Source organism: Dermabacter sp. HMSC08H10, from assembly GCF_001807585.1.
In the GTDB taxonomy this organism is placed as follows: Bacteria; Actinomycetota; Actinomycetes; order Actinomycetales; family Dermabacteraceae; genus Dermabacter; species Dermabacter hominis.
In genome coordinates, this window is record NZ_KV789429.1 from 230,687 (window position 1) to 285,848 (window position 55,162).

Annotated in this window: 60 protein-coding genes and 1 pseudogene (2 of these 61 cut by a window edge); 28 read left to right on the forward strand and 33 right to left on the reverse strand. The window is 62.4% G+C overall.

From position 1 onward, the window contains the following. From HMPREF3176_RS09160 to HMPREF3176_RS09175, 4 genes are all read left to right on the forward strand, one after another. Positions 1-1,166, forward strand: the 3' portion of a protein-coding gene (locus HMPREF3176_RS09160) for an FAD-dependent oxidoreductase (RefSeq protein ID WP_083286355.1). Its footprint begins 142 nt before the window's first position; 1,166 of the gene's 1,308 nt are visible here — the last part of the coding sequence; the start codon falls outside the window, past its left edge; it ends in the stop codon at positions 1,164-1,166. Between the two features lie 267 nt (positions 1,167-1,433). Next, positions 1,434-2,063, forward strand: coding sequence for an ASCH domain-containing protein (locus HMPREF3176_RS09165; protein WP_246826722.1), 630 nt, complete (start codon positions 1,434-1,436; stop codon positions 2,061-2,063). A gap of 62 nt (positions 2,064-2,125) precedes the next feature. Further along, a complete protein-coding gene (locus HMPREF3176_RS09170) occupies positions 2,126-2,914 on the forward strand; it encodes a class I SAM-dependent methyltransferase (RefSeq protein ID WP_070459934.1) in 789 nt (262 codons plus the stop codon). A 100-nt stretch (positions 2,915-3,014) separates the two neighbouring features. Continuing rightward, the gene (locus tag HMPREF3176_RS09175; protein WP_070435238.1) at positions 3,015-3,368 is read left to right on the forward strand and encodes a VOC family protein; all 354 of its coding nucleotides are present in this window, start codon (positions 3,015-3,017) and stop codon (positions 3,366-3,368) included. Between the two features lie 132 nt (positions 3,369-3,500). Here the strand turns inward: HMPREF3176_RS09175 and HMPREF3176_RS09180 are convergent, their stop codons facing one another. The 6 genes from HMPREF3176_RS09180 to HMPREF3176_RS09205 form a co-directional block, all read right to left on the reverse strand. Continuing rightward, positions 3,501-4,292, reverse strand: coding sequence for an ABC transporter ATP-binding protein (locus HMPREF3176_RS09180; protein ID WP_070459937.1), 792 nt, complete (start codon positions 4,290-4,292; stop codon positions 3,501-3,503). Further along, positions 4,289-5,323, reverse strand: a complete 1,035-nt coding sequence (locus HMPREF3176_RS09185; RefSeq protein ID WP_070459941.1) for a FecCD family ABC transporter permease — start codon at positions 5,321-5,323, stop codon at positions 4,289-4,291. Before HMPREF3176_RS09185 ends, HMPREF3176_RS09180 begins: the two co-directional genes overlap by 4 nt. Continuing rightward, complete coding sequence (locus tag HMPREF3176_RS09190) at positions 5,320-6,267, reverse strand: FecCD family ABC transporter permease (protein WP_371327120.1); 948 nt, start codon at positions 6,265-6,267, stop codon at positions 5,320-5,322. The genes HMPREF3176_RS09185 and HMPREF3176_RS09190 overlap by 4 nt, the downstream gene beginning before the upstream one ends. Before the next feature lie 42 nt (positions 6,268-6,309). After that, positions 6,310-7,362, reverse strand: coding sequence for an iron-siderophore ABC transporter substrate-binding protein (locus tag HMPREF3176_RS09195; RefSeq protein ID WP_083286356.1), 1,053 nt, complete (start codon positions 7,360-7,362; stop codon positions 6,310-6,312). Positions 7,363-7,415: 53 nt separating this feature from the next. Beyond that, the gene (locus tag HMPREF3176_RS09200; protein ID WP_016664146.1) at positions 7,416-8,303 is read right to left on the reverse strand and encodes a siderophore-interacting protein; all 888 of its coding nucleotides are present in this window, start codon (positions 8,301-8,303) and stop codon (positions 7,416-7,418) included. 412 nt (positions 8,304-8,715) lie between these two features. Beyond that, positions 8,716-9,498: a GAP family protein gene (locus HMPREF3176_RS09205; RefSeq protein ID WP_016664145.1), complete on the reverse strand. Its 783-nt coding sequence runs from the start codon at positions 9,496-9,498 to the stop codon at positions 8,716-8,718. A 196-nt stretch (positions 9,499-9,694) separates the two neighbouring features. On the opposite strand from HMPREF3176_RS09205, the gene HMPREF3176_RS09210 reads away from it, so the two are divergent. Beyond that, on the forward strand, positions 9,695-10,306 hold the full coding sequence (locus HMPREF3176_RS09210; protein ID WP_016664144.1) for a TetR/AcrR family transcriptional regulator: 612 nt from the start codon (positions 9,695-9,697) through the stop codon (positions 10,304-10,306). Between the two features lie 87 nt (positions 10,307-10,393). After that, positions 10,394-12,991, forward strand: a complete 2,598-nt coding sequence (locus HMPREF3176_RS09215; RefSeq protein ID WP_070459947.1) for an excinuclease ABC subunit UvrA — start codon at positions 10,394-10,396, stop codon at positions 12,989-12,991. A 425-nt stretch (positions 12,992-13,416) separates the two neighbouring features. On the opposite strand, the gene HMPREF3176_RS09220 is transcribed toward HMPREF3176_RS09215, so the two are convergent. From HMPREF3176_RS09220 to HMPREF3176_RS10600, 4 genes are all read right to left on the reverse strand, one after another. Next, the gene (locus tag HMPREF3176_RS09220) at positions 13,417-14,409 is read right to left on the reverse strand and encodes a serine hydrolase domain-containing protein (protein ID WP_141740568.1); all 993 of its coding nucleotides are present in this window, start codon (positions 14,407-14,409) and stop codon (positions 13,417-13,419) included. Positions 14,410-14,483: 74 nt separating this feature from the next. Next, positions 14,484-14,786: a HigA family addiction module antitoxin gene (locus tag HMPREF3176_RS09225; protein WP_016664140.1), complete on the reverse strand. Its 303-nt coding sequence runs from the start codon at positions 14,784-14,786 to the stop codon at positions 14,484-14,486. Continuing rightward, a complete protein-coding gene (locus HMPREF3176_RS09230) occupies positions 14,773-15,054 on the reverse strand; it encodes a type II toxin-antitoxin system RelE/ParE family toxin (protein WP_070435232.1) in 282 nt (93 codons plus the stop codon). The genes HMPREF3176_RS09225 and HMPREF3176_RS09230 overlap by 14 nt, the downstream gene beginning before the upstream one ends. 120 nt (positions 15,055-15,174) lie before the next feature. Then, positions 15,175-16,149: a GNAT family N-acetyltransferase gene (locus HMPREF3176_RS10600; protein WP_083286357.1), complete on the reverse strand. Its 975-nt coding sequence runs from the start codon at positions 16,147-16,149 to the stop codon at positions 15,175-15,177. Positions 16,150-16,411: 262 nt separating this feature from the next. Between HMPREF3176_RS10600 and HMPREF3176_RS09240 the strand changes: the two genes are divergently transcribed. Further along, positions 16,412-16,807, forward strand: coding sequence for a VOC family protein (locus tag HMPREF3176_RS09240; RefSeq protein ID WP_070459951.1), 396 nt, complete (start codon positions 16,412-16,414; stop codon positions 16,805-16,807). A gap of 305 nt (positions 16,808-17,112) precedes the next feature. Here HMPREF3176_RS09240 and HMPREF3176_RS09245 read toward each other — a convergent pair whose 3' ends face one another. Beyond that, on the reverse strand, positions 17,113-17,466 hold the full coding sequence (locus HMPREF3176_RS09245) for a GNAT family N-acetyltransferase (protein WP_034372429.1): 354 nt from the start codon (positions 17,464-17,466) through the stop codon (positions 17,113-17,115). Between the two features lie 497 nt (positions 17,467-17,963). Here HMPREF3176_RS09245 and HMPREF3176_RS09250 point away from each other — a divergent pair, with 497 nt between their 5' ends. Together HMPREF3176_RS09250 and HMPREF3176_RS10605 are read left to right on the forward strand one after the other, a co-directional pair. Then, entirely contained in the window at positions 17,964-18,506 is a 543-nt protein-coding gene (locus HMPREF3176_RS09250; protein WP_061211168.1) for a DUF488 domain-containing protein, read from the forward strand. Positions 18,507-18,945: 439 nt separating this feature from the next. Then, the gene (locus tag HMPREF3176_RS10605; RefSeq protein WP_034372423.1) at positions 18,946-19,074 is read left to right on the forward strand and encodes a hypothetical protein; all 129 of its coding nucleotides are present in this window, start codon (positions 18,946-18,948) and stop codon (positions 19,072-19,074) included. A gap of 93 nt (positions 19,075-19,167) precedes the next feature. On the opposite strand, the gene HMPREF3176_RS09255 is transcribed toward HMPREF3176_RS10605, so the two are convergent. Further along, positions 19,168-20,691, reverse strand: a complete 1,524-nt coding sequence (locus HMPREF3176_RS09255; protein WP_070459954.1) for a SulP family inorganic anion transporter — start codon at positions 20,689-20,691, stop codon at positions 19,168-19,170. Positions 20,692-20,888: 197 nt separating this feature from the next. Here HMPREF3176_RS09255 and HMPREF3176_RS09260 point away from each other — a divergent pair, with 197 nt between their 5' ends. The 4 genes from HMPREF3176_RS09260 (at position 20,889) to HMPREF3176_RS09275 (ending at position 24,298) form a co-directional block, all read left to right on the forward strand. Further along, positions 20,889-21,272: a MerR family transcriptional regulator gene (locus tag HMPREF3176_RS09260; protein ID WP_016664134.1), complete on the forward strand. Its 384-nt coding sequence runs from the start codon at positions 20,889-20,891 to the stop codon at positions 21,270-21,272. 242 nt (positions 21,273-21,514) lie between these two features. Then, on the forward strand, positions 21,515-21,967 hold the full coding sequence (locus tag HMPREF3176_RS09265; protein ID WP_016664133.1) for a hypothetical protein: 453 nt from the start codon (positions 21,515-21,517) through the stop codon (positions 21,965-21,967). An 82-nt stretch (positions 21,968-22,049) separates the two neighbouring features. Beyond that, positions 22,050-22,409, forward strand: a complete 360-nt coding sequence (locus tag HMPREF3176_RS09270; RefSeq protein ID WP_016664132.1) for a Cd(II)/Pb(II)-sensing metalloregulatory transcriptional regulator CmtR — start codon at positions 22,050-22,052, stop codon at positions 22,407-22,409. Further along, complete coding sequence (locus HMPREF3176_RS09275; RefSeq protein WP_070459957.1) at positions 22,406-24,298, forward strand: heavy metal translocating P-type ATPase; 1,893 nt, start codon at positions 22,406-22,408, stop codon at positions 24,296-24,298. Before HMPREF3176_RS09270 ends, HMPREF3176_RS09275 begins: the two co-directional genes overlap by 4 nt. Positions 24,299-24,535: 237 nt before the next feature. Here the strand turns inward: HMPREF3176_RS09275 and HMPREF3176_RS09280 are convergent, their stop codons facing one another. The 7 genes from HMPREF3176_RS09280 to HMPREF3176_RS09305 all read right to left on the reverse strand — a co-directional run bounded on the left by HMPREF3176_RS09280 (position 24,536) and on the right by HMPREF3176_RS09305 (position 27,707). Beyond that, positions 24,536-24,976, reverse strand: coding sequence for an HIT family protein (locus HMPREF3176_RS09280; protein ID WP_016664130.1), 441 nt, complete (start codon positions 24,974-24,976; stop codon positions 24,536-24,538). Next, positions 24,973-25,296 (reverse strand): HigA family addiction module antitoxin, encoded by a 324-nt coding sequence (locus HMPREF3176_RS09285; protein WP_016664129.1) that lies wholly within the window; start codon positions 25,294-25,296, stop codon positions 24,973-24,975. The genes HMPREF3176_RS09280 and HMPREF3176_RS09285 overlap by 4 nt, the downstream gene beginning before the upstream one ends. Then, entirely contained in the window at positions 25,271-25,522 is a 252-nt protein-coding gene (locus tag HMPREF3176_RS10130) for a type II toxin-antitoxin system RelE/ParE family toxin (RefSeq protein WP_081976445.1), read from the reverse strand. Before HMPREF3176_RS10130 ends, HMPREF3176_RS09285 begins: the two co-directional genes overlap by 26 nt. A gap of 9 nt (positions 25,523-25,531) precedes the next feature. Further along, entirely contained in the window at positions 25,532-25,837 is a 306-nt protein-coding gene (locus HMPREF3176_RS09290; RefSeq protein WP_016664128.1) for a helix-turn-helix domain-containing protein, read from the reverse strand. Between the two features lie 5 nt (positions 25,838-25,842). After that, positions 25,843-26,193, reverse strand: a complete 351-nt coding sequence (locus tag HMPREF3176_RS09295; RefSeq protein WP_016664127.1) for a type II toxin-antitoxin system RelE/ParE family toxin — start codon at positions 26,191-26,193, stop codon at positions 25,843-25,845. A 172-nt stretch (positions 26,194-26,365) separates the two neighbouring features. Then, positions 26,366-26,725 carry a DUF6176 family protein gene (locus tag HMPREF3176_RS09300; RefSeq protein WP_016664126.1) on the reverse strand — a complete coding sequence of 120 codons (360 nt, stop codon included), beginning with the start codon at positions 26,723-26,725 and terminating at the stop codon, positions 26,366-26,368. Positions 26,726-27,080: 355 nt separating this feature from the next. After that, positions 27,081-27,707, reverse strand: a complete 627-nt coding sequence (locus HMPREF3176_RS09305) for an MFS transporter (RefSeq protein WP_016664125.1) — start codon at positions 27,705-27,707, stop codon at positions 27,081-27,083. Between the two features lie 332 nt (positions 27,708-28,039). Here HMPREF3176_RS09305 and HMPREF3176_RS09310 point away from each other — a divergent pair, with 332 nt between their 5' ends. Beyond that, on the forward strand, positions 28,040-28,354 hold the full coding sequence (locus tag HMPREF3176_RS09310) for a helix-turn-helix domain-containing protein (RefSeq protein ID WP_168161976.1): 315 nt from the start codon (positions 28,040-28,042) through the stop codon (positions 28,352-28,354). Beyond that, positions 28,354-29,196 (forward strand): IS3 family transposase, encoded by an 843-nt coding sequence (locus HMPREF3176_RS09315; protein ID WP_070460153.1) that lies wholly within the window; start codon positions 28,354-28,356, stop codon positions 29,194-29,196. Before HMPREF3176_RS09310 ends, HMPREF3176_RS09315 begins: the two co-directional genes overlap by 1 nt. 69 nt (positions 29,197-29,265) lie before the next feature. Here HMPREF3176_RS09315 and HMPREF3176_RS09320 read toward each other — a convergent pair whose 3' ends face one another. Next, entirely contained in the window at positions 29,266-30,171 is a 906-nt protein-coding gene (locus HMPREF3176_RS09320; RefSeq protein ID WP_016664122.1) for an antirestriction protein ArdA, read from the reverse strand. Then, entirely contained in the window at positions 30,168-30,992 is an 825-nt protein-coding gene (locus HMPREF3176_RS10285; protein ID WP_168161977.1) for a BPL-N domain-containing protein, read from the reverse strand. The genes HMPREF3176_RS09320 and HMPREF3176_RS10285 overlap by 4 nt, the downstream gene beginning before the upstream one ends. 78 nt (positions 30,993-31,070) lie before the next feature. Here HMPREF3176_RS10285 and HMPREF3176_RS10395 point away from each other — a divergent pair, with 78 nt between their 5' ends. Then, positions 31,071-31,247 carry a putative glycolipid-binding domain-containing protein gene (locus HMPREF3176_RS10395; protein WP_147594896.1) on the forward strand — a complete coding sequence of 59 codons (177 nt, stop codon included), beginning with the start codon at positions 31,071-31,073 and terminating at the stop codon, positions 31,245-31,247. 41 nt (positions 31,248-31,288) lie between these two features. On the opposite strand, the gene HMPREF3176_RS09330 is transcribed toward HMPREF3176_RS10395, so the two are convergent. Then, positions 31,289-31,756 carry a hypothetical protein gene (locus HMPREF3176_RS09330; RefSeq protein ID WP_016664120.1) on the reverse strand — a complete coding sequence of 156 codons (468 nt, stop codon included), beginning with the start codon at positions 31,754-31,756 and terminating at the stop codon, positions 31,289-31,291. A gap of 515 nt (positions 31,757-32,271) precedes the next feature. On the opposite strand from HMPREF3176_RS09330, the gene HMPREF3176_RS09335 reads away from it, so the two are divergent. Further along, entirely contained in the window at positions 32,272-32,688 is a 417-nt protein-coding gene (locus HMPREF3176_RS09335) for a CPBP family intramembrane glutamic endopeptidase (RefSeq protein ID WP_016664119.1), read from the forward strand. 4 nt (positions 32,689-32,692) lie between these two features. After that, positions 32,693-33,286, forward strand: a complete 594-nt coding sequence (locus HMPREF3176_RS09340; protein ID WP_016664118.1) for a TetR/AcrR family transcriptional regulator — start codon at positions 32,693-32,695, stop codon at positions 33,284-33,286. Between the two features lie 164 nt (positions 33,287-33,450). Here HMPREF3176_RS09340 and HMPREF3176_RS10610 read toward each other — a convergent pair whose 3' ends face one another. From HMPREF3176_RS10610 to HMPREF3176_RS09355, 4 genes are all read right to left on the reverse strand, one after another. Next, positions 33,451-33,738, reverse strand: a complete 288-nt coding sequence (locus HMPREF3176_RS10610) for a GNAT family N-acetyltransferase (protein WP_232049727.1) — start codon at positions 33,736-33,738, stop codon at positions 33,451-33,453. Further along, entirely contained in the window at positions 33,725-33,925 is a 201-nt protein-coding gene (locus tag HMPREF3176_RS10615) for a hypothetical protein (RefSeq protein WP_227909832.1), read from the reverse strand. The genes HMPREF3176_RS10610 and HMPREF3176_RS10615 overlap by 14 nt, the downstream gene beginning before the upstream one ends. Before the next feature lie 191 nt (positions 33,926-34,116). After that, positions 34,117-34,554, reverse strand: coding sequence for a type II toxin-antitoxin system VapC family toxin (locus tag HMPREF3176_RS09350; RefSeq protein ID WP_016664116.1), 438 nt, complete (start codon positions 34,552-34,554; stop codon positions 34,117-34,119). Continuing rightward, positions 34,551-34,784, reverse strand: a complete 234-nt coding sequence (locus HMPREF3176_RS09355) for a FitA-like ribbon-helix-helix domain-containing protein (RefSeq protein ID WP_016664115.1) — start codon at positions 34,782-34,784, stop codon at positions 34,551-34,553. Before HMPREF3176_RS09355 ends, HMPREF3176_RS09350 begins: the two co-directional genes overlap by 4 nt. Here HMPREF3176_RS09355 and HMPREF3176_RS09360 point away from each other — a divergent pair. Then, positions 34,769-35,569 (forward strand): annotated as a pseudogene (locus HMPREF3176_RS09360) (IS3 family transposase); the annotation flags it as partial. The gene HMPREF3176_RS09355 and the pseudogene HMPREF3176_RS09360 sit on opposite strands and share 16 nt — an antisense overlap. A 16-nt stretch (positions 35,570-35,585) precedes the next feature. On the opposite strand, the gene HMPREF3176_RS09365 reads toward HMPREF3176_RS09360, so the two are convergent. The 5 genes from HMPREF3176_RS09365 to nrdI form a co-directional block, all read right to left on the reverse strand. Next, complete coding sequence (locus tag HMPREF3176_RS09365; RefSeq protein ID WP_070459966.1) at positions 35,586-36,404, reverse strand: Abi family protein; 819 nt, start codon at positions 36,402-36,404, stop codon at positions 35,586-35,588. 222 nt (positions 36,405-36,626) lie between these two features. After that, complete coding sequence (locus tag HMPREF3176_RS09370) at positions 36,627-37,781, reverse strand: ATP-binding protein (protein ID WP_016664112.1); 1,155 nt, start codon at positions 37,779-37,781, stop codon at positions 36,627-36,629. 281 nt (positions 37,782-38,062) lie between these two features. Continuing rightward, positions 38,063-39,091 carry a class 1b ribonucleoside-diphosphate reductase subunit beta gene (nrdF, locus tag HMPREF3176_RS09375; RefSeq protein ID WP_016664111.1) on the reverse strand — a complete coding sequence of 343 codons (1,029 nt, stop codon included), beginning with the start codon at positions 39,089-39,091 and terminating at the stop codon, positions 38,063-38,065. A 102-nt stretch (positions 39,092-39,193) separates the two neighbouring features. Next, positions 39,194-41,368, reverse strand: coding sequence for a class 1b ribonucleoside-diphosphate reductase subunit alpha (nrdE, locus tag HMPREF3176_RS09380; RefSeq protein ID WP_016664110.1), 2,175 nt, complete (start codon positions 41,366-41,368; stop codon positions 39,194-39,196). Further along, positions 41,365-41,880, reverse strand: a complete 516-nt coding sequence (gene nrdI / locus HMPREF3176_RS09385) for a class Ib ribonucleoside-diphosphate reductase assembly flavoprotein NrdI (RefSeq protein ID WP_019174207.1) — start codon at positions 41,878-41,880, stop codon at positions 41,365-41,367. The genes nrdE and nrdI overlap by 4 nt, the downstream gene beginning before the upstream one ends. A 225-nt stretch (positions 41,881-42,105) precedes the next feature. On the opposite strand from nrdI, the gene HMPREF3176_RS09390 reads away from it, so the two are divergent. Both HMPREF3176_RS09390 and HMPREF3176_RS09395 read left to right on the forward strand, forming a co-directional pair. Beyond that, positions 42,106-42,390, forward strand: coding sequence for a transposase (locus HMPREF3176_RS09390; RefSeq protein WP_016664108.1), 285 nt, complete (start codon positions 42,106-42,108; stop codon positions 42,388-42,390). Further along, positions 42,360-43,241 carry an IS3 family transposase gene (locus HMPREF3176_RS09395; protein ID WP_083286359.1) on the forward strand — a complete coding sequence of 294 codons (882 nt, stop codon included), beginning with the start codon at positions 42,360-42,362 and terminating at the stop codon, positions 43,239-43,241. The genes HMPREF3176_RS09390 and HMPREF3176_RS09395 overlap by 31 nt, the downstream gene beginning before the upstream one ends. A 219-nt stretch (positions 43,242-43,460) precedes the next feature. Here HMPREF3176_RS09395 and HMPREF3176_RS09400 read toward each other — a convergent pair whose 3' ends face one another. Together HMPREF3176_RS09400 and ychF are read right to left on the reverse strand one after the other, a co-directional pair. Then, complete coding sequence (locus tag HMPREF3176_RS09400) at positions 43,461-44,534, reverse strand: type I restriction enzyme HsdR N-terminal domain-containing protein (protein ID WP_016664105.1); 1,074 nt, start codon at positions 44,532-44,534, stop codon at positions 43,461-43,463. Beyond that, positions 44,531-45,634, reverse strand: a complete 1,104-nt coding sequence (ychF, locus tag HMPREF3176_RS09405) for a redox-regulated ATPase YchF (RefSeq protein ID WP_034372396.1) — start codon at positions 45,632-45,634, stop codon at positions 44,531-44,533. The genes HMPREF3176_RS09400 and ychF overlap by 4 nt, the downstream gene beginning before the upstream one ends. Positions 45,635-45,723: 89 nt before the next feature. Here ychF and HMPREF3176_RS09410 point away from each other — a divergent pair, with 89 nt between their 5' ends. From HMPREF3176_RS09410 to pcp, 7 genes are all read left to right on the forward strand, one after another. Further along, complete coding sequence (locus HMPREF3176_RS09410; protein WP_070459968.1) at positions 45,724-46,923, forward strand: DNA recombination protein RmuC; 1,200 nt, start codon at positions 45,724-45,726, stop codon at positions 46,921-46,923. 125 nt (positions 46,924-47,048) lie between these two features. Continuing rightward, complete coding sequence (locus HMPREF3176_RS09415) at positions 47,049-51,680, forward strand: lamin tail domain-containing protein (RefSeq protein WP_070459971.1); 4,632 nt, start codon at positions 47,049-47,051, stop codon at positions 51,678-51,680. A 162-nt stretch (positions 51,681-51,842) separates the two neighbouring features. Further along, positions 51,843-53,111, forward strand: coding sequence for an exodeoxyribonuclease VII large subunit (gene xseA / locus HMPREF3176_RS09420; protein WP_083286360.1), 1,269 nt, complete (start codon positions 51,843-51,845; stop codon positions 53,109-53,111). Positions 53,112-53,132: 21 nt separating this feature from the next. Beyond that, complete coding sequence (locus tag HMPREF3176_RS09425) at positions 53,133-53,402, forward strand: exodeoxyribonuclease VII small subunit (protein ID WP_070435543.1); 270 nt, start codon at positions 53,133-53,135, stop codon at positions 53,400-53,402. Between the two features lie 105 nt (positions 53,403-53,507). Then, positions 53,508-54,221 carry a DUF969 domain-containing protein gene (locus HMPREF3176_RS09430; protein WP_070459976.1) on the forward strand — a complete coding sequence of 238 codons (714 nt, stop codon included), beginning with the start codon at positions 53,508-53,510 and terminating at the stop codon, positions 54,219-54,221. Continuing rightward, positions 54,218-55,147, forward strand: a complete 930-nt coding sequence (locus HMPREF3176_RS09435; protein WP_034372388.1) for a DUF979 domain-containing protein — start codon at positions 54,218-54,220, stop codon at positions 55,145-55,147. The genes HMPREF3176_RS09430 and HMPREF3176_RS09435 overlap by 4 nt, the downstream gene beginning before the upstream one ends. Positions 55,148-55,160: 13 nt before the next feature. Continuing rightward, positions 55,161-55,162, forward strand: partial view of a pyroglutamyl-peptidase I gene (pcp, locus tag HMPREF3176_RS09440; protein ID WP_034372385.1) — a 2-nt sliver only. Its footprint extends 643 nt past the window's final position; just 2 of its 645 coding nucleotides fall inside the window; the start codon is cut by the window's right edge — 2 of its three bases fall inside, at positions 55,161-55,162; its stop codon lies off the right edge, out of view.

Genomic DNA, 55,162 nt, shown 5'->3' on the forward strand with positions numbered 1-55,162 from the left:
TAGGTGTCAACCCGCGCGGACAGGAAACTCTGCGGCGCATCGCCCCCGAGCTTGTGGATCAGCTGCGAGCCCAGGGAGAGCTGGTCGAGGGGTTTAAGATCCGCACGGGACGCCGAACCATCGCATCCTTGCCATCAGGAACACTGATCGGCACGACTCGCGCCAGACTCACCGGCATACTCTTGGATACGGCCAGGCACGATCCTCGAATCTCCATACTCACTGGGCATAAGTTGCGCGAGGTTGACCTCGAGACCCGCACCCTGCACTTTGCCGAGGCTGCTCCCATCCACGTCGGCGAAGGCATAGTCGTGGCCTGCGACGGTGTGTGGTCTCGCACCCGCCGGTCGATGGCTAATCAATTGCCCAACTTCAACCCAGAGGTGGGCGATTGGGGTGTCCAATTCCGCGTGGTGTATTCAACTCCCGGGGCAACCGCCACCGGCTTAGATCCACGATGGCATCACATCTTCACGAATAAAGGCATTTATACCGCCACGCTCCCCGACGGCGTGTGGTGTATCGCGATAACAGCCATTCAAAGCGACCCGGCAGAAGCCATGCTGCTGTCGTCTGATCGTTCCGAAGATCGAATCACCGCCCTACGTCGGTATCTCGAGCACAACGCGCCCCTTCTCCCGCCGTTGCTCACCCACGCTAACTACGCCGACTTCTTCAATCGAGAACCCCTCGGCGGTGCCGTTGTTCGCTGCCCGTACGTTTCCCACGACGAGTGGCTCGTGATGTTGGGCGACGCCGCTCATTCCGTTATTCCACCAACGGGCGAAGGCGTGAACTCCGGTCTCGAAGATGCGATGCTGCTCGCGGAGGCTCTAGCCTCCGGTAGCTCAACACCGCTTACCGACTACGACGAGGCGCGGATGCCCGATCTTTCCGCCTTGGGCGAGTACGCCTGGCATCTCAAGGAGAACATCACCAGTGAAGATCCGGCGCGCGCCACGCGCAACGTCAGCCTCCGGATCCTCACGGCTCTCTTGGGAATCGTTGGGAAAGACGAGGGCAAGGTGGAGCAACGCCTGTTCGGCCCTAAGGCCGGAGCTATGCCATATAGAGACGCGATCGGCCCATGGATCGCTTTGCGCGATCGTTGGAACTCAGCGCTCAATCGGCTGACGAGCGCGACTCACCGTTTCCGCAAGCGATAGCTTGGCGACAGTGCCGTCTTCGCGCTCGGCCTCCGAAAGTAAGAAGGGACCGTCGGAGAGCGACCGTCGGACAATGGTTGGCGCAGCCCAAGAACTGGCGAAACTCGCATAACCGCAAGGTTTCCTGGTCGCCTGGCTTTTGTTTGAGCCGAACCGACCCCGCTAGGGCACTGATATGGTGAGTGCGTGATAACGTCCGAGCTCCGACAGCTGGTAAGTGCTGCATCTGACCATGCCCGACGGGGCAACGATGGTGGCGACCATACGGTGGCCGCTGCCCTTCTCACGAAGTCTGGCCGAACAGTGCTCGGGCTCAACGCATTCCATTTTCTAGGCGGACCGTGTGGCGAGATTTCGGCTCTCGCTAATCACGCCGCCGATTGTGCCGACGACCCCGTTGTCGCCGTCGCCGCTGTCTACGGGCCAACCGGGCAGGTCATTTCCCCGTGTGGGAAGTGCCGACAGGTGCTTTTTGACCGCGATCCCGCGATCCAGTGCGTGGTTCGAGGGTCCAACGGACTTGAGGCCGTGAGTGTTGCCGAGCTGCTCCCCTACGCCTATGACTGGCGTGCCATGGAACGCCCGCAGAAGCTCTACATGTGGGAAGGTTACGAGCGCGCGATCAGGGAAGGAACTAAGCGGCAGACCATCCGAGTCGACGATCCGTTTTACCCCGGCCCGGCACAGCTCGTGTTCGAGAAAGACAGCGGTGAGGTCATGACGATCGACGCTACCGTAACCTCCGTGACGCCCACTCGTCGCCGTAACCTCACCGAGGAGCAGGCGAGGCGGGACGGCTTTGCCTCGTTGACGGAGTTGCACGAAGCTCTCGATACGCACTACCCGGGTCTCGTCATGGACGACAGCGTCGACGTCGTGGCGTTTGAGCTCACATAGGCAGAGCCGCTGAAGGCACGCTCCACAGTTACGTGATAACGCTTCTCATGTAGTGTGTGGGCATGGCCTCCCCTAGCGACATCTGGTCCGCGTGCGACTACGCCCCGACTGCCGCACGCCTGCGCCCAGTCTCCACACTCGTTGCCGCCGAACTGTCTCGCCGCACGCCCAGTCCCGCAACTGTCGTCGACATCGGTTCCGGGCATGGCGAAGGTGTCGCGGAGCTCCTCAGCCGCGGCTACTCCGTGACCGCCATCGAGCCGACCGCACGGATCCGCACGATCGGGCAGCGGCTCGCACTTGGGGCCACATGGCTTGGCACCCAAGGGGAGGCAACCGGGCTAGAGGATTCCACCTTCGACGCGTTGACAAGCACGTTTGGCTCCATGTTTTGCGATCCCGTAGCGGGGCCCGAAGAGTGGGCTCGTATCCTGCGTCCCGGCGGCACTCTTGTGATGGCCACGTGGAATCACGAAGGCTTTCTCGCAACAATGACCGACGCAATGTCGGAAGCCGTGAGCCCCGGCTCCTCGACGCAAACCCCACCCCACATGGCCTGGGGCGTCGACGATGTGGCACACCAGCGTTTGTCGCCGTGGTTCGACCACATCAGCATCGACCACCTCGACCTGGATTGGTCATTCGAAAGCGTCGAAGAGGGTATGCAGCTTTACCGAGAAGGAAGCCCGACGCACGCTTGGATGGCCGACAATGCCGGTGCCCGCCGAGAGGCTCTTTGGACCGCGCTGCACGATCACCTCGAGGCCCACGCCGATGATTCTGGGCGGATCAACTCCACGACCGGTTACGCGCTTGTCACTGCCCAGCGTCGGCGTGGCACGGGCCGATAACGACTGAGGCGTTAAAGCAGAATCCCACGGCGCACCGTTGGACATTTACCTACCTGCGATTAACAGGTAGAAACAACGACACACACGTACGATGCGGACTATGCGTGAGGAAACTTTTGCTATCCGCCAGGTAACCTTCGACTGCGACGATCCCCCTAAACTCGCTGAATTCTGGTCGTCCGCCACAGGATGCACTATCGCCGCCGACTACGGAGACTTCGTTTTGCTCGACTCCACTCCGGCACTAGGCTTTCAGCGCGTTGAAGATCCCACTCCCGGTAAAAACCGCGTGCATCTCGACGGCGGCGGGGTTGAACGCGAAGCTTTAGTAGAGCGCCTCAAGAAGCTAGGCGCCACCGAACTCGGCAGTCATGAAGCACCGGGACTCGTGTGGACCGTTATGCAGGATCCAGAAGGCAACGAGTTCTGCGTGGGCGCCCCTACCCCTGGTTAGCCCCAGATCGGATCTGTTCAGCATCTCCTTGTTTCAGACCGCAGTCCACTGCGTGCATACCGAACCTGGGATCAGCATTTCACCGCCTTGAGCCGTCGGATTCGAACGGCCCCCGGGGCTGCGCCAGCTGGTTCACAGTCGATATTTGCGAGCAAGCGGAAGAACCACCGGCCCGCGCGGATCCTCGAGGTCCACGCGGCATTTGATTCGGTAGGTCTCCTCCACATTCTCCTCGGTGATCACCTCGGCAGGGGATCCCGCGGCAACCAATCGCCCTTGGTTCAACATAAGCACGTGATCGGCATAGGCAGCTGCCTGGGGCAGATCGTGCAGAACGGCCATGACCGTACGACCTTCATCGACCAGGTCGGAGCAGAGGTCGAGAAGTAGGTACTGCGCCGAGAGGTCCAGAAATGTGGTCGGCTCATCCATCAGGATGACTGGAGTGTCCTGGGCAAGAACCATCGCTAACCAGACGCGCTGCCGTTGGCCACCAGACAGCTCGTGCACGTATCGGTCGACGAGGTCGGCAACCCCGGCGCGTTCAACCGCCCGGTAGATGGCCTCACTGTCACCGGGGGCACTGCTACTGAGGAACGAGTGGTAGGGGTGGCGGCCACGCGCCACGAGTTCGCCCACGCGCAGACCTCGTGGGGCCACCGTGGTCTGCGGCAGAAGGCTGCAGGTACGAGCCAGCTGTCGACGTCCCATGCGGGCAACATCGTGGCCGAGCATCGTCACGCTACCCTCGTCGGCCGGCCGCACCTGGGCCACGGCGCGCAACAAGGTCGACTTGCCACACCCGTTAGGGCCGATGACAACGCTGAAGCTTCCCTTCGGCACCATGGCACTAAGGCGGTCAACAGCGGTCAGGCCACCGAAGCGAATGGTGAGCTCATTCATGTCGATCGCCGAACTGGTCATAGTGAGCCCTCCCGGATTTGTGAGATGAGAACCGCGCCAAGGAAAAGACCGCCGATCAGGGCTGTGAGTACACCCACGGGAAGCCCGGCCAGGAACGCCACGTGTCGAACAGCGAGATCGGCCAGGCACACCGTCGTCGCACCGATTAACGCCGCGGATCCCATCGCCGGCCGCCCGGTCAATCCACGAGCCAAATGAGGGGCAGTGAGCGCCACAAAGGCGAGCGGGCCGGCCGCTGCCACCGCGCCCACGGTCAGCAGGATTCCCACCAACAGCGCGAACGAACGCGTCTTGGCCGGGCGCGATCCGAGACCGTGAGCCACATCGTCGCCAAGGCTGATGAGATCGAGGTCAACACGCAGCGCCAAAGCCACCGGACCCAGCGGGAGGAGCACTGACCAGACGACCAGAGCATCACCCCAGGTTCGCGCGGTCAGCGACCCGGTGAGTGCGGCCGCGAGAGCCATGGCCTCCGACTGGCGTGAGAAAACCAAGACAAACTGCGTCAACGCGGTGGAGGCCGCTGCAACACCGATCCCTGCGACGATCACCGCGCCGGGATTACGGAAGCCTGTTGTCGTGGCCCACGGGATGATGAGGCCGGCCGCAATGGCACCGCCCAGCGCGCCGAGACTGGTCGGAACATTGAGCGCACTCGCCACCGCCATTCCAGCTCCAGCTGCGGTGGTAATCCCAATGACATCGGGGGTGACAAGTGGATTCGCAGTAGCGCGCTGGAATAATGCTCCTGCCAGTCCCAGCGCCGCACCCGCCCCCACCGCCACGGCAAGGCGCGGCCCGCGCAGTGTCGTCAGAGCGAGGCTCCCGCGTCCGATGAGGAGATCGAGCAAAGCTTGCGGTTGACGTGTAATGGGAGTGCCGAGCCTGCCAACGGCCAGCGTCCACGCGCAGGATGCCACTAGAGCCACCACCAGAATCACCACCGCGAGGACATGCCGGGTACGGCTGCGCTGGGCGAGACGGGCGGCGCGGTCCTGATTCGCGGCGAGGGAGGTAGGGGCCGCGTTCACAGCACGCCTCGTGAGCGGCGGACTACTGCGAGCAGCAAAGGCGCACCCAAGAGTGCGGTCACGACTCCAACAGGTACCTCAGCAGGACGCAGGACCAGGCGTCCAATCACATCAGCCAGCAGCATGAGCACCGGCCCAATCAGACAACACAAACCGATGAGCGCACGCGCCGAGCCGCGGGCTAATCGTCGTGCCAAGTGCGGCGCAGCGAGACCGACGAAGACGATAGGGCCAGTAATCGCTGTCGCGGCCGCGGTCATCAGAGCCACCGCGGTAAGAGTGAGAGCGCGCACACGTGCGGGATGGTGTCCCAGGCCCGCGGCAACTTCGTCGCCAAGAGCCACGGCATCCAGCCCACGTCCCAGGGCGAAGAGCCCCGCGCCCGCGACTGCGATCACCACCACGGGCCACCAATCGAGGAAGTCGCCTACCGCCAGCGATCCCGCTGACCAATAGCGCAACGCGTCAAAGGCTGCCTTGTGGCGTAGGCTCACGGCCTGCGAGTAGGCAACGGCGACGGCTGTCGTCACGGCCCCGGAGAGTACCAACCTGGTGGCATCGGTGCCACGCCCGAAACTGCCAAGTACCATCACTGCAACCGTGGCCACCGCCGCTCCGGCGAAGGCTCCCCCGACGAGCTGAAGGCCAGCGAGCCCGGGGATCGACGTGACGGTAACGATTCCAGCTGCTGCACCACTTGTCAGCCCCAGAACCCCCGGATCCCCGAGGGGATTACGAGTGACTGTCTGGATCGCGGCGCCAGAACTGGCGAGGGCAGCGCCCGCAACCAGCCCGCACAAGGTGCGTGGGACACGTGCTGCCAGCACCTCCCGCACGTGGAGATCGCCGCCACTGTGGATGGCTTCCACCAGATCGGAAAGCCCGATAGCTTTACTGCCCAGAGCAAGACTGAGCACACAGGTGATACCGAGCACCACCGCCACGAGAGCGGTGGCGACCAGAGTACGTCGACGAGCCAGCAAGAGTTAGTCCGTCACCTTCGCGACGGCCTGGTCGATGAGATCAGTGAGACGCGGAAGGCTCCACGGCACGGTGAGCGGGTTGATCATGCTGATCGCTGTGACGAGCTGCGGGTCAGTCGGGGCCACCACGCTGTCACGCTTGATGGCAGGGATCGACGAGTAAAGCTTCTGCGAAGTGACCTGTTTCTTGGTCGCGGCATCCAGATGAAAGGTGAAGATGAGGTCAGAATCCTTGAGCTTATCGGCATTCTCGAGGCTGATGAGCGCCCAATCGGACCCATCGTTGGCCGTGATGGTATCGACAATTGGGTCGACCGTCAGGCCGAGCATGCTGATCAAGGCCACGCGTTGTTCCGTGGGACGAAAAATGCCAAGCGTTCCCTGGCCTTCAGTGTAGATGTAACTGAAGGTCGTGCCCTCCCAGTGTGGGTGCTGAGCAACAGTGTCGGCGAGGGTTTTCTTGAGGTCGCTAATGACTTTGTCGCCGTCGCTGGGGCGCCCCAGCGCCTTGGCCACCATGCGGATCTCGCCGTCCCAAGTAGTGGTCCAGGCGGATTTCTCGTAGGCGACAGTCGGGCAGAACGCGGTCAGTTGGTCATACTGTTTCTGGGTGAGCCCTGACCATGGAGCGAGGATCAGGTCGGGCTCGAGCTCCGCAATGGCCTCGACGTCGAGTTGCTCACCGCCGGCGAATAGAGCTGGAAGGGGCCGTCCCGCCTTCTCGAAGGCTTCTCGGTTCCAGGGTAGATGTCCATCCTTGTCAGCTCCCCAGGCATAGGTTTCAACGCCAACCGGGTAGACCCCCATACTGATGAGGGCCTCAGTGGCGCCCTGCCCGATCGTGACAATTCGCTGAGGCGCCTGCTTGATGGTCGTGGATCCCAAGGCATGGCGAATCACAACGGGGAAACTGCCCGCCGACGCGGTTTCGGTGGACGTTGACCCAGCACTCGAACGGTCGCTGCCACAACCGGCGAGGGCAGACAACGAGAAGGCTCCGGCCAGGGCGAGCAGCCCGCGACGAGGCATACTCAGACGCTGATCTGAGGGATACATTTCTGGTGTTCCTTTAGGTGTTATGCGGGCCCGACGCGGTCGCGTCGGGATGGTCAGGATTCGGCGTGTCCTTGACGCCAGTAGCTCATGAAGGCCACCCGATCGCGGGGGCAGCCTCGTTCGCGTACGAGGAAGCGGCGCATACGTTGCACAGCCCCTTTTTCGCCTGCCAACCAGGCGAAATGCTCGCCGTCGGCATCTCCGGCGGGTTCATCCCACAGGATTCCAGCGTCATCGTCAAGGTCATCGACCGCTACGCTTTCGGCCGCTTCGGGCGGCCACGTCAGCGTGTAAAGTTCGCGCTCGAGCAGGCTTCCGGGAGCCTCCCCTTCGCGGCACAGCACTCTAACGTCAACCCCGGGCGGGACCGTGAGGGGCCATGCATCCTCAGGGGTCGGCATCTCGATGAGAATCGTGCCGACGGCATCTGGGGCCAGCGAGGCAGCAATGTTCGCTATCGCCGGTGCTGCGGTTTCGTCGCCAGCCACCAGGATTTGCTTGGCACTACCCGGATGCCAGGCCAGGCCAATGGTGTCAATGTCCTTGAAATCGGCGCGGGGGACAGCTACGACGAGCCGATCGCCAGCAGCCACGGTTTCGATCCACCGGCCCGCGGGGCCGCTGGTGCCGTGGCGAACCACATCGACGTCGAGCTCGGCCATGTCTGGACGCATTGCCCGTGCCGTGTATGTCCTCACGGACGGCTGATCACTTGGCGGTAAAGACACGAGGGCGTCATACCAACCTGGGATACGCGGGATGTCCTCCAGTGCGTCACCGTGGTATCGGGGCAGCACGAGCTTGATCCGACGGTCAAGGCAAAGCGGAGCAGCCTTCTTAAGTCCTTCTCCGCTCAGGGTGACTCGACGCATCGAGGGGCACAAGTCGCGCACTGCGTCGACGCGGACCTCAACCGCGGTATACGAGAGCTTTGATCTCATGCCGCATAACGTACCACAATTAGGCAAGGCTCGCCTTACTTAATTCGTTCGCGCCCGGCATTTCCGTGGCAATCATCATTGCGTCAGCCGTCGGAAACCGGACTCGATATCCGCCCCCGGTGGTTTGATCCAGACGACTCGCCTCAATCGCGCGAGGTGCATGGGGGACGTTAAGCCAAAACCGCAGCGCAACATGTTTGGGAGTTACTGACTTACGCGCCGTTCACCTGGGGCGGTTAGCTGACTCACCGGCAACAAGATCCGCGAACTCAACAGCTACCTGACACCCCCTACCGCGTAGCGCTGTACGCAGTCATCTACGGCACGCTCTCACGTCTCACGGGCTCCCATACCCCGTTCCCTAGAAGGAGACACCGACGAAGGCGGACCGTGTTGCACTACTACCTGTTGCTCAGCCCATCAGCCCGAGCCGCACCGCACTCCTGTACGCCATATACAAACCAACGATTGCCGCGATCCACAGCAGTGTCACCTTGGCTTCGTACTCCAGCCGGCCAATGGCACGCTCCAGCCGCGGAAAAATAGCGGGCCCCGCGACGCCCGCGATGACGCTCATCAGAATCGCTGGCAAGATCATGACGGCGCAGTAACCCACAATCAGCGCAATCTTGCTGGACATCCCCACTGACATGGACTGGATAATCCCCATCGCACCCAAATAGGGCAACATCGTGGCTGCCTCTACAACGGCGGCTCCCAACGCCAACGCCACCATACCGCTCACACTCAGCGAAACACCCCGGGCGAGGCGAAATGCCCGACCCTCCCGGACATCGGCGTCAGGAAGCGCAGCGGCAGAGGTAATAGTTGCGGCAGCGGCGTCGACACTCGCCACAGACGGCTGCTCCACCGAATCAGACCCCTTGGCTGCTTGCTTTTTAGGGTTTGGGGCGGCCACCCCAAAAAGGAAAAGCCCCACACCTAGAACAAGAGTCACCCATCGGAACCAATCGGCCTCGGCGACTCCAGAAAAACGCTGCACTACCGCTTCAAAACCGAACAGCAAAGCAATGCCGAGACCACAGTAGGCCCCACCAATCGTCGTGAGATATGCACCCAACAGGCCGAAACAGACTCGACGCCACACAAAAATGAGAGCAATAGGAATGACAAGAGTTCCTACGCTCAAGCTATCGACGAGCGCGAGACCAGCGAGGGCTAGAAAGTCTGACATGACGTTCTCCAATGGTCAGGTACGGAAATCGCGGCCATGGGAATGCTCTCCTCAGCTTGCGGAACGATGAAGGAGATTCCACATCCATACATTTGTACGAACTTTTCGATTGATACGATCGTATGGAACGTTTCAGTGAGATGCAACCAGGCAACGAACGGCTGGCAGCACTTGGGTCACGCAAGATTGGAGACTCATGCCCGTTGACCCCAACATCCCCTTCACCGGCACAGCGGCACTGATCGCCGACGCTGCTATTCGAGTGATGGTCAACCAGGGCCTCGATGCCTTGAGTGTTCGCAATGTCGCGGCAGAGGCGGGGGTCGCACCCGGGACTGTCCAGTATCAGATGGGAACGCGGGACGACATCATCGCGAAAGCATTCATGCGGTCTATTCAGCGGCAGGAGTCGCGGGCGCTCCGAGAGACCGACGCGACAGACTTTCACGCGGTCATCCGCAGCCGCCTAGCCGAGCTCCTGCCGATTGGTCCTGTCCAGCGTGAAGACGCTGCAGTGTGGGTTATCGTGGGCGCCGCCGCTTCCACACGCGAATGGCTAGCCGACTTATACGACGCCGAAGTGGAACGCTTCCGAGCACGTGTAAGCAACGGGCTTGCGGCAGCTGAACGGCATGAGAGCTTGAGCAGCCGACTATCGCCTGAACAAGGAGCTCGCTTGGTCACGGCACTCGTCAACGGGCTCACGATCGACTACCTCAACGGCCCGAAAAACTCGACTCAGCAGTTGCTGGCAGACCTCGATGCGGGACTCGCGCTGATCGTGGAGCCTTCCCGGTCTCAGGTCTAGAACGACAGGAAGGCCACGCGCCGCCCGCGACTGCCATTGGCAAGGCGCCGCCGACCAGGGCGCAGCTTGCTAGGTAGAGTAGCGACCATGACCCACTCCACGTCCGAGCCCCCGGCGCCACGCACTACGGCACCTGCGGGTCACGATCCCATGATCCGGGTGCGCGATGCGCACCTTCACAACCTGAAACACATCGACGTCGACCTGCCCCGGGATACGCTCGTGGCGATCACCGGCGTATCGGGTTCGGGCAAGTCGAGCCTGGCCTTCGGCACCATCCATGGGGAGGCGCAGCGCCGCTACCTGGAGTCCGTCTCCCCCTTCGCGCGCCGTCTCATCGGTGGCGCGGTCAACCCGCGCGTGGGGTCAGTGACAGGCCTGCCGCCGACGGTGGCCCTGCAGCAGTCCACCACCCTCGGTGGGGCGCGCTCCTCCGTGGGGACGATCTCAAATATCTCGAATAGTGTTCGGCTGCTCTTTTCCCGCTCCGGCAGCTACCCGGACGGTATGCGCGAGCGGCTGGAATACGGCAGGCTGGATTCCGACGCCTTCTCCCCCAACACCACCGCCGGCATGTGCCCCGAATGCCAGGGAACCGGAACCGTGCACCGGCCGACGGAAGAGTCGATGGTGCCGGATCCCAGTCTGTCTATCTGGGACGGCGCGATCGCCGCGTGGCCGGGAGCGTGGCTGGGCAAGAACTTCCGGGACATCCTTGGCGCCCTCGGCTACCCGCTCGATATCCCGTGGCGGGATATTCCGCAAGAAGACCGCGACTGGATCCTGTTCACGGACGAGCAGCCGGTGGTGACAGTCCATCCGGAGCGGGACGAAAACGCCGTGCATCTGTCATATCAAGGCAAATGGCGCTCGGTAGCCACTTACCTCACCGAGACCCTGGCGGAGACGGGATCGGATACGACCCGCCGCCGGGTGCTCTCCTTCATGCATTCATCGACATGCCCCACCTGCGAGGGCCGCGGTTTCCAGCAGGATACCTTGCAAGTCACCTACTCCGGCTACGCCATCGACGAATTCAACGACTTGGCATTGAAAGACCTGCTGAATGTGCTGGAGGAGCGCCTCCAGCGCTTAGCGAGGATCGCGAAGCAGCAGTGGAACGAGCACGACGAGGCCGAAGAACTGCTGCTGGATCAGGTGCTGCCCACGGTGCGCGCGGCAATCGAGCTGGGGCTAGGCCACCTAAGCCTCTCTCGCCCGGCTCGGAGCTTGTCTGCGGGCGAGCACCAGCGCCTGCGGCTGACCTCCCAGTTGAACTCGAACCTGTTCGGCACCACCTATGTGCTGGATGAGCCCTCGGCAGGCCTTCACGTCGTGGAGCGGAAGGCGGTCTCTGAGCTGCTGCAGCGCTTCGTTGACGCGGGGAATTCGGTGCTTCTGGTGGAGCACGATATGTCCCTCGTGGCGAAATGCGATTGGATCGTGGATATCGGCCCCCGCGCCGGTGAGCGCGGCGGGGAGCTGGTATTCTCTGGCCCTATTGACCAGTTCCGCGCCAACTCCGAGCAGCTGGACTCCCCCACTGCGACCGCCTTGAACGGGAGCTTCCCCGAGCTGAGGGACACCCCTGCAGGAACCGGTGAATCCATCAGCCTTCGCGGCGTGCACGCGCGCGCCTTCGACGGGGCCGATGTGGACATCCCGCTGGGTGCGCTCACCGCGGTCACGGGGGTATCCGGTTCCGGCAAATCCACCCTGGTCACCGGGGTACTGGCCGACGTGGCATCCCGCGCGGCTAAGCAGGTTGTCGGCGCCGATGAGGTCTCGGTCGAGGATCCGGATGCTGACTTCACGGCAGGCTCCGACCCGACCCGGGATTTCCGGGTGGAGAGCGCAATGGGGATCGATAGCATCCGTCGGTTGGTTCACATCACCCAGAAGCCGATTGGACGCACGGTGCGTTCCACCGTCGCGACCTACACGGGTCTTTTCGATTATGTCCGCAGGCTGTTTGCCGACACCCCGGAGGCGAAGCGGCGGGGCATGTCGGTGTCGGACTTTTCTTACAACACGAAAAAGGGTCGCTGCCCGGAGTGTGATGGGGCGGGCAGCATCGAGGTCGAGCTCGTGTTCCTGCCCGGCACGTACACCACGTGCCCGGTCTGCCACGGCAAGCGCTATAAGCCGGAGATCCTTGAGGTGCAGTGGAGCGGCCGCAGCATCGCGGATATCTTGTCGCTGACCGTGGACGAGGCGCTCGAGGTCTTCGCCGAGGAGCCGAGGATTCTGCGCTCGGTCGAATTTCTGCACGCACTCGGCCTGGGCTACTTGCGGCTAGGGCAGGGTTCCCCGGAACTCTCGGGCGGGGAGGCGCAGCGCATCAAGCTGGCCTCCGAAATGCAACGCGGCTCCAGCCGCAAGCACAGCCTGTACCTTCTGGACGAGCCTACGACGGGGCTGCACCCGGCGGACGTTGATCTATTGCTGAGCCAGCTGCGTCGCCTGGTCGATGACGGCGCGACGGTGGTCGTTGTCGAGCACGACCTCCGGGTGATCGCGCAGGCCGACCACATCATCGACGTCGGCCCGGGAGCCGGAGACGAGGGTGGCCAGATCCTCGTCACTGGCACACCGGCGGCGGTCGCTCAGCATGCCCTGCATCCGGATTCGCGCTCGGTCACGGCCCAGGTGTTGGCCGATCGAGCCGGTATAAGCCGAGCCTGAGAATCTCGCCGCCAAAGACCCAGTCGCCCAATTATGACGGTGTGTGCGCTTTAGGTCTTCTTCCGTGAGGCGCCAGCCGGGCGCGGTGTCGTCGCAATCGAGATCCAATAGTCGAACTGTGCGGGCTGCCGTCTGAGGCGACCTCAATCCCAACACAAGGCATGCCCGCGTCGTGGCCGGGACCATCTCCATATTTCTCAGAGACCAAGATCGACTAAGCCTCGTACATCCCACGGCTAAAAGTCACGCTGCTCGCAATGGCTTAGTACTCACGCTGCCGCTCGATGCCTAGACCATCCTTAGCAGCATCCAGTGAGACACGGAGAAAAATAACGCGACTCAACAGCGCTACACGTCAAAACTGAACACGGTCGAGTTCCGCTGGGGAGAAACATACGGCGAACGCTTCCTACCTCACTGGTGCTTCAAGGCAGCGAGCGGGCCAGTGCCATCCCAAGGTCATCAACCGAGTTCATCGTGTTGCTAAGTACGATCACGCCCTGCCCACGGCCGGGTTGAAGACTTATCCAGCTGCTGAAGCCACCGGTCATGCCGTTGTGCCACACCAGTGAGTTCTGGTCGATATGCCAGCCGTAGCCGATGCGCAGACCGTCTCTGGCAACGACTGCCTGATCCATCGCAGCCGTGCCCGGCGCGGTGGCGTCCAGCAGGGACTGAAGATATCGAGTCATGTCAGCAAGGGTCGATCGGACACTGCCACTGGGCGCTTCAGCACCCAACGTCCATGGCGCGGATCGCCGCCCCCACATGACCGAGTAACCGCGGGGCGCATCTACTCCAAGCGACGTCGGATCTGTTGGAACGAAGGTGTCGTCCATCCCCAATGGTGCGAACAGCCGTTCTTGAAGCAGTCGCGGAAAACTCGTTCCCGCTCGGCGAGCCAGCGCCTGCCCAAGCAAGGAGTAGCCGAGGTTTGAGTATGCGTATTCCCTTGGCCCCAGGCGAGACCGGCTCGCATCCGCAATCAGACGCTCGAGAGTCACTGACGAACTTGGGTCATGCACGAGCAACGGCCAAAGAGCAAGATCAGCGACGTTGCAGCATGTGCTCGCCATATTAGGCAGGCCGCTGGTGTGAGTAGCAAGCTCTTCAAGCTCGATGGCAGCCACCTCGCTGCTCGCCAGATCAAAGAAGGTTCCCAGAGGAGTCCGTCGGCTTATTTCACCGCGCTCCAGCATGTCAGCAAAGACCGCAGCCGTCATCGTCTTGGTGATCGAACCGATCTCGTACTGCGTATGACGACCCGCACCGAAATGAGCCTCACGGAGTACACCGTTGTCGATAACTGCGATACTGGCCCGGTCTCGAGGCCCGCGCGAACGTCGAAGAATCGTCTCGGCTTCACGAACGAGCCAAGGATCCCCCGACGACTCGCGGCACAGGCTCGGAGTTCTCATTCGGGCGAAGATTTCAACAGCCGCTACTCCTGCGACCACCAGACCGGACCCGACGGCCAGCCGTCTGCGAGAGCTCACGCGACCTGCAGGGGCGTGATCGCCGCGATCTGCTCCTCCGCGAGGTCCTCCGCACGGTCCAGCTCGTAGTGGCTCTGCAGGTTGATCCAGAACTCCGCCGACGTGCCGAAGTACTTCGCGAGCCGCAGCGCGGTGTCGGCAGTGATGCCCCGCTTGCCGTGCACAATCTCATTGATCCGCCGCGGCGGAACCCCGATCGAGACGGCGAGCTTGTTCTGCGTGATGCCGAAGCCCTCGATGAAGTCCTCCATGAGGACCTCACCCGGGTGGATCGGCTCGATCCTGTCAGTGGTAGTCAACGATCTGCAACTCCTCCGGTCCGGCGTCGCTCCACACGAAGCAGATACGCCACTGGTCGTTGATTCTGATGCTGTACTGCCCGGCCCGATCACCCTTGAGGGCCTCAAGCCGGTTGCCGGGCGGGACCCGGAGGTCCTCGAGAGACTCCGCGGACCCCACCTGACGCAGCTTGCGCAGTGCGACGCGATGGATCCTCGGATCGATGGACCGCACGCGCTCACGACGCCACAGCCGTTCGGTCGCCTTGTCGCCGAACGATCTGATCATGGAGCCAGTCTATAACGGGGGCCGTCATTAACGCTAGACGTTAAACCTGAACTCAATCGAGTTACGACACCGGTAAGCACGACTGATCACCGCAGCCCAGGTCATGAAGCCCAGCGATCCTTACAAAGGCATGACCATGAACAAGCAGGGGTTGTCATCACCCCACAGATCAGTTTCCTCCAGCGGCAGGAATCCGCACTTCTCGTAGAAGTGGCGGGTGCGGGCGTATCCAGCGTCAGGATGCGACGGCCCCAAGGTCTTCACTTGGAGCAGCCGAACACCATCGGCACGGGAGGCTGACGCCACAGCCCTGAGCATGGCTGATCCAACGCCCTGACCATGCCAAGCTCGGTCCACGACCATGAGGTGAATGTCGGCGGATATCGGGAAGTCGCGGTCGACCAAGGTCACGCCGATGATCCTTCCATGTTCGTCGCGCACAGACCACGTCTCCATGTGCCGGGCAGCGTCGATGTACTCCTGATTCGCCTCTTCCAGGCCGAACCACTCCGGGACTGTCGCCAGAAGCCGCGCAACGTCATCCGGAAGCTGCGTGTCTATGCGGCACTCCCAGAGTGATGGACGAGGACGCAATGCGCACATCTTCACGCTGTCCCAGCGTCGGCCGTTCCACGACCGCGCCTCGGGAATCCGGCCACACTCGACGAAACCGCATCGTCTCGCTGAGGCGATCATCCTCTCGTTGCCTGACCACGTCTGAAGGGTGACGACGTGAGCGTCAGTCTCGTCGAAGATCAGGTCGAGCCACTGGGTGAGCGCCGCCCGGCCAATACCCTTCCCCCACCAACGTGGGTCGAAGACCACGATGCCAAGTTCCCACCAGCCGCCGCCTGCGGGCTCCTCCTCAAAGCGCGAAACGAGACCAACAGGCTCTCCATCGACCTCGATGATCCGACGATCATGACTGCCCAATCCTGCACGCTGTCGCTGATCAAATTCCTCACGGCTGGGATTCGCGGGGGCCTCGAAGTAGGGCCCATCCCACAGCTTCCACTCGGCATCCGGCGTCGCGTGCCGCCAGGTCCACAAGAAGTCGAAATCATCGGCACTCACCGGCCGGAGAGTCACATTCACTCCACCAGCCTACAGTGGCCGAGACTGGAAACATCAGGCGTTTTCGTCTCTCACCCAGAGGGTGAAAGCACTACCGCTCGACGGCTCGACCGACCGGAACTACACGTTGAACCGGAGCTCAATCGCGTCCCGTAGCCGATCTCAGTCGGCCTAACGCCTCGCCAGCGGCTCTGTGAACCCGAGCGGGCACCCGCATCAAGTGGAACCGGTCGGCTCAACGCCGTCCCTCGCGAATGGGGTAAGCCGACGTACTATATGCGTCATGCTCAATCCAGTGCAGCACATCGAGTTGTGGACCGTCGACGTAAACGCGTCCGCGCCATCCTTCGACTGGCTTCTGTCTCAACTTGGGTGGGCAGCTGACCACTCGCTCGACTGGCAGCAGGGTCGAACCTGGCGGCACCCCACTGGCGCCTACATCGTGCTTGAGCAGTCTCCCGCTGTCGCGGGCCCGTATGACCGGATGCGCGCAGGGCTCAATCACCTCGCACTGCGTATCCACGACCGCTCGTTACTCGATCGGTTGCGGCGCGAGTGCACCGAACACGGATGGAGCGAACTCTTCGCAGACCGCTACCCCCATGCGGGAGGACCCCAGCACACTGCACTGTTCATCGAGAATGCCGAGGGATTCGAGATCGAAGTCGTCACGGGCTAACGAGCCCTAACAAGGCTCCAACATGCTCGGTCAGACCTAGAAACGACGCTCGCTATTGATGCGGAACTCGACCGCGCTCTAAAACCGTTCACCGCTATGAATCAGAGATCATTAAGGCGCTTCGTGCGCTGGAACCGCTATCACCAGTACCAGAATCAGCTCACTCAATCAGTGCGTTCCATGATCAGCGCCTCGTGTGCAGCCTCGTTGGAGCTGGTCCACTGGCGGGTCTCGCCGGTCAGCGCGTAGCCCATCCGTTCCCAGAAACCTACAACACTACTGTTCGTGTCGACCACGCTCAGCCGTCACACGCGAGCATCGGGGAACAGCTCCATTAGCTTGCGATCGAACTGGGCCGCTAAGCCCCGCCCCTGGTGATCCGCGCGAATCTGCAATAGCCCCAGATGGGCAATCCTCACCTCGGGATAGTCGACGAGCAGGTCAGCAACACCGACCAGAGTCCTGCTAACCCAGAGTCCCATCGTGTGCTTTTGCTCGGGCACAGACGCCGCAGGCCGAGCATTGAATTGGTCGTCTATGTCCTCTGGTGCGGCCCCCGCCCCGTGAACGCGCTCAGCATAGCCCCCGTCGTCGACAAACAACTCCGCCACGCATGGTCGGTCTGACAGGGTGAGAGGCAAGACCTGAAAATCGATCACGGTATCGGCTTGTCCGAATACGCCTGGTCGGAGCCAGGCAGGGTCTCAGCGTGCGCAAGGGTGTTCCCAAATACAAGACGGGAGCTACACATTGAACCTAAATTCGACGACGTATCGTTGCAAAAACACCTTCTCATTCGTGAATAGCAGCTAAAAACCACCACACCCCGCTATGTGCGGCAAAGATAGAGTGCACACCAGGTAGCCTCAGCCCCGCTCCTCGTGCAGCGGCATCCTTAAACAAGACATACATGGGATTCGCCCCACATACGATTAACTCAGGCTTCCGATGTCGCCCAAGCGATCCGTTGAAACTTAACCGAACGGTCCGTGCGGAATACTCGGCCATAAATGGGATTTATACGGCGGAAAGGTGGGCGCGAATGCATCAAACGTCCTGTCTGCTACCTCCGCGTTCTACCGGTCCGACCACCTGCCGATGCACGATACCTGGACGCCAATGTTGGTGTAACCGCTTGACGCGTAGCATTGGCGACATGCGCATTTTCACCGTGGGCCACTCCAACCTCGAGTTCGAGGACTTCGCTGAAATGATCAAGGCTGCCGGTGTGGCATCCATCGTGGATGTGCGCAAGCTGCCCGGGTCCAGGAAGTACCCGTGGTTCAACGGCGACCCCCTTGCCGAACACCTTCCTACATGTGGCATCACTTACAGCAGAAGTGAGGGCCTCACCGGGCGGCGCAACGTGTCCCACTCGGTGCCTTTTGAGGTTAACGGCAACTGGCGTAACCGCAGTTTCCACAATTACGCCGACCATGCGCTGGGCGGGGAGTTCTCGGACGCGCTCTCGCAGCTACGGGTGAACGCCGCCGAAACCCCCACCGCGATCATGTGCTCCGAGGCGGTGTGGTGGCGCTGCCACCGGCGTATCATCGCCGACCACCTCATCGCCCGCGGTGACGAGGTTGGCCACATTATGGGCCTGGGGGCAGCCGGGGCGACGGTGAACGAGGCAACGCTCAACGACGGCGCAGTCATCGGCAACGATCTCCTCGTGCGCTACGCCGAGCGGGACTAGCGCGTACCCCAGAGGCCAGGGGTGCGGAAACTCGGACTATGCCTCAGGCGCGACCTACGCCTTGTATTCATGGAGCGCCCGCCCCTTATGAGCAGCAGCATCGGAGGCACACCAGTGGATAGCACGCTCAAACGAGCTTTAGGTTAGGAAATCTGCACCCCTCAATCTAAGAAGACCACCGGGAACCCCGATAGTGCCCCGAAGCATCGAATCGAAAAACGTGCTACCGACTTGCCACGGACCTAGACGTTGAACTTGAAGTCCACGATATCTCGTTACAAAGTCACTCTCTCGTTAACACCACCAAAAGGAGCGTTATCCAATGAAGCGTTCCGATTCTTAAGCTTCGGGCATTACGCCTTCGGTGGCCAGCGCGGGTCATCCGCGGAAAAGATCGCCAAGACTCATCTGGATCGCCCAGGCTGCGAACGAAATCGGCGTGAACGACGCGTCCTTCCGAGTCCACTACTTCGTGCCGCAGGCCTCCGCCCCGATGCCGCTGCTCGGTGCTGTCGCGGCCACCACCAAACACATCGAGGTGGCCAACGGTGTCATCGACATGCGCTAGCGCATCTCATGGTTGTGACGTTGGATAGCGGCTGCCGCCCGCGGCTGCGCCGCGGTTGCCCCCGACGTGACCGACTGGCCCACCTGAGCCCTGTCAGTGACCGTTGCCGAGTCCTCCCGTGAGTCGGGCGTGGAACCCAGTCGTGAACTCGTTCATCCCGACGAGCTCGACCGTCTTGCCGTGCTGTTCGTATTTGGTCTCGATTGCGTCGAGCGCCGCGACGGTGGAGGCATCCCAGATGTGGGATCTCGTGAGGTCGATGATGACTCGGTCAGGGTCGTCGGCGTACTCGAACATGGTGGTGAGGTCGTTGCTGGAGGCGAACAGGAGCTGACCCTCGACTGTGTAATGCGCGATCCGAGCGCCATCCTGTTCAGTGATCTCACGCCTGACGTCGATGAGGTGGGCGACGCGGCGCACGAACATCACAGAGGCGACGAACACGCCGACGACGACACCGACGGCGAGGTTGTGGGTGGCGACGACGACGGCGACGGTGATGACCATGACGGTCGTCTCACTTTTAGGCATCCGGCGCAGGGTGGAGGGCTTGATGGAGTGCCAGTCGAAGGTACCTACGGAGACCATGATCATCACCGCGACCAGCGCCGCCATGGGGATGATCGCAACGATGTCGCCGAGGACGACGATGAGGGCCAAGAGGAACACACCTGCGAGGAACGTCGAGATGCGGGTGCGGGCCCCGGACGCCTTCACGTTGATCATGGTCTGCCCGATCATCGCGCAGCCACCCATGCCGCCAAACAGGCCGGAGAGCAGGTTCGCGACGCCCTGCCCCCAGCTCTCCCGGGTCTTGTTCGAGTGGGTGTCGGTCACATCGTCCACGAGCTTCGCCGTCATGAGCGATTCCATCAGGCCTACCAGCGCCATCGCGAGGGCAAACGGCGCGATGATCGTGAAAGTCCCCCATGTCAGCGGCACATTCGGTATGAACAGCTCGGGAAGGCTGCGCGGCAGCTCACCCTTGTCGCCGACTGCGGGTACGTTGATCGAGAAGACGACCGCGGCGGCGGTCACCAGAGCGATCGAGACCAGTGGGGCCGGTATGACCTTAGTGATCTTCGGTATGAAGACCATGATCAGCAGCCCGACCGCGACGAGGGGGTAGACCATCCAGGGCACGCCGATGAGTTCGGGCACCTGTGCCATGAAGATGAGGATCGCCAGCGCGTTGACAAAGCCGACCATGACGCTGCGCGGGATGAATCGCATGAGTCTGGCGACTCCGAAGACGGCGAGGAGGATCTGGAAGACCCCAGCCAGAAGCACCGTCGCGATGAAGTAGTCCAAGCCGTAGTCGCGGGCGACGGGGGCGATAACGAGAGCGATAGCGCCCGTCGCCGCGGTGATCATGGCGGGTCTGCCACCGAGGAACGCGATGGACACTGCCATCACGAATGAGGAGAACAAGCCCGCACGTGGATCGACGCCCGCGATGATCGAGAACGAGATCGCCTCGGGAATGAGCGCCAGCGCCACGACCAGGCCTGCGAGAACTTCGCGAGTGAGGATGCGCGGGGTCTTCAGTGCGGTGAGCACCGACGGTTCGGGCCGGTACCGACCCTTGTCTTCTTTGGTCGCAGTGGGCAAGGCCATGCGGTACCTCCATCTGTTCAGGGCGGCGCTCTCAGGCCAGGAGCGGAGAATGTCTGGTGGTGCGCGACAACGTGCGGCTTCGCCTGGCGATAGATCGCCACGGCGGAGGCATGTCCAGTCTCATGTGGACACGAGAGTCAACACTAACGTAACGTGAGAGTTGTGTCGAACTGAGACGATGAGATGAGGAGGCCCCCGTGCCCGAAGCGGGAATGATGCACATCGGAGAGCTGGCTGAGCGGACAGCTCTGTCGCAGCGCACCATCCGCCACTACGACGAGATCGGACTCTTGACACCCTCCGGACGCTCCGAGGGCGGGTTCCGGCTCTACACTGAGGGCGATCTCGGCAGACTCCTGCTGATCCGGCGCATGAAGCCACTGGGATACTCGCTCGATCAGATGGGCGACCTACTCCGGGCGCTCGACGGCGCAGATGGCGTCGGTGCTGCCGCCGAGAGCGCCCGGCGGGCGCTGAACGATTTCCGCACCGACGCGGAGGAACGCCGCGCGAAGCTTGCCAAGCAGCTTGACGCCGCTGACGAGTTCATCGGCCTGCTCGCCGCGCACTCCTCGGACTGAGTCGAAACAGACACACGATGCGCTATCTGTGCCAGCGAGGCCACTTCGAAGCGTTCATGGCTGCAGTGGACGGCAACGGATTCGCCACCGCCGCACCGCTGGACCGGCAGTAGCCCAACATATTCCAGCCCGGCTCCGCCCTGCCGGTCGTCCCCATGGTGCCCGAGCTGCGTTAGCACATTTCCTACGGCTCCGGCACCCACGCTTCTGTCGAGCAAACCGCCGAGGACGGACTCAACCTGATGTCGTCCACTCTGGTCTCCGAGACCAACGCCGAGCCCCTGAGCGAAATCCAGGCAGACCAGATCAGTCGCTACCGCGCCGCATGGAAGACGGCGGGCCATGCTTGGACGCCGCGCGCGTCGGTTTCGCGCTCCGTCTTCCCCATCGCTGACGGCGCGGACATGCAGATGTTCGGCATGCAGGCCACCGGCTCCGATCAGCTGGGCATGCTTCCCGACGTCGGCGCCTCCACCTTCGGTCGCACCTTCGCCGCTGAGCCCGACAAGCTCATTGAGCAGCTCAAAGCCGATCCCGCCGTCATGTCCGCCGACGCCCTGCTCATCATCATCCCCACCGGGATGGGCGTGGACGTCAACGTGAAGATCTTGGACAACTTCGCCACGCATGTCGCCCCCGCTTTCGGTTGGCAGCCGAACCGCGAAGGCCCAGTTACCGGCTATCCCATCGAGTAATTCCTGCAGGTCGCAAGCTCTTCGCTTCAATGTCAGTTCAGTGCATTTTGAATAGTTCGGCACACGTTGTATTGTTCAGTACATGCTGACTATTGCTTCACGCCTCGACGTCATGAACCGGCTCGGCCGGGCCATGGCTGATCCGACGCGCTCCCGAATCCTGATGACCCTACTCGACGGTCCGGGCTACCCGGCCGAGATTTCGCAAAGCTTGGATCTGACCCGCTCGAACGTCTCGAATCACCTGTCCTGCCTGCGCGATTGTGGCATCGTCGTCGCCAAGCCGGAGGGCCGCAAGACTCGCTACGAAATCGCCGATCCGCACCTCGCGGCAGCGCTCGACGCGCTAGTTAACGCGACGTTGGCTATCGACGAAAACGCCCCGTGCATCGCCCCTGAGTGCTCGGTGCCCGGCTGCGGCGAGAAAGGAGCGGACGCATGAGTTCAGCATGTGGATGCGAACACGAACCCGCCACGGAGATCGAAGAGCTCGATCGGCCATGGTGGAAGGACCCCGAGCTACTGCTACCGATCTTCTCCGGCGTAGCCCTCATTACAGGGCTGGCGCTGGACTGGTCCGACTTGGAGACGCCCGCGACGGTACTGTATTGGCTTGGTCTGCTGTTGGGCGCTTACACGTTCGCACCTGGAGCGATCCGGAACCTTGTCACGAAGCGAAAGCTCGGCATTGGTTTGCTGATGACGATCAGCGCGGTCGGCGCGGTGATCCTCGGCTTCGTTGGAGAGGCCGCAGCGCTAGCGTTCCTGTACTCGATCGCCGAGGCGCTGGAGGACAAGGCAATGGATCGGGCCCAGGGCGGACTGCGGGCACTGTTGAAGTTGGTGCCGCAGACCGCAGCGGTACTGCGCGACGGCACGGCAGTCGAGGTCGTAGCAAAGGACCTCGTGGTTGGCGAGCTCATGGTCGTACGCCCCGGGGAGCGGATCGCCACGGACGGCATCATTCGTTCCGGACGCTCCAGCCTTGACACCTCAGCGATCACCGGAGAATCCATTCCGGAGGAGGTTGCGCCCGGCGACGAGGTGCCCGCGGGAGCAATCAACTCCGCCGGCGTGCTGGAGGTCGAAACGACCGCAGCTGGAACGGACAACTCACTGACCACACTCGTGGACCTGGTCGAGCAAGCGCAGGCGGAAAAGGGCGACCGCGCCCGGATCGCCGACCGGATTGCCCGACCCCTAGTGCCCGGGGTGATGATCCTGGCGGTGCTGGTCGGCGTGATCGGCTCGGTGCTGGGCGACCCCGAGACGTGGATCACCCGCGCGCTGGTGGTCCTGGTCGCCGCGTCGCCGTGCGCGCTGGCAATCTCCGTGCCGCTGACGGTCGTGGCCGCGATCGGCGCAGCCAGCCAGTTCGGAGTGGTCATCAAGTCTGGCGCGGCGTTCGAGCGACTCGGCGGCATCCGTCACCTGGCAGTGGACAAAACCGGAACCCTTACCCGCAACCAGCCTGAGGTTACCGGAGTGGTCCCGGCAGACGGATTCGATCGGACGCAGGTGCTTTCCTTCGCGGCGGCCGTTGAGCAGCAATCGACGCACCCTCTCGCCGCGGCGATCGCGGCGGCGGGGCCCGAAGCGCCCACCGCCTCGGACATCAGCGAGGAAGCTGGGCATGGCATCGGCGGCACCGTCGAAGGTCGACGGGTACTTGTGGGCAGCCCCCGATGGATCGACGCCGAGCCACTGAAAGCGGACGTTGAGCGCATGGAGTCCGAGGGCCAGACCTGCGCCCTGGTCACCGTCGATGACGCTCTCGCCGGGGCAATCGGGGTCCGCGACGAGTTGCGGCCCGAGGTGCCCGAAGCCGTGCAGACCCTGCACGCCAACGACGTGGAAGTAAGCATGCTCACCGGCGACAACACTCGCACCGCCCGGGCGCTGGCTGAAATCGCCGGAATCGACGACGTGCGCGCTGAGCTACGCCCGGAGGACAAGGCAAGCATCGTCGCCAAACTCTCCTCTAAGACGCCGACAGCGATGATCGGCGACGGCATCAACGACGCGCCGGCACTGGCGGGCGCGACGGTGGGCATCGCGATGGGAGCAACCGGCTCTGACGCCGCGATCGAGTCCGCTGACGTCGCCTTCACCGGCCACGACCTCCGGCTAATCCCGAAGGCACTACAGCACGCCCGCCGAGGCAGCAGGATCATCAACCAAAACATCGTGCTGTCTCTGGCCATCATCATCGTGTTGATGCCGCTGGCGATCAGCGGCGTGCTGGGCCTGGCCGCCGTCGTGTTGGTACACGAGGTCGCCGAAGTCATCGTGATTTTGAACGGCCTGCGGGCTGCGCAAGCGAAGCGCTGAGGCTTTGATCGGCAAGTCTGATAGGGATTCAACCACACGCCGCGCGGACGCACCTTGGACCAGGCGCGTCATTCGAGTTCACGGTCTGCCTCCGTGGAATCGGGATCGTACTCGGCCACCTGGCCCTTCTCGATGCATGCGGGCACGGGAGCTGTGGGCGAGCCGCCGCCCGGCACGTTCCCCCAGCCGACCAAGGGCCTCCGAGCGCTCCGGGTCTCCAACGCGGACCGTGGAAGCTCAGACGGCAGCCGCTAGCGTCGCACTGAGACGAGCACCAGCCGCCGCTTGATCGATCGCCGTGACAGCAGAGTTCGTCTCGGGCCACGTATCCACGCCGTCTCCGTTACGACGCGGCACCACATGGACGTGCCAGTGAGCAACCGACTGGTCACTCCCCGGACCACAGGCGCTCAGCAGATTAACCCCCGTACCGAGCCTCGCCTCCACCATCGCTGAACCAATAACGCTGCAAAGCTCAACCACCGCCGCGCGAGATTCGGACGTCGCCTCGAGGACCCCAAGGCAGTGTTGCTTCGGCACGACAAGCGTGTGCCCGGCTGACAGCGCAGAATCAGTCAACGTCAAGAAGGCAAGTGCCTGCGAACTCTCCGCAATGATGGTCGCAGGGCTGGAACCAGCTACGATGTCGCAGAAGATGCACTGATCGCTGGATTTCACGACGCCAGCTCCCAGGGCGTAGTCTCGTCCACCTGTTCGGCGGTGCGGACTGCAGCCAGTGCCAGCTCATGCCGCAACTGCAGATTCAGCCAGAACTGCGGCTCGATCGCGAAGTAGCGCCCCAGCCGTAGTGCCGTGTCCGCGGTGACCGCGCGCTTACCGTGCACAATCTCATTGACCCGACGCGGCGGCACACCGATCGAGGCCGCCAGCTTGTGCTGCGTAATGCCGAACCCCTCGATGAAGTCATCCATGAGGATCTCTCTCGGACGGATCGGCTCGATCAGGTCACTCTCAGCGGTCGTCGACGAGTTCGACATCGTCTGCACCTCCATCTCTCCAGACGAAGCAGAGACGCCATTGTGCGTTGACGCGGATGCTGTGCTGTCCCACGCGGTCCTCGTTTAGTGGCTCTAACCGGTTGCCAGGCGGTATGCACCGCGAGTCGACGAATCGAGCAGTGCGGGTCTGCGTCAGCTTTCGTGTGGTTGCGTTCTGGACACGGGAATCGACCGAGTTCAGGCACGCATGGCCATGGCGTCGCACGGGAGCCTGTCAGGCCACTTGGACGCGATGATCGCCCAGAACATACTCGATCGACAGACCGCCGCCAACCGCCTCAAGGTAATTGCGGATCGTACCGACCTTCGCATTATCAAGGTCGCCATGCTCGATCTTGGAGACCTGACGCTGACCCACGCCGATGCGTGCAGCGAGCTGCGCCTGCGTTAGACCAGCATCTTCACGAAGCTCACGGAGTCGGTATGCGCGCGTCTCGGCGAGCATCCTCTCCTTATGCGCGTCGACGCGCTCGCGGTCCACGGGATGCTCGGCGACAAAGTCCTTCAGTGACAGGGCCATTTCGGTCACTCTCCTCTCAATTTGCGCAGGTGTTCATCGAAAATGTCGTCGGCCAGTGGAACGTTCGTCTTGTACCAGCGCGTCCAGTTGCCAGCCTTGTCGCCAGCGATCAACATGATCGCTGAGCGCTCCGGATCGAATGCGAACAAGACGCGCAGCTCAGATCGTCCAGCCGAACCCGGCCGCAGCTCCTTCATGTTGCGATGTTGTGACGACGACACAGTGTCAACGATTGGCCGCCCGAGCTGTGGGCCACGTTCTTCGAGTAGCTCGATCGCAGCTATCACCTGCACCCGCGAATCATCGTCCAGCGAAGCGAGCCATTCGGCGATCAGCTCGATGTCCACGTTCCACATAACGCAAGCTTAGACCATATATGGTCTAAGCTCAACAGGGTGTAACAGCGTCTTCTCGGGCCGGCCAGCGCAGGCCCACAAGAACCCTGGAGGTCAGCGCGTCGTGCGCGATGATATTGATCACAATATCCGACACGCGCCAAACAGCGCGCAACTGGATGATCGCCGCGATCTATTCGCACACGAGAGGCACCATCGCTGCCTCCACACGCTGTGGCACCATGTGCACCCGCGGCGTGAGGTCCTCACCCGGATAGGTGTCATCGATGCACTCTTTCCAGAATGCGACGTGATGCTTGTCGAGCCAGTGTTCAGAATGATTGACAGACTGCCCACTCTCACCCTGCACGCTGTACCAGTAGAGGTAATCAACGTTGTCCACGACTTCGTGGAAGATCGTCTCGACGTACATCTCCTCGGGTTCGAGAGTCTCGCGTACTGCATCCTCATTCTCGTTCAGGAACGCCATCCACTCGTCAACTTTGGCTCGCGCGCCTTCCCGCACCCGAAACCTGGTGAGCTCAATTCGCATGCGACCAGCCAACCATGTAACGAGCGCTTCCGACGACAAAACGAAGGCGAACCGAGTCACACATTGAAGCGGAACTCCACCACGTTCCGTAGCCGAATAACCTCAGCTTGCGAACTCGGCAAAGCAGCGCGATGAGCACGCCGCAGAGAGCCAGCGGCGCACCGAGCCGGTCGAGCCCGTCGTCCAGGAAGACCGCCATGTCGTGGGAGAGCAGGACGATTGGAGTGACCGTGACCAGCAGGAGGAGGATCCGCGCGATGACGTCGGCGCGGTGCTCGCGCAGGATTGCGCCGATGCCCGGCTGCCCCTCGTCTGCTGCGGTGCCCGCGGCTCGTCGGGGAGCGGTGACCGCGGGTCAGGTTCGATCCCTACTCCGCTCGACCAGACAGACCGCTGCCGCAGCAGTTGAGAGGGCGGCGACGATTGCGACCGGCAGCCAGGCGGTGCCGCCGATGAGCGCTCCGGCGACGGCGGTGCCGGCCGAGCCGGCGGCGATCTTCAGCGCGCCGACCCAGATGAAGATCTGCCCGCGCGCCTCGGGCGGGGCGTACTCGCTCCGAGCCGCGAGCGTAGCCGCGAAGAACAGTGAGTTCGCAATCCCTGCTGCGCCGAACGCGACGAGGGCAGCAGTGAAGTTCGTCGTCGCGATGACCAGGAGCAGTGCCGCAGCGACGACTGCCGCGAGGACGCCGGTGAGCTTGTCGGCGTCCCCGTGCAGCGGCCGGACCATGAGCAGCCCGGAGCCGGCGAGGGTGCCGATTCCGTAGCTTGCGACCAGGCTCCCGGCCAGCGCCGCCTCGCCCAGGGACTGCGCGACCGCGACGGCATAGATCGGCAGCGCCGCGACGGAGAATGCGACGACGACGGTCAGGACGAGAGTGCGCCGCAGCGGGCCGGATCGCCGGATCGTGACGAGGGTGCGTCCTGGGGACGGGACCGCGCCGGGGTCGTCGAGCGGGGACTGGCGCGGCAGGGCGAGCACGGCTCCGGCCCCGACGACCTCAGCGGCCGCCAGTGCCAGGGTCGCGACGAGCGGGCTCGCGGCTGCGGCGAGCCAGGCGACCGCGGCCGGTCCCAGGGTGCCGCTGAGCCTGAAGTGCTCCCCGGAAGTTGGACTGAGAATTCAGTTTCTTCTTCCGGGGAGTCTTCATGTATGCGAGTAGTTCTCTGACCCAAGCCCAGCAGCGGGCGGCTGTAGGGTTGTTCGAGGCGGGCTGGGGCGACACGGCCGTGGCGTCTGAGCTTGGTGTGAGTCGTTGGCCGGTGCGCAAGTTGTTCCAGCGTTGGCGTGTTCGAGGCAGAGGAGCGCTGGTCATGGCATCGGGCAAGAAGGTCTATCCGTTCGAAACGAAGGTGGTCGTCGCGCAGCGTTTCCTGGCTGGGGAGCCGAAGACGGACCTGGCGATCGAATTCGGTCTGTCCTCTCCCCAGATCGTCCAGAGATGGGGAAGGATCCTGCGCGAGCAGGGCGAAGACGGTCTCAGACCCAGACCACGAGGTCGGAAGACGGCCACGGGGCCGTCCGACGAGATCGAAACTCTGCGGCGCGAGGTTGAGCGGCTGAGGGCGGAGAACGCCTACCTGGGAAAATTGCGGGCCTTGATGGAGCCACAACGTCGGTCAAGGTGATGGCCGTCGTTTCCCTCAAGGCAGACCACAGGCTCACCGATCTGCTGGCCGCGGCCGGACTGGCGAGATCCACGTTCGTCTATCACCAAGCCCGCCTCACCGCCCCGGACCCGCAGGCTGGGTTGAAGGCGACGATCAGGGAGGTCTTCGAGGCCTCGCGTCGCCGGTTCGGGCATCGACGGGTCTGGGCCAAACTGCGGGTCCAGGGCTGGATCGTCGCGAAGAAGACCGTCCTGAAGTTCATGCGCGACCTCGGGCTGCGTTGCGAGATTCGCCGCAAGCGGTTCCGGTCCTTCAAGGGCGAGGTCGGCAAGACCTTCCCGAACCTTCTCCAGCGTGACTTCACCACCACTGGCCCGAACCAGAAGTGGGTCACCGACGTCACCGAGTTCCACCTCGACGGCGAGAAGGTGTATCTGTCGGCGGTCATGGACCTGTTCGACCGCCAGATCATAGGCGCGACCATCGGCCCGTCACCGAACCTGGCCCTGACCAACACCTCCCTGGAACAGGCCGTCGGCCGGCTGCGAGAGGGAGACCACCCGATCGTCCACTCGGACCAGGGATTCCAATATCAGCACTGGCAATGGCGCAGGATCCTCGGCCAGGCCGGCGCGAGAGGATCGATGTCCCGGCGCGGGAACTGCCTCGACAATGCCGTAATCGAGAGCTTCTTCGGCCACCTCAAGGACGAACTGTTCTGCTCGACCACGATCACCACCGTCGAGCAACTCACCACCGAGTTCACCGACTACATCGACTGGTTCAACCACCACCGCCCCCACAACAGCAACAAGGGCCTGCCCCCGGTCCAATACCGGGAACAGACCCTTGCCGCCTAGGCCCTAGGCTTTCAAACCAGTCCGACAATCGGGGACCAGTTCACCAAATCTGGCTGCGGGGCTCTTATGTCACAGGTCTCGGAATACGAACACCCCACCGTCGGGTGCGGGTATGACGGTGTGGTCGAACAGCAGGTCGCGGGTCCATGATTCCCAGTTGAAGTACCGCTGAGCCTCCTCGGGCCATCCGTCCATTAGACCGGTGTCCTCAGCGAGCTGGGCGGCGAAGTCGTCGAAGCGCTCCCACTGCCCGCAGTAGCGCTCCTCGAAGTCGGAAGTGCTGGGCAGGCAGCGCCCCACGGAGGTGTAGTTACCCGACTCCACCCAGGCGCACAGCGCAGGCCACAGAGTCTCACCGACCTCCTCGTGGACCTCACCCCACTCGGCGACCTCGGCAAGGCCCATCTCGCAGGGCACCGGGATGTTCTCGTGGTCGAGGCACCAGACCTCCTCACAGCCCGTGTACGGGCCGTCAGCGTCCCCGTGGAGCTGGGCGAGGGTGACGTCGGCGGCGTCGGTGCCGGCGGGATGGAACTCGACAGGGCTCGCGAGGATCTCGTCGAAGCCCATCGGCGTGACCGTCTCGTACACGACGTCGACGATGTGCTCCCCGTCGACCACCGGCTGGCCCCGCCAGAGGTTGCCCGGCTTCATGATGGCGCCCATCGACTCCGAGATCCACCAGCCGTGGACGTTGGCGCGGGCCCGCTCGCACACGAGCCATGCGCCGTTGAGGGCTCCTGCCGACGAGCCGTACACCGCGTCGAAGGCCGCCAGCAGGCCGCGTTCCTCCAGCTCACAGATCATGCTGCCGCCGTGGGCTGCTCGCGAGCTGCCGCCCTCGAGCACCACGGCGAGGCGGGCGTCGTCGTCCCGGTGCAGCGGACGGGAGCCCGCGGCCATGCGGGTGCGGATGAGGTTGAGGACGGGGTGCACGGCCCCATCCTGCCGCGCCGAACCGGCGCCCGGGTTCATGGCACGAGCTGGCGCACCAGGGGCAGGGCGTAGGCCCAGTCGTCGCCGTCCTCGTCGATGAGTCCGCTGCCCTTCAGCCAGGTGGTGTCGGCCTCGGGGTGCGGGCCGATCAGGCCGATGCGGCCCTGCCCGAGGACGTAGCGCGCCGCGGCGATGTCGCCGGTCTCGTAGCGGGCATGCACGACGGCGCCACGTTCGGGCAGTCGGGCACCTTCCTGGAAGTACGTCCACCGTCGGGTGCCGTCCCAGGTGACCGCGACCAGGTGGTCGGCACTGTCCACCACGGGAAACCCCGGCGCCCCGACCTCACCGTCGATCTGCCTTGGGATGAGTCCGAACCCGTCGTTGCCAGCCAGGTAGGCCCCCATGCAGACGCCCAGATAGCGGCCCCCGCCGCGCACCCACTCCTGCAGCGCCTCGACGAACGGTGCGGGGAACTCGGCGGCGGCTGCCGGGATGTCGTCGCCGCCGCCCGGCTGGACGTACAGGTCGATCCCGTCGAGGGCCCCCGCGTCCAGCGCAACCTCCTCGTCGGGGCCGACGAAGGTCACCTCCATGTGCAGCGGCGCGCCCGCGAGTCGTTCCGCGAGCGTCTCGGCGCAACCGTCGCATCCGGCTGAGCCGCGATACACGGCAGCGACGGTCGGTCGCGGCGTCGGTTGCTGGGCCGGAGGCGTCGGCGAGGCGCACGACGTCAGCCCCGCGGCGACCGGCACCAGTGCGGCTCCGGTGAGGAACCCGCGACGGGTGGCGCAGGCGGGCGGACGGCAGGACGACGCGCCGGCAGCGGGGCTGCGCTGGTCAGTCGTCGCGTGGTCCATGGGCCACATGGTTATTGGTCGCTGGCGTCATCACCAGTGACTACTCGACATCCAACCTGAACAACGGCTGGTGATGGCGTGGATCGATCTGCCTTCGCTGGAGGTCAGCGCCTCGGAGCAGTACTACGCCAGCATCGATCGCGGCTCGGTTCGCTTCATCAACGGGACGAGGACTTCGACGCTGTGCTCGACGTCGACGGCGACGGCGTGATCACCGACTACCCCTTCGCCCGAAGGATCGAAACTGGCGCCTGACAAGGGCAACCGGCAAGCATCCCCGCCAGCCGGGACGGTGATCACTCGAACCGGCGCAAGGTACACCAGTCGGGGACGCTGTCCGTCCGGTAGTAGTGGACGAAGATGTCGCCGGCCTGTTGCGCAGTGAAGACCTCAAGCTTCGGAACCGTCTCCGCCCGACCTCGCCAACGAACCTCCAGCTGCGCGGCTCCTTGTTCGTCGGAGCCCCTGCACCCGAGCTTGTACAGACCCAGCTCGCCCGAGGCATCGAACTGGCTCACTTCGACCATCATTGCCGTCGCTGCCCCCGCCGCCTGCAGGAAGCACAGTGGCCACCCGGAGGCCCGGGGATCCCACAACCGCGTCCCCTCGGGGAACCGTGCCAGGGAGACGGCGAACTCCTGCTGACCATCCATGCCCGACAGGACGCGCCGCAGCATCGCCTCCGGATCGAGCAGCTTGCACACTTCCGTCACGGACGCGCCGCCGTTGAGCGTCAGTGCATGCGTGGGATCCCAGGAACCCATACAACCCTCCTTCGAGCAATCAGCGGTGCAGCGAGCACCAAGTATAGCCAGACCAATGACCCGCGAGCGGAGCACGCCCGCAGGCACGGCGTCGCTCATCGAGCCGCAGGACCAGCGGCCCTGCGGCGACGGGCGGGGATTGTAAGAGGTAGCCCGTACGGTCGGCGACACGGGTGAGGTCAAGGAGAATCCCGGGCATGCACCACGATGGATACGGCCAGTCAGGAAAAGGCTGGAAGAGCTGGCAACCGCCGGCGGCAGAGCCGAGCGAGGCAATCACAAGCGTAGAGAGATTCGCTCCTACTGGTGCCGAGACTGCCACGCCTACCACCTCACCGGCAAGCTCCTGAGGTGATGCTTGGAGCGACGAAACCAGGTTCCGACACCGGGGACACGCTGGGCGTTGAGCGAGGCCGCGTCGCAGCTGCACCGCTTGGCTCCCCGAGGTGCCGTCACAGCCCGTTCAGAGCACGGGGACAACTCCGACGAGATCGCTTGACAGGGGGTCCCCCCTGATGGCAGCGGCGTACCTGTCGCTGTGGATCGCCGTGGGCTTCAACGAGGAGATCTGGTTCCGGGGTCTGTTGCTCGCCGCCCTGCGGGGGCGCGGCGACCGGTTCGCGATCGTCGCAGGCGCAGTGATCTTTGCACTCCTCCACCTCGGCAACATCTTCACCGGCCAGCCAGTCGTCTACATCGTCGGCCAGCAAGCGCTCGCCCTGCTCGTGGGGATCGTCCTCGCGGGAATGGTGATCGCATGCCGGAGCCTGTGGATCGGGATCATCTGGCACGCGGTCTATGACTACGCGGCCTGGCTGACCGGGGATTCGGTCGACACTGCAGGGCTGATCAGCCTGTTCGGCACCCTGGCCCTGCTGGCAGTGCAGGCGGTGTGGTGGTGGCCCCGCACCACCCAGGCCGAGGCAGAATGAACCCATGGAACTGACCTCACGGCAGCAGGCCTATGCCGACGCGGGCCTGGCCGTCATGGCTCGCGACGGCATGGGAGCGGTATCCTATCGCAGCGTGGCCGCAGAGGCGGGAATGTCGCTCGGGGCGGTCCAGAAGTCCTTCGCCACCAAGGACGAGCTGCTCCAGGCGATGCTCGCCCGCTTCCGTGCAGCCGCGGCGGCACCGGCTGTCGCCGTGCCGAGTCAGCCGACGCTCGTGGACTGGCTCGTCGCCCTGACGCTGCAGATCCTGCCACTCAACGAACGGAGCCGCCGCCAGGAAATCGTCGCGACGGGATTCGGAAACCTGGCGCACACCAATCAGGCCTTTTCCCTCGCACTGCGCACGGAGGATGCCGAATTGGTGGGGCGCATCGCGTCACTCATCGGACGCGCCATCGCGGAGGGCGAGATCCAGCCCGTCGATCCAACCCGCGCGGCACGCATCTGGCTCGCCCTGGTGCAGGGATATGGCTCGCAACTGCTCTATGACCCACGCACGGCTGACGCCGTCGAGGAAGAGCTCCACATCGCCTTATCGGCGCTGTTCAGACGCGCCGATCGCGTCGAGTCGGCGTAGCCACCTGCACAATGCCCCTGCGGCCCCTTGCTCCAAGTCGCAGCAGCCAACTACACACAAACCGGAACTCGACCGGGTCGCCACGATTAGGGGCAGTCAGGTGGATCTTGGAAGGCTCGCCACAGGGCAGCTGACCTCAGGCCTTACATGCCGCTGCCACAGGGTCAGACGCCTGTGCTCACCCACCGTCTCTCACCGTCGACCACATCGGTCGGGACCATGCCCAGCTTCGCAGCTACCGCCTGCGAGGCCAGATGATCGGGATTGATATGCGCAGCCACACTGTGAACTCCACGTTGAACGAGCCGATCGACCAGCAGCTGCGCGGCCCGCGACGCATAACCGTGGCCCTGCCACGGCTTACCGACCACCCAGGCAATCTCGGCGGGTCCGCCATTCTTGGGAACAGTGGCTTGCACATATCCGATGGGCTGGGCGTCAAGCAGCACCACCAAGTTGATCCAGTCCTTCGAGCCATCGAGGGAGCAGCCCCGAGTCTGGATCGCGTACGGCCGCTCGAGCTCCGTAGCGCTCGGCGGACCCACCGGTGAACTCGTACAGCGATGGGTCCGCCAGCACTTCGGCCATCACCTCCGCGTCATGGACCGACAGCTCACGAAGGTGCACAGCGTTGACCATCAGGAGCATTCCAGCACCAGGATTCACCCCCAAGCAAAGCATTCCCCACGCTTCTGGGGCGGCGAAGCATTCTGGGTGCCGAGGGGTCGTGGCAAGCGAGCCTTAGGCGGCCCGCAAGGGCTTGATCGCAGCGATCTCATCGATTGCCCGATCCTGCGCAAGCTCTAACCAAGGCCCGCGACGAGCCCGAGTCACGAAGCGGGGTGCGAAGTTCCTGTCCACGGATCAAACAAGGAGACACCGGTCCTCAGGAAGTCCTTGATGTTGCGCGTCGCACAGACCGCTCCCCGGGCTCGACAGATCGCCGCTATCTGCGCATCCCCAGTCGAGACCGGAAGACCAGCCGCTTCTCGCTGGGCCAGGGTGTCGGCATAGTGCGGAGCCGCCACGGCATCGAAGGCAAGAATCGCACCGGTGTCGCGATACGGACGCAGAGCACCCTCAACCGCCCCAGTGAGCTCGGTCTTTCGCCTACCATCAGGCAACCTGCGCAGGCCCGCCAAGAGCTCAGCCAGAGTGATTGCGGTGATGGCAACGTCATCAGTGACCGATTCCAGCCATTCCACGACGTTCACTTCCGGACGCGGCCTGAGCACCTCGGAGACGACGTTCGTGTCGAGAACGATCACGAGAAGTCCACTACGCGGGCGCGGTCAGAACGTTCGGGAATCGGCAAGTCTTCGACCCCACCGGCCAGCTGTCCCGCACGCAACAGCGCGAGCCCAATGTTTGGACGGGTCGCCGCCCGCGTCAGGATGTCACGAACTTCCGCCTCCATGGAGCGACCATGCTCCCTGGCCTGAGCAGCCAAGCGAGCCTTGACCGACTCATCAAGCCCACGGACGACAATGGACGACATCACGATCACCTCCCGAAGGTGCTTGCACTCATGCTATCACCCCAACATCAGCTCCAATCGGACTGGCCCCGGAGCCGCCGGCGACCGCCTCACACGTTGAAGCGGAACTCCACCACATTGCACTTAACCGTAAGACTGTGGCTAAACGGATGTGCATGATGGGGATTGAGGGGATTTCACCGCGGGCCTTTGTCCCGGTGACAACGATTCAAGCTAAGCGTAAGTCCACGCTTCCTGACCTGGTCAAGCGCATGTTTGATACTGGTGAGCTCAACCGGGTGTGGATGTCAGATATTACCTACTTGCGCACCGGTGAAGGCTGGTTGTACTTGTGCGCGGTCCGCGATGGCCATTCCCGCCGGGTGCTGGGCTGGGCTATGGATAGCGTTCAAGATACTTCCCTGGTCGAGCGAGCCCTGCGGATGGCGCACACGTTGCGTGGTGACGTTCCTGATGGGCTGGTGTTTCACGCTGACCGCGGAGCTCAATTCACTAGCGAGCAGCTCTGGGAGGTTTGCCGCAGCCTGAGCATTGCTCAGTCCGTGGGGCGTACTGGTGTGTGCTTCGATAACGCGATGGCTGAGTCGTTCTGGTCGACGCTTAAAACCGAGTTCTACGACCGTAAGCGCTGGACGACCCGTGATGCTGCACGCAAGGCCGTTGCCTACTGGATTGAAGTCGTCTACAACCGTCGACGCCGACATTCCGCACTCGGTATGGTCAGCCCCGTCGACTTTGAGAACCAAATTGGTCTAATCACTAGCAGAAAAGGAATAGCTGCCTAACCACTAGGTAGCTCCACTACGTGTCCACGATTTGCGGGTAACCCCACCGACTTTGCCCCTTCGGGAGACAAGACAGTTCTTGTATCGTTCGGAAAGCATTCGTCGCTGCCGGGGTGAAGTGGCGGTTCCATACGCGGCCGTGATGTGCACCTGTGTTTCGCAGAACGGTGAGTTGTTCGCACCATCGAGCGAGGGGATCTTGGTTGTAGTAGCTCTTCTTCTGCTTAGAGTTCAATCGATCGACGTCGCCAAAGAAACCGAAACTGTGTGCAATACTCCGCTGATCATCAAGAGTGAGGCCATCAAAGAGGATGGAAATATCGGAAAAATCAAGGACATCAGCAAGAACCCAGAATGGGTAATCCCCGTAGTTGACACTGTAGTGAGCCACAGCGCGGTTACGTTTTCGCTCGCGATCCACACGCTTCTCAGCAGTCTCTAGCCAGTCTTGATGCCGGAAATCCTCACGAAAGATACCTGGATCTTTGTAAGATAAGGCTCCTTTCGCGACGAGTAGTTCGCCGATCCGTGCACGTAGCGCAACCTCAATCCGCTCAATCCCATCGTAAATAAGTGTGCGCATTTTACGGTCGAATTCGTAGAGAGCGACTATTTCTTCGAACTTCGTGCCTCGCACAAAGCTGTCGGCGCGTTGCGGCTGTTTGGGGTCTTCAGGCTCTGGGAGAATCCGGTAGGCGTACCAATACCCGGACAGCCTGTAGTAAGAGACGCTAGACAGCCACTGCCTTGCTAGGGATTCGTTGAGCTCCATCCCTCGTGAGCGCATGAGGGCAATCTGCACTTCAACCGTGGTGGGATTTTTGATCTTCTTCATCGGGTTTTCATGCCTCGAAAGAAATCCAGCCCGTCTCCAACCTGATGGTCGAAGCGGGCTGAACGATTACCTAAATAATGCCACGGCCCCAGCGCGTTGGGTGGCCTCATTTGGCTACAGGAGCATGACGGCTAGATCGAGAAAAACAAAGACCGGCCCTGGGCTCCCACCAAAATGGGTAGCGGTACCGGTCATGTTGGTATTCAGGCTAGGCGATGACACCTAGCTGTGCAACGGTGAGGGCTCGACAAGCCACTCGATAATGTTTTTGTGTTGGATCCCGTCGCGGCTCATGTCGAACTGGTCCATGCTCAGCACGGTTTTCGGGAAGTTGTCGGTAACCCCGCGAAAGGCACCGAACTCGCGGTCGACGGTGTTTTGGCTGCCGAGCAGGTAACTCACCTGGAAGTACTCAGTGTCGGAACCTTTGCGGGCGATGAAGTCAATCTCGCGCGCGCCGGCTCTTCCGACACTTACCTCGTACCCGCGCGCAAGCAGCTCCACGCACACGATGTTTTCGAGGGTCAGCTCAATGTCGGCCTGGTTCGAAAGGCCGAGCGTTTCACGAAAACCGTGATCCACCGCATAGTACTTCTCAGTTGCCCGAAGCCTCGCCTTCCCCGCAATGTCAAAGCGCGGAACCCGATAAATCAAGAAAGCGTTCACGCAAAACTCAAGGTAGTTCAACACGGTATCAACCGAAACGGTGCGCCCCTCGCTTTTGAAAAAACGCACCAGTGACTGCGCCGAGAAGGTTTTTCCAATATTTGCGAAGCAGTAACCGACGATGCGGTGAAAAATGTCGACGTCGCGGATCTGGTGATACTCAATCACGTCTTTGAGCACAACCGAGTTGTACACCGAGTCAAGGTAGTCGAGCGAGGGTTCCCGGTCGAGGTTGAAGTATTTCAACGCCGGGAAACCGCCGAACTGCACAAAGTGCTGGAAGTGTTCGCTCAGTGTGCGGTCGCTTTGGCGGTGCAGCTCGACAAATTCCGCAAACGAAAACGGTTGGATCAAGAACTCAACGTAGCGACCGGCAAGATGTGTGGCGAGATCACCGGAAAGCATGCGCGAATTCGACCCGGTGACATAGATATCTGCGTCATAGTCGACGCGGATCGCGTTGATGGCTTTCTCCCAGTCGGCGACCTGCTGAATTTCGTCAAAGAAGAAATACGCGCGGGTGTTTTTGTTGAGGTTTTCGGCTTCGATGCGCCGTAGCAGCGCCGCTGCGTCTGTGATGTGAAGCCCGTCAGCGGACTCAAAATTCATCGCAAACACTTGTGGATCAGCGCTGCCCGCGCGAATCACTTCTTGCAGCTGCTGCAGAATCGTAGATTTGCCGCAGCGACGCACACCGGTGAGCACCTTCACGAGGGGTTTGTCGATAAAGGGCTGGATCCGCGAAAAGTATCTCGGGCGTTCAATGATTCTGTCCACCACAAACCTCCCTGTCTTGTCGAGTATAGTCGACAAGCTGCTACTTTGCGGAGGTTTTGTCGATCATAGTCGACAAGAATCGCGCTGGCTCGGGCACAAAACAGCGCACCGCGGGAAGGTTGCCGGCGTGTGCCAGCGTCCAACCCGCGGTGCGCTATTCGGACGGTGCGGCCCGAATCGAGCCGCTGAGCCCTCGAGCCGTTAAGCCCTTGAGCCTAGAAGTCCCAGTCGTCGTCGGTGGTGTCTTCGCCCTTACCGATGATGTAGCTCGATCCTGATCCACTGAAGAAGTCGTGGTTTTCGTTGCTGCCAGGTGACAGCGCCGCGAGAATCTCAGGGTTCACTTCGGTCTCTTCAGCGGTAAACCGCGACGGGTAACCGAGGTTCATCAGCGCCTTGTTCGCGTTGTAACGCACGAACACGGCAACGTCGTCCATCAGGCCGAGCGGCTCGTACAGCTCACCCGAGTACTGCAGCTCAAGCTCGTAGAGCTCTTCCAGCAGGTCGAAGGTGAACTTGCGCATCTCTTCCTGACGCTCTTTGCTCTGCGTCTCGAGTCCGCGCTGGTACTTGTAACCAGAGTAGTAACCATGCACTGCCTTGTCACGCAGAATCAGGCGGATCATGTCTGCGGTGTTCGTCAGCGTCGCGTGCACCGAGAAGTGCAGCGGCAGGTAGAACCCTGCGTACAGCAGCAGCGACGACAGCAGCGTCGAAGACACTTTACGCTTGAGCGGATCATCGCCGTAGTAGTGGTGCAGCACCTTCTTGCAGCGTTCCTGCAGCAGATCGTTGGCAACTGCCCAGCGGTAGGCGTCGTCGATTTCCGGGGTGCTCGTCAGCGTTGAGAACACCGAGGAGTACGAGCGGGCGTGCACCGACTGCATGAACGCAATGTTGGTGTAGACGGCCTCTTCGTGTTCGGTGCGGGAGTCTTGGATCTGCACGATCTCACCGACAGTTGCCTGCACGGTGTCGAGCATGGTCAGACCGGTGAAGACGCGCATCGTGAGGGTGCGCTCTTCCTGGGTCATTTTCTGCCACGCGGGGATGTCGTTTGACAGCGGCACCTTCTCTGGCAGCCAGAAGTTCGCGGTCAGACGGTTCCACACCTCGAGGTCTTTGTCGTCGGTGACGCGGTTCCAGTTAATGGGGCGCAGCCGCGCTGCCGGGTCGTGGCGGTACGACGGCGGGGTGACCGAGATCTCTTGCAGCGGGCGGTCGGTGTTCAACGGATCAGTCATAGTTCAATAAAGCTCTTTCACTAGTGGTGTCTGGTGGTCAGTGCGCGGAGTGCGCGGACGGCGCGCGGTGCGCCCGCGCGCGCAGCACGGGCGCGAACGCGACTACAGCGCGCAGGAAACGCAGCCTTCGATCTCGGTTCCCTCGAGCGCGGGCTGGCGCAGGCGGATGTAGTACAGCGTCTTGATGCCCTTGCGCCACGCGTAGATCTGCGCGCGGTTGATGTCGCGAGTGGTCGCCTCGTCTTTAAAGAATAGCGTGAGCGACAGACCCTGATCCACGTGCTTGGTCGCAGCAGCGTAGGTGTCGATGATCTTCTCGGCGCCGATTTCGTAGGCGTCTTCGAAGAACTCGAGGTTGTCGTTTGTCATGTGCGGAGCCGGGTAGTACACGCGGCCGAGCTTGCCCTCTTTACGAATCTCAATCTTCGAGGCGATCGGGTGGATCGAAGCCGTCGAGTTGTTCACGTAGCTAATCGACCCGGTCGGTGGCACCGCCTGCAGGTACGCGTTGTAGATACCGTGTTCGCGGATCGACTCGCGCAGCTGTTCCCAGTCCGCAACCGTCGGCAGCGCAACTCCAGCCTCGGCGAAGAGCTCACGCACCCGCGCGGTTTCTGGCACCCACTCCTCGGCCGTGTAACGGTCGAAGTAGCTGCCGTCAGCGTAGTCGCTCTTCTCGAAGCCCGCGAAGGTCGCACCGCGGTCAATCGCCAGCTGGTTCGAAGCGCGCAGCGCGTGGTAGGTCACCGTGCGGAAGTACGCGTCGGTGAAGTCAATTCCCTCTTCGCTGCCGTAGTGGATGCGCTGCGAAGCGAGGTAGCCGTGCAGGTTCATCTGGCCGAGGCCGATGGCGTGTGACGCACGGTTACCCTCGGCAATTGACGGCACCGCCTGAATGTCGGTCTGATCCGACACACTCGTCAGCGCCCGCACCGCAATCTCAACGGTTGCGCCGAAGTCCGGGCTGGCCATTGCCTGCGCAATGTTCAGCGAGCCGAGGTTGCACGAAATGTCGTGACCGATCGTCTCGTACCCGATTGCGGCGTCGTACTCAGAGGCGGTGTTCACCTGCAGAATCTCCGAGCACAGGTTCGACATGTTGATGTGCCCCTCGAGCGGGTTCGCACGGTTCACAGTGTCTTCGAACAGCACGTACGGGTAGCCCGACTCGAACTGCAGCTCAGCGAGGGTCTTGAAGAACTCGCGCGCGCTGATCGTGGTCTTGCGGATCCGCGGGTTCGCGACGAACTCGTCGTAGCGCTCGGTGATTGACTGATCCGAAAGCGGAATACCGGTTTCGCGAAGCACATCGTAGGGGCTAAACAGGTGCATATCTTTGTTCTGCTTAGCCAGTTCGAAGGTCACATCCGGAATCACAACCCCAACCGACAGGGTCTTAATGCGGATCTTCTCGTCAGCGTTTTCACGCTTCGTGTCGAGGAACCGCATAATGTCGGGGTGGTGCGCGTGCAGGTACGCAGCGCCTGCGCCCTGGCGAGCGCCGAGCTGGTTCGCGTAGCTGAAGCTGTCTTCGAGGATCTTCATCACGGGAACAACACCGGAAGCCTGGTTCTCGACCTGCTTAATCGGGGCACCCGCCTCGCGGAGGTTTGACAGCAGCAGCGCCACACCGCCGCCGCGCTTGGACAGCTGCAGCGCAGAGTTAACGCTGCGGCCAATCGATTCGAGATTGTCTTCAACGCGCAGCAGGAAGCACGACACGAGCTCGCCGCGCTGTTTCTTACCCGCGTTCAAGAACGTCGGAGTTGCCGGCTGGAAACGGCCCGAGAGGATCTCGGTGACCGTCTTCGAAGCCAGTTCCTCGTCACCCTGACCGAGGAACAGCGCCGTGGCAACAACTCGCTGCTCGAAGTTTTCGAGGAAGAGGCTGCCGTCGAAGGTTTTCAGCGCGTAGGAGGTGAAGAACTTAAACGCACCGAGGAAGGTCTGGAACTTGTGCCCGAAAGCGTCGGCCTGTTCGTGGAGGCGCTCGACGAAGTCCTTGTCGTAGGCGCGCAGGTATTCGGCTTCGTAGTACTCGTTTTCGATCAGCCACTCCAGGCGTTCCCACACCGAAGCGAACTGCTTCGTGTTCGGGATGACCTGCTGGTTCAGGTAGGCCTCCGCCGCTTCGTGATCCTTGTCAAACTGGATCGACCCGTCCGCCGCAAACAGGTTCAGCTGGGCGTTGAGCGCGTGGTAGTCCTTCCGCTCGCCGACCCCGCCAACCCGTGCAGTGTTGGGGGTGGTTGTTTCTGATGGTGTGGCGATCGTCATGCGACGTCCTCCTCATTTGCTTCTGCTTCTAATGTGTTCTGTCGTGCCCAAAATTCGTCTAAACCAGCCTTGACTCGAGCAACGTCGCGGTTGGTGCCAAGAAGTTCAAAGCGGTACAGCTCAGGAACTTTGCACTTGGCTGAGATGATCGGTCCTGCGATGCAGTAGTGCTCACCGAAGTTGGTGTTCCCCGCGGTAATCACGCCGCGGATCAGCGCGCGGTTTGCAGGATCGTTCAGGAACGTAATCACCTGCCGCGGCACCGCCCCGGCCTGCGCTCCGCCGCCGTAGGTCGGAACCACGAGCACGTAGGGCCTGGTCACTCGGATCATTCCCTCTGTGCGCGGTCGGAGTGGGATCCGCACCGCCGGGCGCTCGAGCTTCTCGACGAAGCGGAGGGTGTTCTCCGAAACGCTCGAGAAAAACACCAGGTCAGGTGAATCTTGCCCCTCGAGCACTCGCACCTCCGCGACGCTTCGTGTTCGGCCTTCCCTGCGTTCACTCATCAGCATGTTCTCCTCTCAGCATTTGCACCTCAGCAATCCCACCCCTACATCTAGTCCTGACCCACATTGCGGGCACCACATATAGTGGTTAGCACGAATAATCTCACAAATCTACGACACGCCGAAGTACAGACTACGTCATACCGAACCTGGAGTGCTCTAGGTTTTTAGGTCCAGGTGACTTGAGTGCTGTCCATTGATGCCCTGCCTGTGGGTGGGGAGAATGGATGAATGGTGAAGAAATTCAGCAAGCATACTCCCGAGCAGATTGTTCGTAAGCTCGATAGGGCGCGGGAATTGAAGGAATCGGGATCAACTACAGCTCAGATCCTGACCACGTTGGGGATTAGCGAAGCCACGTTGAACAGGTGGCAGGCTACCTATGGGGCGATGACCAAGAGCGAGGCGAAAGAGCTCCAGCGCCTGCGCGAGGAAAACACGCGCCTCAAACGCCTCCTAGGTCAGGCAGAGCTGGAAAAGGCTGCGTGGAAAGAATTGTCGGAGGGAAACTTCTAAGCCCAGCTCGCCGCTATGATGCCGTCTGGCATCTGGTCGGGCTGGGCTACTCCCAAAGACTTGCCTGCCAGATTGTTGGGCTCTCTCGCAGTGCTTACCGGCGCGCTAGGACCCGCGAGAACAAGCCGGATAAGTACGCGGACCTACGGGCGTGGATGCACGACTTCGTTAAGGATCATCGCCGGTGGGGACACCGGCGCGCCTGGAGAAACGCCCTCGCCGAAGGGTACGGGATATGCCGCGAGACTTTCCGCAGGATCTGGCGTGAAGAGGGCTTGCGTGTCTTGCCTAGGAAGAAGCTCAAGCGTCTAGCTGCCGATACCCATCGTGATGTTCCTGCCGGCCAGTACCCGAACAACGTGTGGGCGTTGGACTTCCAGTTCGATTCAACCTGGCACGGCAAGACAATCAAAATCTGTAACATTATCGATGAATACACCCGCGAACACCTCGCCTTCACGGTCGACAAGAACATTAACGCGGTCTCGGTGACCGAACTCCTTGACGTGGCTTGTCTGGAGCACGGCGGGCGCCCGCGGGTGATCCGGATGGATAACGGGCCCGAGTTCATCGCTCATGCGCTCCAGGAGTGGGCAGCCGAGGGTGAGACAATCCAGGCATTCATCCCACCAGGCCAGCCCTGGCATAACGGGTTCGTTGAGTCTTTCCATAACCGGATGAGAGACGAACTCTTGGAGGACAACAGTATCGAGAATCTCGAGCATGCCCGCCTACTCGTGGCCCAATGGTCATCACGTTACAATAACTTCCATCCGCATTCCTCACTCGGCTACCTCAGCCCACGGAAATACGCGGAACAATGGAAACAAGAAAACACGGTCAACACTTAAACCGAGTGGGCCTAATTCTTAGGCCACTCCACTCGACGCCCCAGGCATAAGGGCGTTGGTATTCAGGGATGACAAACTCGTAGTCTCCATCATTAAGTAGCCTGCCGACGCTTATTTCCTTTGCATCGAGCTGCCTATTTTCGCCAGTCATTACTTGCCCCTAAGTCGTCGGTTGGATGGCATTCTCTCAAATTGCTCATGGATTGCGGAGTGAACCAGTCAGGCGGCCAAATCGTAGCTCGCGCGCGTTTGTATCCGTCGTGGAATGAAAGTTTCAAGTATGAGGTCTTTGTCGCTGGGGTCCAGCATCTCGACCATCATGTTGCAGACGTTGCGGGGGGTGAAGAACTCTCCTCGGTCCCCGCGAAGGTTCGAACCTACGACCTCTTCATACGCCTTACCCTTGACGTCCACATCGGAGTCAAGCAACGAGAACATCTGAAGCTGCGTGACAATGTATGCCAGAACCTTAGGGTCGAGTTCGATTTGCTCGACTGGTTTGAAAATCTGAGGGTACTGAGTCTTGACGTTCTCGAATAGCTTCCCGATCCGCGAGGAGCACCGCATCAGGCCAGTCATGTTCTGACGTTCCTTAGGTGTTGCGTAAAACTGCGGCGAGCTGGAATCACGTTCATCCTGGATCTTGCAAAATATGAGCTTCAGCAGCTCCCAGAACGCCTCCGGCTTTTGCATCCCCTGATTACCAGCGATATAGCTGTGAGCCCTCCGGAAAGCAAACAGCAAAGAGTCCGATGCAGCCGGGCGCAGTTGGTCGAAACGCGGCGTGCCCGCCTCAGCACTGTCACCACAGTGGGGAATGTCAGGGATCTCAACGGAGACCCGCTGGCCAGACGTCCCCGTTTCAAAGGCGTAGCTCGCCATATCCTCACCGTTGGTCCACATGCCGACTTCGACGTTCGGACATGCGGCCATGTAGCTGAGCATCTGTTCGACACCGTCCTTCTTCATTGAGGGACGGACCTTGGCGCTCTTGCACTCAATGATGAGCCAGGCAGTTGATTGGGTCTGCTCTGACGCCCGAAGGTCGGGCGGGAACACCACGATGTCGACGCGGACCCGTCGACTACCGAACTTGATCGGGAATTCGACCCGAATGTCGCGTTTGTCGTACCCGTACTCGCGCACGAGCGACTTGAGGATCTCCTGACGGACATACTCCTCGGGCGTGTCCTGCCTCAACGTGGCGCCGTCGATGAAGTCGAGCACTTTGCCGGGCGGGACAATCGCAAACCCGCCATGCGGCGCATCGCTCTGGACAACTGGGCGGCTCACCTTCTACCGCCAGACGTTAGTCCTGATCGAAACTCGACCACGTCTCCGTCTTGCATAACGTAATCCTTGCCCTCCATGCGCACCTTGCCGCGGGCCTTCGCTTCTTGCATGGAACCGGCGTCGTCGAGCTCGTCGAAGGAAACGATTTCGGCCTTGATGAAGCCACGCTCGAAGTCGGTGTGAATCACACCTGCGGCTTGGGGCGCAGTCCAGCCCTTGTGGATGGTCCAGGCACGCGATTCCTTGGGTCCAGCCGTGAGGTAGGACTGCAGGTTGAGGGTGTCGTAGCCGACCCGGGCGAGCTGGTCGAGGCCGGACTCCTCCTGGCCCGTCGAGGCGAGCATCTCCGCGGCTTCGTCGGCCTCGAGCTCGATGAGTTCGCTCTCAAACTTCGCGTCGAGGAAGATCGCCTCCGCGGGGGCGACAGCCTTGCGCAGTTCCTCCTGCATCGCGTTATCCGCGAGCCCCTCTTCGTCCGTGTTGAACACGTAGATGAACGGCTTGGCAGTCATGAGCTGCAGTTCTTTGAGGAGCGACACGTCGATCCCGGCACCGTCGGCCCCCTGGAAGAGGGTGCTCCCGGATTCGAGGAGCTCTTTTGCTTTGAGCACCTCGGGAAGGATCGCGGCATCGATGACCTTGCGCTTCGTGTCTTTCTCGAGGCGCGGAAGGGCGTTATCGATCGTCTGGAGGTCGGCGAGGATGAGCTCGGTCGAAATCGTCTCCATGTCGCCCGCGGGAGTCTCAGAGCCGGGAACGCGCGTGACGTCGGGGTCGCTGAAAGCGCGGGTGACTTGGCAAATCGCATCGGCCTCACGGATATTTGCGAGGAACTTGTTGCCAAGGCCTTCACCTTCGCTCGCGCCCTTCACGATGCCGGCGATATCCACGAAGCTCACGGTCGCGGGGAGGATCTTCTCGCTCCCGAAGATCTCTGCGAGCCGCGCGAGGCGGGGATCCGGAAGCGGCACCACACCGACGTTCGGGTCGATCGTCGCGAACGGATAGTTCGCCGCGAGCACCTCCGCACGGGTGAGCGCGTTGAACAGGGTCGATTTACCAACGTTGGGCAGGCCAACGATTCCAATTGTCAAAGCCACGCCCCTCATTCTAGGGGCAGGGCCCGACGCTTGCCCTCCTCAGGGCGTGCCGCACTTTAAATGTCTCACCCCCGTGGTGAGGTAGAAGTATGAACTTTTCGACTCTTGTGACCGTTCTCCTTCCGTTGCTCATCGGGGCTGCTCTCGGAGCAGCGGTCATGTGGATCCTCATGCGCGAGCGGGTTCGTGCTGCTGAAGCCAAGGCCTCGGCGAACGGAACCGACATCGAAGCACTTGCCGCACGCGCGGTTAACGCCTCGAGCACGCAACTGCTGCAGCTCGCTTCGGAACGCTTCGATCGCGATTCGGCTCGGCGCGAAGCAGTCGATGCGGCACGCTCGGAGCAGCTTGCCCGCACGCTCTCCCCCATTTCGGAAACCCTCACGAGTTTGGAGCGCTCGGTTGCGCGCACGGAGGCGGCCCGGCAAAAGGCCGATGGTGACCTGGCTTCGCAGTTGAAGAATCTCTCGGAGCGCACACGCGATCTGGGCATGGGGGCGAACGCCCTCGTCACCGCCCTCAAAGCCCCCACGAGCCGAGGCCAGTGGGGAGAGGTGCAGCTGCGACGCATCGTCGAGGCTGCGGGCATGCTCGAGCACACGGACTTCACCGAACAGCTCAGCGGGAAAAACGTGAGCGGAGAGAAGAACCAGCGCCCCGATCTCGTCGTTCATTTGAGCCACGGGCGCACGATCGTCGTGGACGCAAAGGCTCCCATGGACGCTTACCTGCGTGCTGCCCAAGCCACGGAGAAAAACGAACGGGCGAAATACCTCGCGGACCACGCGCGAGCATTGCGATCGCACGTCACGCACCTCAGCTCGAAGTCGTACTGGGCCTCGCTCGGCGACTCCCCCGAATTCGTGGTGCTGTTTGTGCCGAGCGACGGTCTTCTCGCGGGCGCGCTCGAGGCGGATCCAGGGCTGCTCGATGGTGCCTTCACGCTCGATGTTGTGATCGCCTCTCCCGCCACCCTCATGGCACTTCTTCGAACCGTCGCCCACACGTGGCGCACGGGCGCACTGAACCAGGACGCCCTCCGCGTTCTCGAGGCAGGTCGCGAGGTGCATAAGAGGCTCGGCACTCTTGGCGGGCACCTTGCGAAACTCGGCCGTTCGCTCGATTCGTCGGTGCGGGCGTTCAACAACGCGGTGGGCTCGTACGAGGCGCGAGTGGTGCCCGCGGCGCGCTCGATGGAAGAGCTTCACATCGTCGGTGGCGCCCTCGAAGGAGTCGAACCAGTGACGCAGCTCGCACGCGATATCGATCCGTCAAACCTGAATGCCTAATCTCCACTCGTACACGGCGCGTACAGCCAACAGCCCCCATTTCTTCACCAATCCGTTAAACGCCAAGAGCAACGTTGAGGAGCTTCCCCGAAACTCCCAACAGGCACTTAGCGAAAGTGAAGGGTATGACTCCTCAGTCGCGCGGCACGCGCCGCACTCCTGCCATTTACTCCAAATCCCTCGCCGCAGCGGCACTCGGCTTCACTCTTGTCGCGAGCCCCGCAATCGTCCCCGCCGGCATCGCCCCTTCAACGATGAACGCCGCCCAGGCAGCTCCGGCGAGCACCTGGCCGCTCGTCGTCACCGAGATCGCACCGAACAACGCAGGCGACGACCACTACGAATTCGTCGAGGTCACTAACACGACCGACAAACCCCTCACGATCGGTGAGGGCGGCTACTCGCTCGCCTACATCTACGAGGACAGCACTAACACCGCGAAGGACGTCGCCCTCGCATCCGAGAAGCCGATCGAACTGGCCGCCGGGGAGACCGTGACCCTGTGGCTGAGCTACACGAGCGATGACGGCAAGGTCGATTCGGCCGCGCATACCGTCGAAGAGTTCCGCACGCAGTGGGGCATGGATCCGAACGCGCGCGTCGAGCGCATCACCGGCCAAACGGGTATGGCGAACGGCGGCAACCGCGGCATTCGCGTTCTCGACTCGAACGGCGCCGAAGTCTCGCGCTCGTTCTACCCGAAAGGCTCGGTCGCTGAGGACAAGTCCGCACAGTTCCGCACCCCTGCCGATTCGAGCGTGAAGAGTCTCGAGGTTCTCGAAGGCCCGGCTGCTCCCACCGCAGGCAAGGTCGACCCGAAGCAGCTCGAGGACCGCATTGCAGAGCCTCAGCCCGAGAAACCGGCTGAGCCCGCCCCCACCGAAGACGTCCCCGGCCCGGCGGCCGATACGACCGTCGGCCAGCTCCTCATTACCGAGCTCGTTCCCGATTCCACCAACACCGGCGAGGGCGACGGCTACGAATTCATTGAAATCTACAACCCCACTACCAAACCGATCAGCCTCGCTGACTACCAGGTCGCCTATCAATACCCCGGTGAGGGCCGGAAAATGGGCAACCAGGCTGTGTGGCCCATGGAACCTGCCGATAAGGTCGTCAAGCCCGGCGGCACGGTCATCGTATGGATCAAGAACGGCTCTAACGATGCCAAGACCGTCGAAGACTTCGCCAAGAACTACGGTGTTGACCCGAACAGCCTCACCATTGTTGAGTCCTCGGCGGGCGGTATGGCCAACGGCTCGCTTCGCGGTATGGAGATTCAGACCCGCACGGGCCACACCGTAAGCCGCGTCTTCTACAACGAAAACGGCCGCGATGACACCCAGGCGGATCAGGGCATCCACTACGCGGTCAATCCCGAAAACTTCCAGGTGAGCGAGATCGGGGAGATCTCGAAAGCAACGCCGGGTCAGGCGGCTCCCGCGAAGGTTCCCTCGAAGCTCGTGAAGCTCAACGAGGACACCGAAAAGCCAGCTCTGGTGGATCAGACCGCAAAGTCCCTCGACCCGACAAAGGACGCCCAGATCACGATCAAGGCGACCGATAACGTCCAGGTTCGTCGCCTCACCGTCTCCCTCCAGTCGAACACTGACGATAAGCCGATGGCCAAGGACCTCCTCGCGAACGAGGATGGCACCTTCACCCTCACGATCCCCCAGGCGGACCTCACGGGGAAGAAGTACTTCGAGTATTCGGTTGAGGCCTCCGACGGCACCAACATCGCCACCATTCCGCTGACTCGCGTTGAGGTCGAAGGGGCCGAGCAAGGTCCGGTTCGCCTCAACGTCTCGGAAAAGCAGTACGTGAGCGGCACGACCCGCCTCTCGGTTTCGAGCGATCACGAAAACGACACTCGCACGCTTGCCGTCGACGGGACCGAAGTCAACGCGGATATTCCCTCGCTCGAGAAGGAGCCCGTCTTCGCCATCGACGCGACGCAAACCGATGCGTTCTTCCGCAACGGCGTGCTCGTCAAGGACGAGGTCCTCACGATCTTCGACAAGGGTTTCTACGAGAACTGGGAAACCGTGACTGCCGATGTCCCGCTCAAGTACGTCACGAAGGGCGAGTCACTCCAGGTTGACGTCGCGGCGGGCACCAAGGCCAAGCCCGGCATCGACCCGAACGAAAACAACGACGACTTCAACGCCCGCAACGCACGCCTCGTCCTCCCCGACGGGCGCACCTTGCGCGCGGCCGACTACACAGACGCCGAGGGTAAGACGGTCCCGGCCAGCGATCCCACCCAGATCATTAACATGGGCGATTCGAAGGGGAAGGTCGAGATTCTCAACGCGACGTTCTCGATACCGGACGATGCGTTCACCGCGAACGCCTACCAGTGGGACACCACCAAGGTCGCTGACGGCGAGCACAAGGTGAAGGGCACGCTCGTTGGTTCGGGTTCGACGACCAGAATCGCCACTTTCGCTGCCGACTCAATCAGCGACACCTCCGAAGTGGAGACGACCGTCATCGTCGACAACACCGCCCCGGTGATCACCTCCTCGATCGCCGACGGCTCCGAGCAGCGCGGCGAGTTCACCCTGGACTTCGAGGCAACCGACGCCGGCGTCGGCGTCGCGAGCACGTCCGCGACCTTCGACGGCGAGAAGGTCGAATCCGGCACGACGTTCTCCTCGCTTACCCTCGCGGCAGGCACGCACACGCTGACGATCGTCTCGACGGACAAGCTCGGTAACGAGTCGAAGAAGACGATCACGTTCACGACGCCCGTCGAGCAACCGTCGGCCACCCTTGATACGGCGGATGGCGCGGGCCTGAACGTGTGCGTAGACGATTCGCTTTCGGCGACCGCGACCGACCCCAGCAAGGATGACCTCTCGGTCTCCTTCCGTGAGGGCTACTCGACCTCGCTTAGCGAAGGTACGCTCGCGGGCACTGCGGGAAGCGTCCACGACGCCGACCAAGCAGACCGCCAGGGCGATGCGCTCAAGGCCGGTGAGACGACAACCGCGGGTTCGGCACTTCCCTTCCACGAGTTCTCGACCGCCGTGCCCGAGGGCGCAGGCGAAGACTCGGAGATCCGCGTGAGCTGGACCGGTGCTTCCAACAAGGGACAGCGCGTGCGTCTTCTCGTGTGGAACACCGAGAAGAACAGCTGGGAAGAAGTCCAGTCGCTCCTTACGGATAGCGAATCTGGCGAGGCGAAGCTCGAAGCGATCGTCCCGCTCAAGGGTCACAACGTGGATGGCGAGATCAAGGCTCTCGTTCAGCAGGGTGTTGGATACGCCGGTGCAGACCTCTCCGATCGCACAGGAGCGGAGCCCGGCGAGCACGCCGACGACACCCCGCGTTCGGACTACGACTACACCTTCGCCGTTGAGTCGGACACCCAGTACTACAACGACGATGCGAAGATCTACCACCACCAGGTCGCGATCCACGACTACCTTCTGCGCGTGCGCGAGAAGATGAACCTGCAGTACCTGTTCCACACGGGCGACATCGTCGACAAGATCGACAATGCCGAGGGCTGGGTCCGCGCAGATGAGTCCTACAAAACTCTCGACGACGCGAAGCTCCCCTATGGCGTTCTCGCAGGCAACCACGACGTTGGCCACCACGCCAACGACTACTCGAAGTACAGCAAGTACTTCGGCGAGAAGCGCTATGAGAGCAACCCTTGGTACGGCGGTAGCTACAAGGACAACCGCGGCCACTACGACCTCATCAGCGCCGGGGGCCAGGACTACATCATTCTCTACATGGGATGGGGCCCGGGCGATGAAGAGATCGAGTGGATGAACGAGGTGCTCAAGAAATACCCCGAGCGCATCGCCCTCATCGAGCTTCACGAGTACATGCTCACGACCGGTGGCCTCGGCCCGATCCCGCAGCGGATCTACGACGAAGTCATCGCGACCAACCCGAACGTGCGCGCGGTCATGAGCGGCCACTACCACGACGCTCACACGCGCGTGGATAAATTCGATGACAACGGCGACGGCACCCCGGACCGCACCGTGACCCAGATGCTGTTCGACTACCAGGGCCTCGCCGAGGGGGGCCTCGGCTACCTCCGCCTCATGCACTTCGACAACGAGAAGGGCAGCATGATCGTGCGCACCTACTCGCCGTCGCTCAAGGACTATGACTCGGACGATCCGAGCTTCGAGCCGATCGACCAGGAGTTCGAGGTGAGCTATGCCGACCTTGGCCTCACGCCCGAGAAGAAGACCCTCACGACCGCCGAAGCGCGCATCGACGTGCTCACGACCAAGGAATTCGGTCACAAGGACGGCGTTGCCTCCGGCGACACCGTGAGCGTCCCCGCGAGCGATCTGCCCGAGGGTGAGTTCTCGTGGTACACGCTCACGACCGACCCGTACGGCGCGAAGCACTACAGCGAGGTGCGCAACGCTTCTGTGACGAAGACCGAGTGCGGCCAGGATGGCGGCACGACAGTCGACCCGGACGGCACGGTCAAGCCCGGCGAGGGCGGCAAGCCCGGCGAGGGCGGCAAGCCCGGCGAGGGCGACAAGCCCGGCGAGGGCGGCGACCCTGAAACCGGCAACACCGGCAGCGCTGGTTCTGGCAAGGGGCATCCGGACGAGGGCTCGCACGGTTCCGACGCTTCCTCCGCCACTGGCGCACAGACGCACTCGACGGGGCTCCCCCGCACGGGTGCCGAGGTGATGGGCATTCTCGCGGCGGGGCTCGTCCTCGTCGCGGGTGGCGCCGCGGTTCTCCGCTCGCGCCGCGTCTCGCGCTGATCGTCATAGACCCCGCGTGAGCGGGCGCTTCCCGAAAGGCCGGCGCTACCCGAAAGAGGGTGGCGTCGGCCCTTGTATTGTGCATTGGTTATCCACAGCGGTGGGCGGAGCCCACGCAAGCCGAGGATGGTCTGGCACAGTAGAGACATGCACGAAAGAGGCGTGGACCTACACCACATGACCGCACTCGAGGGAGGAGAGCCCCCAGCGCTGCCGGCGACGGCCGCGGAAACGACCGCGGAGCGCCCTTGGCCCGTGGGGTTGCTCAGCCAGAAGGTGCGAGATTACGTGAACCGCATGAGTGTCGTGTGGGTACGCGGCGAACTGGTGCAGGTCAGCCGGGGCAAAGGCGCACTGGTATTCATGACTCTTCGCGATACCGACATGGATGCGAGTTTCTCGGTATCGATGCGTGCGAGCGCGTTTGCGCGGCTGCCCCTCGAACCGCAGCAGGGCAGCGAAGTGGTGGTGCAGTGCAAGCCGACGTTCTGGGGGCGGCGTGGAACGCTCCAACTTGAAGCCGCCGATATCCGCGCGGTAGGAATCGGCGATCTGCTCCAGCGCCTCGAGCGTCTCAAGAGGGCCCTCCACCACGAGGGGCTCTTCGCCGCGGACCGCAAGAAACCTCTCCCGTTCCTCCCACGCAAGATCGGACTCATTTGCGGGCGTAAATCTGCGGCGGAGCGTGACGTCATCGTCAATGCCGAGAAACGCTGGCCGGCGGTGAGGTTCGAGACGCGCGAAGTCGCCGTTCAGGGCACGCGCGCCGTCGGCGAGGTCAGCGAAGCACTGCGCGAACTCGACGCGCGCAAGGACGTGGACGTCATCATCATTTCCCGCGGCGGCGGCTCGCTCGAGGATCTTCTCCCGTTCTCGGATGAATCGCTCGTGCGCCTCGCCGCTGCAGCTCGCACCCCTATCGTGTCGGCCATTGGACACGAGATCGACACGCCGCTTCTCGACCTCGTCGCCGACTATCGCGCATCGACCCCCACCGACGCTGCGAAGAGCGTTGTTCCCGATATGGCCCTCGAACGCGCACAGTTGGGCGATGCACGCCGTCGCTCGCACGCGGCGCTCTCCTCACGTCTCGAGCGGGAGCGGGAAGCACTTGCCGCTGTCCGAGCTCGCCCCGCATTCGCGCAGCCGCACACGATGATTGACAGCCACGCGCAGGTGATCGACGGCGCGATTGCCTCGGCTCGCGCGACCATTGCGATTGCCCTCGACCGCGCCGGTGAGCGCGTGAGGTCCCTCGCCGATCAAGCTCGGGCGCTCTCACCACTGCATACACTCGAGCGCGGCTACGCGGTCGTGCAAAGCGCGAATGGAGCCGCGCTCACCGACCCGAGCGAAGCACCCGAGGGTACTCGCGTATCAATCAGGCTCGCGGGCGGTCGCCTAGCAGCGACCTCTCTCGGCGAGGAATAACGAACTGTGAAGGAAAAGATCATGGAGAGCGAAGGCACCACTAGCGAACCGCAGGAGTTGCCTGAGGACATTCAGGCGCTCGGCTACGAGGAAGCGCGCGACCAACTGTTCTCGATCGTGCAGACCCTCGAGCGCAACCAGAGCGGGCTCGAGGAATCAATCGCGCTGTGGGAGCGCAGCGAGCTTCTCGCTCGGCGATGCGAGCAGTGGCTCGACGGAGCGCGCGTACGGCTCGACCGCGCGCTCGAGCGCGAGCAGGATGTACCCGAAGAAAGCTCTTCGCAGGACTAACGCTCGCAACGAGGCTTCTCACGCCTGTGCACGGCTCGACGTCACCGTTTTGTAACGACTAGAGTGACTGCGCACACTTACTTACCGTTATGAGAAAGGCTACTCATGGAGTACCTGAAGCTCATCGGCATCGTGATTATCGTGGTGGGCTTCGTGCTCAAACGAGACACGCTTGCCGTCGTGGTCGTAGCCGGTCTGGTTACGGGCCTCGTGGCTGGGCTGAGCCCACTGGAGCTGCTGACCCTTCTCGGCCAGTCGTTCACCGATCAGCGCGTTGCCACGTTGTTCATCCTGACCCTGCCCGTCGTGGGCATCTGTGAGCGCTATGGCCTCAAGCAAAAAGCCGTGGACCTCATCGGATCCGTCAAGAATGCGACGACCGGCACTGTCCTGTCGCTCTACCAGCTGATTCGCGCGGTCGCCATCGCGTTCTCGGTCCAACTTGGCGGCCACCCGCAGTTCGTGCGCCCGCTCATTTCACCGATGGCTGAGGGCGCCGCCGAGGCGAAGTTCGGCTCGATCACCGAGAAGCAGCGCGACTCGATTAAGGGCGCCTCCGCCGCCGCCGATAACTTCGGCAACTTCTTCGCACAGAACCTGTTCCTCGGCGCACCGGGCGTACTGCTCATCGTGTCGACAATGGCGGAGCAGGGCTACACCCAGGTCACCCCGCTTGCGGTGGCACTGTGGTCGATCCCTGTCGCGATTGCAACCATGATCTTTGGCGTCGTGCGCAACTTCCTTCTCGACCGCCGCCTTCGCGCCGAATCGACCTCCGGCGCTGCATCGACCGGCACCGAAGGGAGCGTGAAGGCATGACTCCCGATATCGTGATCGGCGAATTTTTCTTCATCCTCGTCGGCGTGATCTTCGCGATTACGGGCGGCCTGTGCGGGAAAGATGCCGCACTCAAGAACCGCATCCCGGCGGCGACCTTCTGGTTCATTCTCGCGTTCGCGTTTATCACCGGCCCTTGGGTACCGGCGTGGCTCATCGGCATCTGCGTCATTGCGCTCGCCACGATCACCGCCGTGTGGGGCGTAAAGCCCGCCGCGGTCGATCGCCCCGACCCCGCGCACGTTGAGGAACGCGCGTCGAAGCTCGGCTACAAAGTCTTTATTCCTGCACTGTCGCTCGCTGTTTTCGCGCTCGTCGCGGCAACCGTGTACCAGAAACTCGAGATGCCGACCTACCTCGCGGTGGGGACCGGCGCCGTGCTCGCCACCGTCGTGGGCCTCGTCGTCACGAAGGCGCCCGCAAAATTCGTGGCGGTCGACGGCGCACGCCTCACAATGGACGTCGGACCGGTGGGAATTCTTCCCCAGCTGCTCGCGGCCCTCGGTGCGGTGTTTACCGCCGCGGGCGTGGGCACGGTCATTGCCGACACCGTCGCGAAAGTCATTCCGGCACACAACCCCCTCGTGGGAGTCATCGCCTACTGCGTGGGCATGGCCCTTTTCACCGTGATCATGGGCAACGGCTTCGCAGCGTTCTCCGTGATTACCGTCGGCATCGGTATCCCGTTCGTCGTCGCGCAGGGTGGAAACCCGATCATCGTGGCAGCGCTCGGCCTGACCGCGGGCTACTGCGGCACACTCCTGACCCCTATGGCCGCCAACTTCAACGTGGTTCCCGCGGTCTTGCTCGAGATGAAAGACAAGTACGGGGTCATCAAGTCTCAAGCCGTGACTGCCACGCTGCTTTTGCTTGTGCACATCGTGCTCATGTACACCCTCGCGTTCTAATTGGAGGAACACCAT

What these genes read in the sequence shown, in the direction of transcription:
- HMPREF3176_RS09170 (WP_070459934.1), top strand. Translation starts at nt 2,126, where the DNA reads ATGGCCTCCCCTAGCGACATCTGGTCCGCGTGCGACTACGCCCCGACT.
- HMPREF3176_RS09175 (WP_070435238.1), top strand. Translation starts at nt 3,015, where the DNA reads ATGCGTGAGGAAACTTTTGCTATCCGCCAGGTAACCTTCGACTGCGAC.
- HMPREF3176_RS09180 (WP_070459937.1), bottom strand. Translation starts at nt 4,292, where the DNA reads ATGACCAGTTCGGCGATCGACATGAATGAGCTCACCATTCGCTTCGGT.
- HMPREF3176_RS09195 (WP_083286356.1), bottom strand. Translation starts at nt 7,362, where the DNA reads ATGTATCCCTCAGATCAGCGTCTGAGTATGCCTCGTCGCGGGCTGCTC.
- HMPREF3176_RS09200 (WP_016664146.1), bottom strand. Translation starts at nt 8,303, where the DNA reads ATGAGATCAAAGCTCTCGTATACCGCGGTTGAGGTCCGCGTCGACGCA.
- HMPREF3176_RS09205 (WP_016664145.1), bottom strand. Translation starts at nt 9,498, where the DNA reads ATGTCAGACTTTCTAGCCCTCGCTGGTCTCGCGCTCGTCGATAGCTTG.
- HMPREF3176_RS09210 (WP_016664144.1), top strand. Translation starts at nt 9,695, where the DNA reads ATGCCCGTTGACCCCAACATCCCCTTCACCGGCACAGCGGCACTGATC.
- HMPREF3176_RS09215 (WP_070459947.1), top strand. Translation starts at nt 10,394, where the DNA reads ATGACCCACTCCACGTCCGAGCCCCCGGCGCCACGCACTACGGCACCT.
- HMPREF3176_RS09220 (WP_141740568.1), bottom strand. Translation starts at nt 14,409, where the DNA reads ATGAGAACTCCGAGCCTGTGCCGCGAGTCGTCGGGGGATCCTTGGCTC.
- HMPREF3176_RS09230 (WP_070435232.1), bottom strand. Translation starts at nt 15,054, where the DNA reads ATGATCAGATCGTTCGGCGACAAGGCGACCGAACGGCTGTGGCGTCGT.
- HMPREF3176_RS09240 (WP_070459951.1), top strand. Translation starts at nt 16,412, where the DNA reads ATGCTCAATCCAGTGCAGCACATCGAGTTGTGGACCGTCGACGTAAAC.
- HMPREF3176_RS09250 (WP_061211168.1), top strand. Translation starts at nt 17,964, where the DNA reads ATGCGCATTTTCACCGTGGGCCACTCCAACCTCGAGTTCGAGGACTTC.
- HMPREF3176_RS09255 (WP_070459954.1), bottom strand. Translation starts at nt 20,691, where the DNA reads ATGGCCTTGCCCACTGCGACCAAAGAAGACAAGGGTCGGTACCGGCCC.
- HMPREF3176_RS09265 (WP_016664133.1), top strand. Translation starts at nt 21,515, where the DNA reads ATGTCGTCCACTCTGGTCTCCGAGACCAACGCCGAGCCCCTGAGCGAA.
- HMPREF3176_RS09270 (WP_016664132.1), top strand. Translation starts at nt 22,050, where the DNA reads ATGCTGACTATTGCTTCACGCCTCGACGTCATGAACCGGCTCGGCCGG.
- HMPREF3176_RS09275 (WP_070459957.1), top strand. Translation starts at nt 22,406, where the DNA reads ATGAGTTCAGCATGTGGATGCGAACACGAACCCGCCACGGAGATCGAA.
- HMPREF3176_RS09285 (WP_016664129.1), bottom strand. Translation starts at nt 25,296, where the DNA reads ATGTCGAACTCGTCGACGACCGCTGAGAGTGACCTGATCGAGCCGATC.
- HMPREF3176_RS09290 (WP_016664128.1), bottom strand. Translation starts at nt 25,837, where the DNA reads ATGGCCCTGTCACTGAAGGACTTTGTCGCCGAGCATCCCGTGGACCGC.
- HMPREF3176_RS09295 (WP_016664127.1), bottom strand. Translation starts at nt 26,193, where the DNA reads ATGTGGAACGTGGACATCGAGCTGATCGCCGAATGGCTCGCTTCGCTG.
- HMPREF3176_RS09300 (WP_016664126.1), bottom strand. Translation starts at nt 26,725, where the DNA reads ATGCGAATTGAGCTCACCAGGTTTCGGGTGCGGGAAGGCGCGCGAGCC.
- HMPREF3176_RS09310 (WP_168161976.1), top strand. Translation starts at nt 28,040, where the DNA reads ATGGCATCGGGCAAGAAGGTCTATCCGTTCGAAACGAAGGTGGTCGTC.
- HMPREF3176_RS09315 (WP_070460153.1), top strand. Translation starts at nt 28,354, where the DNA reads ATGGCCGTCGTTTCCCTCAAGGCAGACCACAGGCTCACCGATCTGCTG.
- HMPREF3176_RS09320 (WP_016664122.1), bottom strand. Translation starts at nt 30,171, where the DNA reads ATGAACCCGGGCGCCGGTTCGGCGCGGCAGGATGGGGCCGTGCACCCC.
- HMPREF3176_RS10285 (WP_168161977.1), bottom strand. Translation starts at nt 30,992, where the DNA reads ATGGACCACGCGACGACTGACCAGCGCAGCCCCGCTGCCGGCGCGTCG.
- HMPREF3176_RS09330 (WP_016664120.1), bottom strand. Translation starts at nt 31,756, where the DNA reads ATGGGTTCCTGGGATCCCACGCATGCACTGACGCTCAACGGCGGCGCG.
- HMPREF3176_RS09335 (WP_016664119.1), top strand. Translation starts at nt 32,272, where the DNA reads ATGGCAGCGGCGTACCTGTCGCTGTGGATCGCCGTGGGCTTCAACGAG.
- HMPREF3176_RS09340 (WP_016664118.1), top strand. Translation starts at nt 32,693, where the DNA reads ATGGAACTGACCTCACGGCAGCAGGCCTATGCCGACGCGGGCCTGGCC.
- HMPREF3176_RS10615 (WP_227909832.1), bottom strand. Translation starts at nt 33,925, where the DNA reads ATGGTCAACGCTGTGCACCTTCGTGAGCTGTCGGTCCATGACGCGGAG.
- HMPREF3176_RS09355 (WP_016664115.1), bottom strand. Translation starts at nt 34,784, where the DNA reads ATGTCGTCCATTGTCGTCCGTGGGCTTGATGAGTCGGTCAAGGCTCGC.
- HMPREF3176_RS09365 (WP_070459966.1), bottom strand. Translation starts at nt 36,404, where the DNA reads ATGAAGAAGATCAAAAATCCCACCACGGTTGAAGTGCAGATTGCCCTC.
- nrdF (WP_016664111.1), bottom strand. Translation starts at nt 39,091, where the DNA reads ATGACTGATCCGTTGAACACCGACCGCCCGCTGCAAGAGATCTCGGTC.
- nrdE (WP_016664110.1), bottom strand. Translation starts at nt 41,368, where the DNA reads ATGACGATCGCCACACCATCAGAAACAACCACCCCCAACACTGCACGG.
- nrdI (WP_019174207.1), bottom strand. Translation starts at nt 41,880, where the DNA reads ATGCTGATGAGTGAACGCAGGGAAGGCCGAACACGAAGCGTCGCGGAG.
- HMPREF3176_RS09390 (WP_016664108.1), top strand. Translation starts at nt 42,106, where the DNA reads ATGGTGAAGAAATTCAGCAAGCATACTCCCGAGCAGATTGTTCGTAAG.
- HMPREF3176_RS09410 (WP_070459968.1), top strand. Translation starts at nt 45,724, where the DNA reads ATGAACTTTTCGACTCTTGTGACCGTTCTCCTTCCGTTGCTCATCGGG.
- HMPREF3176_RS09415 (WP_070459971.1), top strand. Translation starts at nt 47,049, where the DNA reads ATGACTCCTCAGTCGCGCGGCACGCGCCGCACTCCTGCCATTTACTCC.
- HMPREF3176_RS09425 (WP_070435543.1), top strand. Translation starts at nt 53,133, where the DNA reads ATGGAGAGCGAAGGCACCACTAGCGAACCGCAGGAGTTGCCTGAGGAC.
- HMPREF3176_RS09430 (WP_070459976.1), top strand. Translation starts at nt 53,508, where the DNA reads ATGGAGTACCTGAAGCTCATCGGCATCGTGATTATCGTGGTGGGCTTC.
- HMPREF3176_RS09435 (WP_034372388.1), top strand. Translation starts at nt 54,218, where the DNA reads ATGACTCCCGATATCGTGATCGGCGAATTTTTCTTCATCCTCGTCGGC.